This window comes from Helicobacter pylori, assembly GCF_001653475.1.
Taxonomy (GTDB): domain Bacteria; phylum Campylobacterota; class Campylobacteria; order Campylobacterales; family Helicobacteraceae; genus Helicobacter; species Helicobacter pylori_CM.
This window is the reverse complement of the sequence record NZ_CP011487.1, coordinates 1441375-1499045: the sequence shown is the minus strand read 5'-3', so window position 1 is coordinate 1499045 and position 57671 is coordinate 1441375. Positions and strand designations below refer to the sequence as shown.

Sequence of the window (57671 nt, the reverse complement as noted above, 5' to 3'; positions counted from 1 at the left end):
TTTAGCTACTTCTTTTTATCTGGCGTATGATCATCAACCAAGTCAAGCAAAAACTCATTGACATCTCCAGAAACCTTTTTATAGAGTTTGTCTAGTTCAAGCAGTTCTTCTACTATTCCATTAATGCGTGGACCATATTTAGCTATAAATTTGTTCGGTCCACCCAAATCTGACATTTCTTTTAAAAGAGCTGCAGTTCCATGTAGCCCTTGATAATTATCATTTGCATTTCTATATATAACCAATATTACTTTTGTCTTTTTTCATTTAATTTCCTTTTTTTGTAAGTTTATGGAGCGGACAACCCAAACCTTGCTTATCGGTAAATTGAACAAATCTACCATGTGAAACAAATTCGTTTGAATCGTTAATGCCGCTAAATGTAATTTCTATCATTTGATAAAACTCCTTTAGAGTTAAATTTCGCTTTTAGTGCCTTGGAAAACGAGAAACGGATTGCAAAACGAAAACCAATTCTCTCAATACCAAGGACAGTTGTTGTATCTAAACTCAACATTGAATTCAAGGGATTTAGGGATTTTATGAAGGATTTTAATGATTCCTAGGGAATATTTTGAAAAATATTTTGATTTTTTAGAGCACTTAAAAATTGCACGATCTTTTCTTTAGGGATAATCACTAAACTTTCTTGGTTTTCTGAAGCGCTGCTAGCCATTCCCATAAACTCCCCTACTTCGCTAAAATAAGGCCTCCCTCCCCACAACACGCTCCCCTTTTTAAAAGAAGTATCAAGCGGAAGAAACTTTTTAGATTTTAAAAGTTCAGCCACAGAAATACCCGTTGTCTGTATAGAAAAAGAATTCCCCTCATTCAATGCTGGGTAGTAGAGATCAGAATCGGGTGTTTTTTGATTTGTGTAAGGATTTGAATGGAAAGTTTGAGCGTATTTTGTATAAATCCTTGCATGGTAATAGCTCTCTTCTCTTTTATGGCAATAATCGTCTCTAAAATCGGCGGTTTTTAAAAGCGAAAGCCCTTGATTCCTATCCATCGCTTCAAGGTGCAAGCTGGCTATACAAATCAGCTCTTTAGCACTACTGTCTTGCATTTTGGCTAAAATCGTTTTAGGGTATAAGCCATTAGAATAAAGCGTTTCAGAAGAAGCGATATAACGCCCATTTTTGAGCAAAGTCGCATAGCCTTCTTTATAAGTCCCATCGCTAAAATACACTTTCAATAACGCAACAGAATAAACCCATGCAGGGAGCGTTGGATCAAGGGGCGGATCGTCTCTGACAATTTGAATGTTATTAGCGTTCATCATGCATGAAAATAAAACGATACAACAACCAACCGCTAATCTTTTACGCCAAAACGCCATTATCAAACCTACCGCTTAAATTTCAAAAGTATCCTACGACACTATCGGCTAAAATACTATTTGTTTTAATTTGTTGCTATAATAGGTCATTTGAATGACAAAAGCTTATCGCAAAGGTTTATGATGGATCCAATTAAAACTTATGAAATTAAAGAAGAAGAGCTTGCAAAAACCGCTTACGCCACAATCAAAACCAATAAAGGCAATATCGCTCTAGAGCTTTTTTATAAAGACGCACCCCAAGCGGTGAGTAACTTTGTAGCTCTAGCTAAAGAGGGTTTTTATGATGGGCTTAGCTTCCATCGTGTGATCGCAGGCTTTGTGGCTCAAGGAGGTTGCCCTTATGGCACAGGAACAGGTGGACCAGGACACCGCATTAAATGCGAAGTGGCCCATAACCCCAACAAGCACAAAAGAGGCTCTATCTCTATGGCACATGCCGGAAGAGACACAGGAGGGAGTCAATTTTTCTTGTGTTTTGTGGATTTGCCCCATCTAGATGGCGAGCACACCGTATTTGGCAAAATCAGAAACGCAGAAGGCCTTAATGTCTTAGATAAAATCAAACAAGGCGATATTATAGAGAGCGTTGCGTTTAGCTATTCTCTATAAGGAACAAGAGATTAGACATGCTCATCCTCAGCCGCAAAGTTAATGAAGGGATTGTTATTGATGATAACATCCACATTAAAGTCATTTCCATAGATAGAGGGAGTGTGCGTTTAGGGTTTGAAGCACCTGCAAGCACCCTTATTTTGCGCGCTGAACTCAAAGAGGCCATTGTGAGCGAAAACCAAAAAGCTTCTGCGTCCGTAAATGAAAGCTTGTTAGAAAACATCAAAAAGGTCATTAAGCCTTGATGCATGCTTTTGAAGTTTATCCTAAGGTCAATATTTTTTTAAAGATCCTTCACAAAGAAGGGGCCTATCATAAGCTCATTTCTCGCATGTGTTTAGTCAAAGATAAGCTAAAGGATATTATCAGCGTCAAAAGCACGCTTTCCTTTTCACTAAAAGGGGATTTTGACTGCCCTTTAGAAAAAAATTCGCTCTTTAAAGCCCTCCAAATTTTAAAAAATTTTTTAAAATCAAAAAATTTCTCTGATTCTGCCATCAAATCCCTAGACACCCTAGCGGTTGAAGTGGAAAAGAACATCCCCACTCAAGCCGGATTAGGCGGTGGGAGCGCTGATGCTGGGGGGCTATTGTATCATTTGAATCAGATTTTTGACTGGCGTTTGAGTTTAGAAGAGCTTTATACTATGGGATCTTTAGTGGGTGCAGACACCAATTTTTTCATCTCGCAATACAAAAGTGCTAACGCTACTTCTTATGGCGAAGTCATTGAAAATTTTGAAGAAGAGCCTTTAGAAAATCGCCTAGAAATTTATGCACCAAATCATGTTTTTTGCAGCACTAAAGCCGTTTATCAAGCTTATAAACCTGAAACTTGTTTTTCTCAAGCTAAAGAGTGGCTTAAAAAGCCGAGTTTAGAATGCCTAAAGACTTGCAATAGAAATGAATTAAACGATCTTTTAAAACCAGCCTTACTCACTAACCAAGCCTTAAAAGAGATAGAGAGCGAATTGGGCAAGGAGTGGTTTTTTAGCGGGAGCGGGAGTGCGTTTTTTAGGCTAAAGCCTGCTCAAAAGGGGAGCGAATGAAACTCATTGCCAGCAATAAAAAAGCCTATTTTGATTATGAAATTTTGGAAACTTTAGAAGCGGGATTAGCGCTTTTAGGCTCTGAAGTGAAGGCTTTGAGGCAAACTAGGGTGAATTTAAAAGATAATTTTGTTAAAATAATCAAAGGAGAAGCTTTTTTATTTGGTGTTCATATATCATATTTAGATACAATCCATGCGTATTACAAGCCCAATGATGAAAGGCGAGAGCGTAAGTTGCTTTTACACAAAAAGCAATTACTGAAATGGCAGATTGAAGCGTCTAAAGAACGCTTGAGTATCGTAGGATTGAAATTGTATTTTAACCAAAAAAATAGAGCTAAAATCCAAATTGCTTTAGTGAAAGGAAAAAGATTGCACGACAAAAGACAAAGTCTTAAAGAAAAAGCACTCAATAAAGAAATTCTTGCTGATTTAAAACACCACTTTAAAGGATAATAATGAAAGAAATGGTAGATTATGGGATTATAGGGTTTTTGATCTTCCTCTCTGTTGTCGTTATAGCGATCGCAATAGAAAGGTTGTGGTTTTTTGCCACTCTTCGTGTAGATGACTACACAGACAGGCGTAAATTGGAATTAGCCCTACACAAACGACTGACTTTAGTGGCCACGATTGGCTCTAACGCCCCTTATATCGGTCTTTTAGGAACGGTTATGGGGATCATGCTCACTTTTATGGATTTAGGCTCCGCTTCTGGCATTGACACTAAAATGATCATGACTAATTTAGCCCTTGCTTTAAAAGCGACTGGCATGGGATTATTAGTAGCGATCCCTGCGATTGTAATTTATAACTTGCTCGTGAGAAAAAGCGAGATTTTAGTCACTAAATGGGATATTTTCCACCACCCGGTTGACACGCAATCCCACGAGATTTATAACAAAGCCTAAGGATTAAGCGGTGAAAAAAGTAGAATCCATGAATGTGGTGCCTTTCATTGACATCATGCTTGTGTTATTGGTGATCGTGCTGACAACTGCGTCTTTTGTGCAAACTTCAAAGCTCCCTATTAGCATTCCCCAAGTGGATAAAGACAGCACTGATTCTAAAGATGTGTTGGACAAAAAACAAGTTATCATCTCCATTTCCAATAAAGGCACATTTTATTTAGACGATAAAGAAATCAGCTTTGAAAATTTAAAACACAAGGTTTCCACTTTGGCTAAAGACACCCCTATTGTCTTGCAAGGCGATAAGAAAAGCAATTTGGATAACTTTATCAAAGTAGTGGATTTATTGCAAACGAATGATCTGAAGCAACTTTACATTCTTGTTGAAGACAAAAAGAATCAAAAAAATTAGTTTTAGTCAATTTTTAGCATTCTTTAGCTAAAATCTGTGCTTATGTTTAATTTTTATCAAGGGAGTTTTAAATGAAACGCACTTACCAACCACACAACACACCAAGAAAGCGAACCCATGGCTTTCTTGTGAGAATGAAAACCAAAAACGGGCGCAAGGTGATTAATGCCAGACGAGCTAAAGGCAGAAAAAAGCTTTCCGTCTAAACCCCATGACTCTTTAAAAAACAAGAGTGAGTTTGATAGGGTTTATCAAAAGGGTTTCAAAAAGCACAACCCTTTTTTTTCGCTCTTTGTTTTGGATTTATCAAAAGAGCCACCAAAAGAAAAAGAGGGCTTTAAAGATCCGCTCTCTTGTAGGCTTAAAGACAAAAAAGTGCTTTATTTATTAGGTTTGAGCGTGTCCAAAAAAGTCGGCAACGCCGTGAAACGAAACCTCATCAAACGCCGCTTGCGTTCGCTTACATTAAAGCATGCTACACTTTGTCAAGGGCTTGCTTTGGTGTTTGTGCCTAGAAGCGATTGTTACCATTTAGATTTTTGGGCTTTAGAAAAACATTTTTTAGAAATGCTAACTTCCATTAAAAACTATATGAACAAAGCCTTAAAAGACTTGAAAAAAGGAATAACTCACACCTATGCGAAACAATAAAACGCCTTTTTTGAGCGCGATTTTTACGGCATTGATTAGGGGTTACCAACGCTTTTTTTCGGCTTTCACCTTTTCAAGCTGTCGGTTTTACCCCACTTGCTCTAACTATGCTCTGTGGTTGCTTTATTTTGAAAACCCTTTGAGCGCTATGGGTAAAACCGCTATAAGGATACTCTCGTGCAACCCTTTTTGCTCTGGAGGCATTGCTTACCCTACTACTCGCTTGAAACGCCCTAGTTTGCTCCAATCTCGTAAAGATTTTAATCGCAATTTTAAAACCATTACTTTTTGGCTCGTTCCCACAAAAAGCCGCGCAACTTATTACATCATTAAGGTTTAATCACAATGAATAAAAACAACAACACGAATCTTATTTTAGCGATCGCTCTGTCTTTCTTGTTTATCGCTCTTTATAGCTATTTTTTCCAAAAACCAAACAAAACAACAACCGAAACCACAAAGCAAGAAACAACCAACAACCACACAGCAACAAGTCCTAACGCGCCCAACGCCCAAAATTTTAGCGTTACTCAAACAATCCCCCAAGAGAATTTGCTAAGCGCGATTTCTTTTGAGCATGCCAGAATTGAAATTGATTCTTTAGGGCGTATCAAACAGGTTTATCTCAAGGATAAAAAATACTTAACCCCCAAACAAAAGGGCTTTTTAGAGCATGTGAGCCATCTTTTTAGCTCCAAAGCTAACCCGCAAACCCCCCTAAAAGAGCTCCCCCTTTTAGCGACTGATAAACTCAAGCCTTTAGAAGTGCGTTTTTTAGACCCCACGCTCAATAACAAAGCGTTCAACACCCCTTATAGCGCTTCAAAAACCACTCTTGGGCCTAATGAACAGCTTGTTTTAACCCAAGATTTAGGCACTCTTACCATCATTAAAACCCTGACTTTTTATGATGATTTGCATTATGATTTGCACATCGCATTCAAATCGCCCAACAATATTATCCCTAGCTATGTGATCACCAATGGTTACAGGCCGGTGGCTGATTTGGACAGCTACACCTTTTCAGGCGTACTTTTAGAAAATAACGACAAAAAAATTGAAAAGATTGAAGATAAAGACGCTAAAGAAATCAAACGCTTTTCTAACACCCTCTTTTTATCTAGCGTGGATAGGTATTTCACCACCTTGCTTTTCACTAAAGATCCTCAAGGTTTTGAAGCCTTAATTGATTCAGAAATAGGGACTAAAAACCCCTTAGGGTTCATTTCCCTTAAAAATGAAGCGAATTTGCATGGCTATATTGGCCCTAAAGATTACCGCTCTTTGAAAGCGATCTCACCCATGCTCACTGATGTGATAGAGTATGGCTTAATCACTTTCTTTGCTAAAGGCGTGTTTGTTTTACTGGATTATCTATATCAATTTGTGGGTAATTGGGGTTGGGCTATCATTTTTTTAACGATTATCGTGCGCATTATCCTCTACCCCTTAAGCTATAAAGGCATGGTGAGCATGCAAAAGCTCAAGGAATTAGCCCCTAAAATGAAAGAACTCCAAGAAAAATACAAGGGCGAACCCCAAAAGTTGCAAGCCCACATGATGCAGCTTTACAAAAAACATGGGGCTAACCCGCTAGGGGGTTGTCTGCCCTTAATCTTACAAATCCCGGTATTTTTTGCGATTTATAGAGTGCTCTATAACGCTGTGGAATTGAAAAGCTCAGAGTGGATCTTATGGATTCATGATTTATCTATCATGGATCCGTATTTTATTTTGCCGCTTCTTATGGGAGCGTCTATGTATTGGCACCAAAGCGTTACGCCAAACACCATGACCGATCCCATGCAAGCGAAGATTTTTAAACTCTTACCCCTATTATTCACAATCTTTTTAATCACTTTCCCTGCAGGGTTAGTCTTGTATTGGACCACGAACAACATCCTTTCGGTGTTGCAACAGCTCATTATCAATAAAGTCTTAGAGAATAGAAAACGTGTGCACGCACAAAACAAAAAGGAAAGTTGATGCAAAATTTTATTGAAATCAAAGCCAAAACCTTAGAAGAAGCCCTCATTCAAGCTTCTATCGCCTTGAATTGCCCCATTATTAATTTGCAATACGAAGTCATTCAAACGCCCTCTAAAGGGTTTTTAAGCATTGGTAAAAAAGAAGCCATTATTTTAGCGGGCGTTAAAGAGGTTAAAGAAGAGAGTATTAAAGAAACCAACACGAAAGAAATCCATCAAAGTGCGGAAGAAACAAAACAAAACTTAGAAATAAAAACACCGCAAGAAGAAATAATTACCCCTAAACCCTCTAAAAAAAACCTTAAAGAAGAATCTCATAATGGAGACAAACTCCATGAGATTGAACAAGAATTGAAAGACTTATTCTCCCACTTGCCCTATAAAATCAACAAAGTGGAAGTCAGTCTTTATGAACCGGGGGTTTTACTGATTGATATTGATGGCGAAGATTCCGCTCTTTTGATTGGCGAGAAAGGCTATCGTTACAAAGCCCTTTCTTACTTGCTCTTTAATTGGATCCACCCTGCTTATGGCTATAATATCCGCTTAGAAATCTCCACCTTTTTACAAAACCAAGAAAAAGTTATGGACGCCCAACTCCAAAGCACGATCATGACCGTGCATGAAGTGGGCAAGGGGCAGATGAAAGCCCCTGATGGCGTTTTAACCTATATCGCTTTAAAGAAGTTACGAAAAGCGTTCCCTAATAAATATGTTTCCATCAAAACCAATTTAAACGATGAAAAATGCATCATCATCAACGACTTCCACCACAATGAATGACACCATCGCCGCTATCGCTACCCCTTTAGGCAAGGGAGCGATTAGCATTATTAAAATCAGCGGCAATAACGCTCTGAATATCCTTAAGCAACTCACCCAAAAACAAGACTTCACCCCCAGATACGCTTATGTGTGCGATATTTTTTCTAATGGTGTTTTATTAGACAAAGCGTTAGCGATTTATTTCAAAGCCCCTTATAGTTTCACTGGTGAAGATGTGTGCGAAATCCAATGCCATGGAAGCCCCCTTTTAGCGCAAAATATCTTACAAGCTTGTTTGAATCTAGGGGCTAAGCTTGCTAAAGCGGGGGAATTTAGCAAAAAAGCCTTTTTAAACCATAAAATGGATTTGAGCGAGATTGAAGCGAGCGTTCAAATTATCCTTTGTGAAGATGAAAGCGTTTTAAACGCTTTGGCTAGGCAGCTTAAGGGCGAGTTAAAAATTTTTATTGAAGAAGCTAGAGGTAATCTTTTAAAGCTTTTGGCCAGCTCAGAAGTTTTGATTGATTATAGCGAAGAAGACATCCCTAGCGATTTTTTAAATGAAGTGTCTCTTAATTTAGAAAAACAAATCGCCTCTTTTAAAGACTTACTGGATTTTTCTAACACGCAAAAACAAAGGAACAAAGGGCATGCCTTAAGTATTGTTGGCAAACCCAATGCTGGCAAAAGCTCCCTGTTAAACGCCATGCTTTTAGAAGAAAGGGCTTTAGTGAGCGATATTAAAGGCACAACAAGAGACACTATAGAAGAAGTCATTGAATTGCAAGGGCATAAAGTGCGTCTCATTGATACGGCTGGCATTAGAGAGAGCGCGGATACAATAGAGCGTTTAGGGATCGAAAAAAGCCTTAAAAGTTTAGAAAATTGCGACATCATTTTAGGCGTGTTTGATCTTTCTAAACCCCTAGAAAAAGAAGATTTTAACCTTATTAATACCCTTAATCGCGCTAAAAAGCCTTGCATTGTTGTTTTGAATAAAAACGATTTAGCGCCCAAACTGGAGCTTGAAATCTTAAAATCCCATCTTAAAATCCCTTATTCTTTACTAGAGACCAACACCCTAAATTCCAAGGCTTGTTTGAAAGATTTGAGCCAAAAAATCAGTGCCTTTTTCCCCAAGCTAGACACTCAAAACAAGCTCTTACTCACTTCCCTAGCCCAAAAAACCGCCCTAGAAAACGCCATTTTTGAATTGCAAAACGCTAAAAGCCATTTAGAAACTTTAGAGCTTTTTTCTTATCATCTTTTAAGCGCGATAGAAAACTTGAACTTGCTCACCCGCCCTTATGAAACCAGCCAAATGCTAGACAGCATGTTCAGTGAGTTTTGCTTAGGTAAATGAGAACGCTTAAAGAATGGATTAAAACCCTTTTTTAGCGCTACTTTTTAAGACTTTTTACCCATTGGTGCCGTTTAATATCTATATTTATGAAAAACAATACTGCTATTTTTCAAAAAGGAGTAAAATAAGCTAATTTAAAATATATACATACTATAAGCTATTTTTGAGTAAAAATGTTAAAAAAGACAATTAAGGAGATTCCATGTTAAAACTCGCTAGCAAAACGATTTGTTTGTCCCTAATCGGCTCATTCACCGCTTTAGAAGCCTACCAAAAACACCAAAAAGACGGCTTTTTTATAGAAGCCGGGTTTGAAACCGGGCTGTTGCAAGGCACACAAACTCAAGAACAAACAATCGCCACAACTCAAGAAAAACCCAAACCAAAACCAAAACCCAAACCCGTTACCCCTCAAAGCACTTATGGGAAATACTACATATCCCAAAGCACCATTTTAAAGAATGCGACTGAGTTGTTTGCAGAGGACAATATCACCAACTTAACCTTTTATTCTTCAACCCCTGTATATGTAACCGCTTATAACCAAGAAAGCGCTGAGGAAGCAGGCTATGGTAATAACAGCTTGATTATGATACAAAACTTCCTGCCTTATAATTTAAACAATGTTGAGCTTAGTTATACAGACAATCAAGGCAATGTAGTCAGTTTGGGCGTGATAGAGACTATCCCTAAACAATCTCAAATCATTCTGCCCGCAAGCTTGTTTAACGATCCGCAACTTAACGCTGATGGCTTCCAACAACTCCAAACCACCACCACACGATTTTCTGATGCCAGCACGCAGAATCTGTTTGACAAGCTCAGTAAGGTTACGACCAATCTTCAAATGACTTATATCAATTACAACCAATTTTCTAGCGGTAACGGCAGTGGTTCTAAACCCCCATGCCCTCCATACGAAAATCAAGAAAATTGTGTGGCTAAAGTGCCGCCTTTCACCTCTCAAGACGCTAAAAATTTGACCAATTTAATGCTGAATATGATGGCGGTGTTTGATTCTAAATCTTGGGAAGATGCCGTTAAAAACGCCCCCTTTCAGTTTAGCGACAACAACCTATCAGCGCCATGTTATTCTGATTACCTTACATGCGTGAATCCTTACAACGATGGGCTTGTTGATCCTAAATTGATCGCTAAAAATGCTGGAGATGAATACAATATAGAAAACGGACAAACAGGCTCAGTGGTATTAACGCCGCAAGATGTTATCTATAGCTATAGAGTCGCTAATAATATTTATGTGAATCTCTTGCCCACAAGAGGAGGGGATTTAGGGTTAGGGTCTCAATATGGCGGTCCGAATGGCCCAGGCGATGACGGCACCAATTATGGCGCTTTAGGGATATTGTCTCCTTTCTTAGATCCTGAAATACTGTTTGGCAAAGATTTGAATAAGGTCGCCATCATGCAATTAAGAGACATTATCCATGAATATGGGCACACTTTAGGCTATACGCATAACGGAAACATGACTTATCAGAGAGTGCGCATGTGTGAAGAAGGCAATGGACCAGAAGAGCGCTGTAAGGGCGGGAGGATAGAGCAGGTGGATGGGAAAGAGGTGCAAGTGTTTGACAACGGGCACGAAGTGCGAGACACCGATGGCTCTACCTATGATGTGTGTTCTCGTTTTAAAGATAAGCCCTATACAGCGGGCAGCTATCCTAACTCCATCTATACTGATTGCTCTCAAGTCCCCGCTGGGCTTATAGGCGTTACAAGCGCTGTTTGGCAGCAACTCATTGATCAAAACGCCCTACCGGTGGATTTTACTAATTTGAGCAGCCAAACCAACTATTTAAACGCTAGTTTGAACACGCAAGATTTTGCGACCACTATGCTTAATGCGATCAGTCAAAGCCTTTCATCTACTAGATCTAGCGCCACTACCTATCACGCTTCAAAAACCTCACGGCCATTTGGAGCCCCCCTGTTAGGCGTTAATCTTAAAATGGGCTATCAAAAATATTTTAATGATTACCTAGGGTTATCTTCTTATGGCATTATCAAATACAACTACGCTCAAGCCAATAACGAAAAAATCCAACAATTAAGCTATGGTGTGGGAATGGATGTGTTATTTGATTTTATCACCAATTACACTAACGAAAAAAACCCTAAAAACAATCTAACCAAGAAAGTTTTCACTTCATCTCTTGGGGTGTTTGGGGGGTTAAGAGGCTTATACAACAGCTATTATTTGTTGAACCAATACAAAGAGAGCGGTAATTTAAATGTAACCGGTGGGTTGAATTACCGCTACAAGCATTCTAAATATTCTGTAGGCATTAGCGTTCCTTTAGTCCAGTTGAAATCTAGGGTCGTTTCTAGCGATGGCACAACCACCAATTCTATCACCCTCAATGAAGGGGGCAGCCATTTTAAGGTGTTTTTTAATTATGGGTGGGTGTTTTAGGGGTTTAACCCACTTTTAACCCTTTTTAAATGAAGTAAAAGACTCTGCTTTAATAGAGCATCAATAAGCCTTATCTTTAGGTTTTAATTTCTTTAATCTTTAAAAACGGGGTTTTTGTTAGATTACTTCAGACTTATGGTAAAACTTATTTTTACGGCTTTAAGCAAATTAAGAAGCAAGTGCAAGGGGGGATTGGCATTATAACCCCGTATTGCCTTGCCCTTCTTTATTGGCATAATCTTTCAGCTCTTTATAAAGCAAAGATTGTAAGCGCGTGATAGCAAAATTCTTATTCTTTTCATCCACTTCAAGGCTTCTATTCAATACAGGCGTGCCTTGGCAATCGCTCGCACTAATAATCACTCTAATGCGCGTGATACCATTAGCACTGTCTGTGAAAACTTCATTTTTGATTTGATAGAGTTTTTCTTCATCGCTAGGGGTTAGCACTCTGGCATAAGCACTTATGAGAGCAGTTTTAATCTCTGTATCGCTGTTGTTATCAAAAGTGATTTGCACTTTAGGTTTGAAAGCGTTTTGGTAATAGATTTTTTCATAATTTTCTAACGAACTCACCGGGACAGAATACGCTTTTAAAATCCTTTCTATAGGCATCGCTTTAGCCAATAAATCCCCCATGCTCTTAGATTGCTGTAAAAAAACCCCTTTGCAAACCTTAGGCATTAAGGTGGAAAACTGCCCATAAAGAGCGTTATACTTATCCCTTAAACCCTGCAAGAACAAGTTTTGATTAATCCTTACTCTGGTGTAGTAGATCCCTTTTTGCGCTTCTTGATTGACAATTTCTACATTATCCAATTCCAAGTCATCGGTTTTTAAGTTAATCGTTTGTGAATCACTAGATTTTAACTTATTATCCACACGACTTTTTTGAATATGGATTTGTGAATTAACCACCACGCTAATAGACGCCACTAAATCCGCTAACGCTTTTTGTTTAGAAGCTTCTTTAGAAGTGGCTGAACCACTCCCATAAAGATAGCCTTTTTGGGTGTTTGTTTTGTTATAGGCCTTGCTATACCACTTAGGCTCTGCACTTAAATGGACACCTACAAAAGCCATAAGGCATGCAAGAATAATCTTTTTCATTATTAATCCTTACTCATTCATTAAAGCGATGTGTTCCTTAGTGATCTTTAGAAGCACATAAACTTTATCCGTATCAATAAAAGTGGCCTTTAGCTCACTAGCCTTAATCTCTATTTTATCCCCCCTGAAAGCTTCCATCACTTTCTCTAAGGCGTTTCGTTTGGCTGAGGACAAGCTATAATCCATATCTGAAAGCGATATATCGCTCATCCCACACACTAAAATTTTTTCATCTTTGGTTCGGGTCTTTTCAATCTGCACTTCTTTTGAGCAATCTCTCGCCCACTTAGGCAAGGATTTCCCCCACGCAACTCCCAATACCAAAGCAAGCGCAATAGTAAGGCGTTTCATTAAAATCCTACTTTTTAACCATGCCTAACTCTTCGCGCACTTTATCCACAATTTGCTTATCCAAGCCAACTAAAACAAAAACCCTATCTTTACCGACATAGCGGGCAAGCATTTTAGAAGCGATCAATTCCTTATCCACTAATTGAGAAATTTTTTCAGTATCAGTGCCGCTTATTGATCTTTTACCAGAAGCATCCACAGTTCTAGTTTTTTCATTTTCCAAATCTTTTTGTAAAGTGGATTTTAAATTCGCCGCTAAATTAGCCCTAGCTTTCGCTGTAGCCTGGTTAGTAGAATAATCCACATCATTATTAGTGATCAAATCTTCAGCCCTTCCTAAAAAGACTCCTGAATATTTTTCATACTTCGCCACTTTTTCTAAATCCCCTACAACCCAATCAGGAGCACCTTTAGTCGCTTCTTTGTATGCCTTATTGCTTTTACTGATACCTGATTTTGGGGCATGGCTACAACCTACGATCACCATCGCTGCTACCACACTCATCCCTAAAATCTTTTTAACTTGATTTTTCATCGCTCATCCTTTCAAATATAAATTTAAAACATACGCTTATTGCTAGCATTTTTCACAATAGGCTTAACATCGCTCCATACCTCTTCACCCGTTTTCCTATTAGTAAGGCTTAGGGTGAAGTCATAGTCCAAGCGTTGCCTAGAACTACTAATAGAGGCTGCGATACTAGATACTTTACCACTTAAAGATAAATCAGCGGCTTTTAAAGTGCCTTTTTCTACAGTGGTGTCTTGATTATACTCTTCGCTCTCTCGTTCTTTTTCGCGCTGTTTCACCATTCTGCTATCGGCTGCAATGCCACTCCCTCCACTCGCCCTTGTGATATTAAACCTCCCATTAGATCGCAACCGCAACTGCCTCGCGATTTCAGTCGTGAGAAGATTCATATCCAAATTGGGTTGCGTGGTGTCGTTAATCACATCTGATACTTCAATCAAATGCTTGCCCTTGAGTTGCTCAAAATTAGGGTCGCTAAACATGGAATCTAACATTGCGTTAGCGGTTAGCAATAAATCCGTGCTATTAATGCTTGCAGTCGTATTTTTAGTGGCATCATTCACATTTTGATAAGTTGCCATTTCGCTTGAACAACCCACCCACAATAAAGCACTCAAAATCACCGAGCTTATAATTTTTAATTTTATTTTCAATACCATAGTGATAGAAACTCCCTATTCAAAATTTAAAACAGATACTTCCGTTCCTAATTTTAAACTTCTAATATAAACACATTATCAGTATTTTTGCAGATTTTAGCATTTTATGTGTCTTTTTTTTCACATTTTACAAGTTCTAGCCCTACAAATTTCACACTGCAAGCATTAATACCACAAATTCGCTCATTTTTAGCTTAATTGAAGAAACTTTTTTAACAAACATGCTTATTTCATGCTTATTTAAAAACGATAAAAATGATTTTTTAGGATAAAGAAACAATATAAAAGCTATTTGAAGCTAGCCCCTTTATAAAAAAGGGGGCTAAAAAGATTTCTATGGGTTCTTATTTTAATAACAAGACTCTTCAACGCCCTTTATAGTAACGCTTTTAGAGCGTCTTCAATCGGCTTTGAAGATCCGGGCTCTACAAGCCTTTCACCCACTTCTCTCCCGTTTTTGTAAAAAATCAAAGTAGGGATTTTGCGGATGCCTAAGCTCTCTTTTAAATCCTGGCTCTCATCAAAAGAAACCTTAAAAAATTCCACCTTGCCTTTGTAAGTTTTGGCTAAATTTTCCATAATCGGCTCAATCTTTCTGCAATCCGGACACCAATTCGCCCCAACATTAACCACTACCGCTTGATGAGCGATTTTCTCTGCGTAATTCTTCCCGTTAATAATTTCTGACATGATAATCCTTATTTTTTATTTCCCCCAACTCCAAAGTATAGCATAACTCGTAAGCTAATCCCCTTTAACCTTAGCCGCATTAGCCATAAACGCATGCAATTCGCTATATTCTTGGCGGTTTAGAAAACGCATTTTCCCTACCGGCAAGGCATTCAAATTCACAAAACCATAACGAACGCGCCTCAAATCCAACACTCCAGCGTTAAAAAACGCAAAAAAGCGCCTCAATTCTCTGTTTTTCCCCTCATTGATAACGACTCTAAGTTTAGAATATTTGGCATGGTTTTTGATGATTTCATAACCAATAAAGGGGGCAAATTCCATGCTTTTAATGGGAGTTTTTTGGTGCGCTCCCTTAGTAGCGTTTTCTAATTTCAAGCCCTCTTGCATCGCATTTTCCATCTCTCTTGTAACAAAGCCTTGAATTTTAACAAGATACTCTTTTTCTAAATTCGCATGCATTAAAGCGCTCACCACCGCCTTACTATCGCTCAATAATAGCACCCCTTCACTCGCAAAATCCAAACGCCCCACAGGTGCAAAATGGGCGTATTTTTTCTCCAAGCTTTCATAAATCACGCGCCGTTTTAAGGGATCGTTTTTACTCACTAATTCGCCCTTTGGCTTGTGATAAACCAGCACGCTGAATCTTTTGTTTTTTAAGGGCTTGATGAGTCGTTTGTCTAAAAACACCTTGTCGTTTTCTTTAACCACGCTAGCGAGTTTGGCATGCTCATGATTGATTTTAATCCGCCCTTCTAAAACCAATTTTTCAGCTTCTCTTCTTGAGTGCTTAGTATAATGGGCTAAAAATTGGTTGATCCTCAAGCTAAGTCCCTCCACTTTAACCCTTTAAAATCGTCCTTAATCTTTTCATTGACCATTAAATCGCTTTGGATTTTGAATTGCTTGCCCTTATCTTTGATGATCAAATACAAGGGGCGTTTGCCCTGGTGTTTTAAAGCGCTCTCTTTGATTTGTCTTAAAAACTCTTTTTTCACATCGTTTTCTAACACGATCGCTAAAGAGCAAGAGCTGGAAGCGAGTATTTCAATGGGGGGGATTTCGCGCACCTCTTCTTTTTGCTTTTCAGGGTCTTTATAACGGGCTTTAGGGATTTTAACCTCTCTAGCGCTCTCTAAATCCAAGATTTCAAAAAGCCTTAATCGCGCCACTTCTTCTTGCTCTTCAATCTTGCATTTAAACACTAGAGGCTTATTAATATCCAACTCTTCTAAAGCATTCAATTGCTTTTCAAACAGCATGAGCTCAAACTTGCCGTATCCATCCAAAATGTCCGCTGTGCCATAAGGCTTACCGCTTCGTTTGCCAATTTTCTTTTTAACTTCCATGATTTTACCCAGCAAATAAGCTTGCGAGCCGATTTCTAACTCTTCAATATCAATGCTTTTGACTAAATTTTTAAAGCCCTTAATTTCTTCTTTAAATTCGTCTAAGGGATTGCCTGAAACATGGATGCCTAAAGTCTCGTATTCGCATTCTAAAAGCGTTTTAGCGTCATGTTCGCCCAAATCAATCATGTCTAAAATAACCTGCTCTTTTGTCCCGCCATCCATTGCCCCAAAAAGGGAGTTACCCCCTTGCATCATTTCATTAGCCTTGTCTTTAGCGCGCCCAGCATCACAGATCAAATCCAAGTTAGCGAGCATGGTTTTTCGGGTGTAGCCTAAGTTATCCAAGCTCCCTGATTTCACTAATGGCTCTAAAGATTTTTTAGTGAGTTTAGAAAAATCCACCCGTGAAATAAAATCTTCCAAACTCTTATAATCCCCTTTAGTCCTTTCTTCAATGATGTTTTTAATCGGCTCACCCCCAACCCCTTTAATCGCTCCTAAACCAAACACGATTTTCTTTTCTAGCTCGCCCTTTTGATTTTTAAACTCCGCCACGCTGAAATCTTGCATAGAAGAATTGATGTGTGGGGGCATCACTTCAATTTCTAAAGCCCTGACCTCATCAATATAGCGCGCCACGGATTCAATCTTATTGGATTCACTAGTGAGCATCGCTGCCATGAACTCATGCTTGTAATAAGTCTTTAAATACGCCGTTTGGAAAGTGATCATCGCATAGGCGGCTGAATGCGATTTGTTGAAACCATAGCCGGCAAATTTAACGATCAAATCCCACAAATTAGCCGCTTTTTGGTCATCATGCCCTAAATTCTTAGCGCCTTCTACAAACTTATCCTTATTGTCCGCCATGATTTGAGCGTCTTTTTTCCCCATAGCGCGGCGGATCAAATCCGCTTCACCCAAACTAAAACCGCCGATAGTTTGCACGATTTGCATCACTTGCTCTTGATAGACGATCGTGCCGTAAGTGGGCTTTAAAATCGACTCTAATTCTTTAAACGCATAAGCGATAGGCTCAATTCCATGCTTTCTATTCACAAAATCATCTACCATGCCTGATTCCATAGGCCCTGGTCTGCCTAGCGCGATAATGGCGATAATGTCTTCAAAGCTTGAAGGCCTTAAGCGTTTGTTAAGCCCTTGAAACATCCCGGATTCAATCTGGAATATCCCCACCGTATCCCCGCTTTGGATCGTTTTATACACTTTCGGATCGTCCATATCCAACGATAAAAAATCCACGCTAATTTTGTGTTGCGTTTTAATGATTTTAAGCGCATCATCAATCACGGTCAAGGTTTTAAGCCCCAAAAAGTCAAACTTAATCAAATCCACCGGCTCTAAATACTTCATGGAATATTGCGTAACGATACCGCCGGTTTTTTCAGAGGCAAACAAAGGGGTTTTATGCCACAACTCTTTTTGGCTATCCACCACTAAGGCTGCGGCATGCACGCCCGCGTTACGATTCAAATTCTCTAAATTGAGCGAATACTCCCACACTTGTCTGGCCGTTTCATTGCTTTCTACTAATTCCTTGATCTTAGGCTCTAATTCCCACGCCCCCTCTATAAACTCGCCATTTTTTTCATAGCCCTTAAGCGTGATGCCTAAGCGGTTGGGTATGAGTTTGGCGAAATCATCCGCTTCTTTATAAGGCATGTCCAAAACCCTTGCAACATCTCTGATCACGCCTTTAGCCAACATCTTATTAAAGGTGATGACTTGAGCCACATTGTATTTGCCGTATTTTTCAATCATGTATTCTATGATTTCCTTACGCCGGCGCTGGCAAAAATCCGTATCAATATCAGGCATGCTGACTCTTTCAGGGTTTAAAAACCTTTCAAAGAGCAAATCGTATTTCAAAGGGTCAATATCCGTGATTTTTAAGGCAAAAGCCACCAAACTCCCGGCCGCACTCCCCCTACCAGGCCCTACAGGAATGCCCATTTCTTTAGCGTAACGGATAAAATCCCACACAATCAGCATATACCCTGGGAATTTCATGTTCGTAATGACTTCAATTTCTTTTTCCAAGCGTTCTTTGTATTGATCATGCTTTTCTTTTGGCACTAAAACTAAGCGCTCTTTCAAGCCCTCTCTAGCCTTATAGGCGAAATAAGAAGCGTCATCTTCAAAATTCAGCCCCTCTTCTTGAGCGTAAGCTTTAGTGAATTTGAAGCTTGGAGGGGTTGGAGGGTTCTTTTTATCGTCTTTTAAATCAATCTCTAAAACGCATTTATCAGCGATTTCTTGGGTGTTTTCTAAAGCTTCTGGAATATCTGCAAACAGCTTCGCCATTTCTTCAGGGGATTTAATGTAAAACTCATGCACGGAGTGTTTTAGGCGTGCTTTATCGTTTAGGGTTTTACCCATCGCTACGCACATCGCTACTTCTTGAGCTTTAGCGTCATTAGGCATGGTGTAGTGGGTGTCGTTTGTGGCAATGATTTTTAACCCTGTCTCTAAAGACATTTTAATGACTTGCTCATCAATGAATCGCTGATCTAAAATGCCATGGCGCATGATCTCTAAATAAAAATCGTCTTCAAAAATCTCTTGGTATTCACAAGCGATTTTTTTGGCTTCATCATAGCCTTTAGCCCCATACTTGCGGTTTCTCTCATTATTAGTATTCAAATGGTAATTGACTTCCCCTTGCAAGCACGCGCTAGAAGCGATAATGCCTTTAGAATGCTCTCTTAAAAGCTTTTTATTGATGCGCGGGAAATAATAAAACCCTTCTAAATACGCCATAGAGCTTAAGAACATTAAATTTTCATAGCCCTCTTGGTTTTTAGCGAACAGGCACAAATGGAAGCGTTGTTTGGTTTCTTTGCTAGAAAGGTTGTCATCATTATGGATATACGCTTCCATGCCGATGATAGGCTTAATGCCTTCTTTTTTCATGCTCGTATAAAAATCAATCGCTCCAAACATGTTCCCATGATCGGTTACGCTCACGCTTTTCATACCCAATTCTTTAATGCGTTTGGCTAGAATTTTAATCTTGTTCGCCCCGTCTAAAAGCGAATATTCCGTGTGCAAGTGCAAATGCGTGAAGGCTTTATTCTCTTTCATTGTATAACCCCTATTTGGATTTAATGCCATTATACCTACCGCTCTTTAAAAAACTCTTTATCAGTTCACTTAGCGCTAAATTATTTTAAAATGGTGGTTATAATAAGAAAGTTTTTATTATTTTTAATGCTATTTTAGGAGTTCATCGTGAAAAAATCCATTTTATTGAGCATTTGCTTGGCTTTTTCTTGCGTTCATGCTTTAAGCGATATGGATTTGATCAAAAAAGCGAGGGAAAGCCAATTAGAACCCATGCCTATGGGCAAAGCGCTCAAAGAATACCAGATTAAAAAAACCAGAGATGTGGGTATTGGCACCAAAAACAGCGAGATTATGACCTCCGCTCAAGTGGAATTGGGTAAAATGCTCTATTTTGACCCTAGGATTTCCACTTCCTATCTCGTGTCTTGTAACACATGCCATAATCTAGGCTTAGGCGGGGTAGATTTAGTCCCAAGTGCTATAGGTTCTCAATGGAAGAAAAACCCCCACCTTTTAAGCTCCCCAACAGTGTATAACTCTGTGTTTAACGATGTGCAGTTTTGGGATGGTAGGGTTACGCATTTAAACGAACAAGCGCAAGGACCCATCCAGTCTTCTTTTGAAATGGGGGCTGATCCTAAAGTGGTGGTAGAAAAAATCAATTCCATGCCAGGCTATGTCAAACTCTTTAGAAAAGCTTATGGCTCTAAAGTCAAAATTGATTTTAAATTGATCGCAGATAGTATCGCTATGTTTGAAGCCACGCTTATCACTCCAAGCCGTTATGATGATTTTTTAAGAGGCAATCCTAAAGCGCTCAGTAAAGCCGAAAAAGAAGGGCTGGATTTATTCATTTCTAAAGGCTGTGTGGCTTGCCATAACGGCATTAATCTTGGGGGAACGATGCAACCTTTTGGGGTGGTCAAACCTTATAAATTCGCTAATGTGGGCGATTTCAAAGGCGATAAAAACGGGCTTGTGAAAGTGCCTACTTTAAGGAATATCACCGAAACGATGCCTTATTTCCATAACGGGCAATTTTGGGATGTCAAGGATGCGATTAAAGAAATGGGCTCTATCCAGTTAGGCATTGAAATCAGCGATGAAGAAGCGAAAAAAATTGAAATCTTCTTTGAAGCTTTAAAGGGTAAAAAACCTAAAATACTCTATCCAGAACTCCCTGTAATAACAGACAAAACCCCAAAACCCTCTTTTTGATTTTAAAAAGTCCTTTTATGGGGCTTTTTGGCGCTTAAATCTAAAAATGCTCAAAGCATCTTTTGCGATCAATAATAAAAAAGCCAACAAAAAGCAAGCGACAACCTCTTAAAAAGCGCTTAAAAATTTCTTTTTAATCCCTAATTTAGCGGTTTTAGATTGTTTTGAAATCAAAAACCCATTCAAGGCGTTTTTAAATAAATTTTCATTTTTTGGTTATCTAAAATGAGCGTATCTTTGCCCTTAGTTACCGTAAAATTACCCTTAAAATTCTCCATAAATTCCAATTCAAACGCCATTAAATGCTCATCTTTACACACTTTTCTTGAAATCCCGCTATCTTCAATTCCAATGTGCCTATCGCCCTGCCATACATAGCTGGCAAAATACCGGTTGCAATAGCCTTTCCCATAAATACGATTTTCTTTTTGGTCAAACACAAACTCTCCCATAGAGCTTTTAGGCTTTGGCTTCTTTTTGAAAAGCTCATACCAGTGTTTCCTTTTTTCTTTTCGTTCCTGCTCTTTGGCTTCAAGCGCTGCTTTATCCTCAGGTAAAGCGGTATTGAGAGAGGAATCTTGCTCTTCTTCGTGCTCTCTAAAAGCGCTATCAGCGAGCATGGTTTCAATGTCATACACTTGATGGTTCATTTCTACTTTTTGGATATGCCAATCATTGCTAGAAAGTTTTTTATCAAACATTTTTAAAAAAAAACACCCAGAAAAGACACAAGCCGTTAAAACGCTTGCTCCAGCCAATCGTAAATTCAAATAATTCCTCCTTATGTTTTATTTTTTTAACGAGCTTACGCTTTGCGCTTCAACCGCTTTTTTAATCAAAGAAATCGCTTCTTGCATCGCTTGCACGCTCACATGTTGGAGGGATTGTATCGCGCTTTCTTGAAAATCTTGATTGCCATTTTTACTCGTTTTGGTCGTTTTATTCTCCAGGCTAGAAATATTTTCATGCTTAATGATCACTCCAGAATGCGAATCGCCTTTCACGCTAATATCATAGCCTAGCGCAAATTCCGCCCTATAGGTAGAATTTTCTTTTTCTAAAAGAGAAAACGATAAAATCGTAAAACGAACCGCATAAGTTGGCGCGCCCGCACCATAAGGAGGCAAAGCCACGCCTAAGCATGCTTTTTGCGCTTCTTGCATGAACATGGTTTTTAACATGTTGCGAGGCAAGTCTATCCATTTTTGGTGCTTCCCATGCGTGATCTGCCCGTCTTTGGCTTTAAACACGATCTCTTTAGTGTTGAATAAATCCGCGCTCAAAATACTAATGAGTCTCACTTCCGTCAAAGGTTTAGGGCATTGCGTTATTTCAAAAGAACTCGCATTCAAATCATAAGTTCTGATCTCTGGTAGCATTTGTTTTAAATTGATGCTCAAGCAACCCTGAAGCAACAACGCTAATGCTGATGAGAGTGAAAAGATTTTTATCGCCGTAGCTCTCATGATTATTTCCTTTCTCCAAAAATCGTTTTATAGGGGTTAGCGTCAAATTTATCTATCAAAGCAGAGCCTTTTTCCACAAAATTATCAATGTTTCTCAAGCTCAACTGTGCTTGCATGATTAAGGGAGTGAACATCGCTTTAAAGTCGTATTGCCCCTGCTTGATGCGTTTATCCACATTTAAGGCCACATTATTGACATTAGAAACAAGATTGTTAGCGTTGCCAATCAAGGAATCAAATTGCGCCTTTCTTGAATCCAAGTTAGCGATGAGATCATCTACTGAAGCAAGAATGTGCTTGAATTTTTCCACATTTTCATCATCTAAAATCTTATTCACATTTTTAATCGCTTTCATCACTTCTTTCATCGCTTCATTAGCATCCACGCTCAAGCGATCTATAAGCCCTTCTTTAAAGATCAAAATCCGCTCCCCTTTATCGCTACTGCCATAAAATTCTTCATTGTGGCTTTGCTCTAAGGCTAAAAATTTTAACCCCATAAGCCCCCTAGAAGAAACCGCCACTTTGGAGTCTTTACGGATCTTAACGCTGGATTTAATCATCAAATCCAAACGGACCACCCCCACTTTATCCTTTGCAAAACCCACTTTGATGACATTACCCACTTGAATCCCTTTGTAATTAACAGGCGAGTTGGTCGCAATGCCTCCCAAGTCTTTGTCCGTATAGACCACATATTCATAATATTTTCCGTCTTCTAATCCCAAATGGCCTAGCCATAAAATAAAGCCTACCATGCACACTAAGCATAAAAAGAAGAGCCCGCCGATTAAAGTGTAATTCACATGCCTTTCCAAAATTTCTCTCCTCGCGTTGAATTGAATAAATTGCCTTCATCTAGCCCTTGAGTTTGAGCTTTTTTAATAAAATCTTTTAAATCCCCATTAAACTCTAATAACCCATCTTTGAGCATGATGAATCGATCCACGCAATCATGCACGGAGTCTAAATCATGCGTAATCATCACCACCGTAAGCTGCAAGCTCTCTTTGAGCGTCATGATGAGTTCATCAAACTTGCCCGCACTATAAGGATCTAATCCGCTTGTTGGCTCATCTAAAAATAAGATCTCCGGATTAGTCGCCATAGCCCTAGCTATACCCACGCGCTTTTTCATCCCTCCGCTCAATTCATAGGGGTAAAGGTGATAAGCCCTAGGGGGCAAACCCACTTTTTCAATCCACATTTTAGAAATTTCTTCAACAATTTTTTTAGAATAAGCGCCGTATTGCTCTAGCATGACACCCACATTTTCTAAAACCGTTAAAGAGCTATACAACGCCCCAAACTGGAAGCAAATGCCGCAGCGGTTAAAAATCTTTTGCTGCTCTGCTTCTTTGAGTTTCCATATATCTTCCCCAAAAAGCAACACTTCCCCCTTTGTAGGGCGATTGAGTAAGATCATGCACCTTAAAAGCGTGCTTTTACCACTCCCTGAACCCCCTAAAATCGCCATCACTTCGCCTTTAGGCACGCTAAAACTCACGCCCCTATGAATAATGGTGCTTCCAAAAGCACTATGGAGATCCTTCACTTCAATTAAGACTTGATTGTTCATAGCGCTCATCATATATTCAACTTAGAAAAAATAATAGAAAAAATAGCGTCCAAGAAAATGATCCAAAACAGAGCATTCACCACACTAATAGTGGTCAAGCGCCCAATGCTCTCAGTGTCCCCCTTGACTTCAAACCCGCGCATGCACCCCACCATCGCAATTGCAAACCCCCAAAAAGGGGCTTTGACAATCCCTACCAAAAAATGATTCCAACCCACTGTGTCATGCAGTCTGTCTATATAACTTGGAAAGCCTAAATCCAATTGGTATTTAATCGCAAACATGCCCCCAAAAATGGCGAACGCATCGGCAATAAACACCAATAAAGGCAAAACAATCACTAAGGCTAACACCCTAGGCAATACTAAAAATTCAAAAGGGTTAAAGCCCATGGTTTTCATCGCGTCTAATTCCTCAGTGATCTTCATCACCCCGATTTGTGCGGTAAAACTGCTCGCGCTTCTCCCGGCAACCACAAGAGTTAAAATAAAAGGGCCGATCTCTCTTAAAGCGAGTTTAGCCGTCATTTCCACCGACATTAAAGGCGCGCCCATGTCTTGCAATTGTAAAGCCCCTTGTAAAGCAACGGCAAACCCCACGATAAACACCGTTAAAATACTCACTGGCAAAACCTTAAATCCGGATTCATTGATATGATAGAGCAAAGGAGTGATACAAAAGCGTTTGGGGTTGAAAACGCTTTTAATGAAGTAAAATAAAATCATGCCGCAAAAATTGAATGCGTTTAAAAAGGTGTTGTAAGTCTCTACGATACTCTTACCCATTTTAGTGATCATGAGTTCGTATTTTTTGCCCGCTTTTTTAGACTCTAAATCCTCTTCTTTTTCAAACCAGTCTTTAACCACTTTCAAAGCGCATGCGTTATTCTCGCTCACATTGCACAATTCAATGTTTAAAGAACGCTCCTTAACTAAATCAAATAAAAACATGCCAAAAACAAAATCTATTTTTTGGCACCCTGAAAAATCCACTTTTAAAGACCCTTGATGATCTAATATTTTTTTTTTCAATTCATCTAAACGAAACACGCTCGTTTTAAAATCCCAATCCCCTCTTAAAATCAGCACAGAGTTCGCCCCATCTTTACGCATTTCTAAAAATTTTTGTTTCTCCGTCTTCATTAAAATATATTCTCTCTTTAGATTAGGTAAAATCTATTAACAAAATTTTGTTTGTTAAAACGACCATTTTAACACAATGATAAAACAAAAAGTTAAACGATATTCTATTTGATAAAGGATTAATTATTTTTAAAATGTTTAAAAAAATCATTTTTTTTTGTGTTTTCTTAATGGGGGGTTTTGTTGTCTCTCCCCTTAATTCAATGCCTATTTTGCACGATAAAACCCCTAAAAAAAATTACCAAGAAGCCCATGAAAAACTCTATAGAAGCATCATTAACCGCCAAAAGCTCACGCGTAAAAAAAGCGGGTGGTATTTTTTAGGAGGGTTTGGCGCTGTAGAAGCCACTAAAGACTACCAAGGCAAGGAAATGAAAGATTGGATTGCAACGCTCAATTTAAAAACCGGCGTGCAAAGTTTTTTTAAAAAATATATCGGGATTAGGGGGGTTTTTGCATGGGATCTTGGGTCAGGAAAAGTGAATTACCAAAGCCGTAAAGATCCTACAAACTCTTTTTTTACCATGCTTGCGGTGGGTTTGGATGTTATTATGGAATTCCCGTTAGGGAGTTATAAACATTATTTGGGGGCGTTTGGGGGAGCTAGGGGGGCTTTAGTCGTTTATACAGACAAGCAAAATTTCAAGTTTTTTAAACATTCTGTGGTTTCAGGGGGATTAGCGATTAATGGGGGGGTCATGCTCACGCTTTTTTTAAGACACCGCATTGAATTAGGGTTTAAAATCTTACCCACCGCCAGATTGCTTTCTAGCTCCAAACGCTTTGAGACTTCGCCCTTATTTTATGCGGCATACAGCTATAAATTTTAACCTTTTAGCAAACTTCAAAAATCCAATCTTTGGGGGCTTCTTGTTCGCCTTGTTGGATGGATAAAAGCAAATCATAGAGTTGTTTAGTGGTATCGCCCGGTGTTTCAAAAAAATAAGACTTGTTATCATGCACGATTTCTTTAATGGGCGTGATGATCGCAGCTGTCCCGCACGCTCCAGCTTCTTTAAACGCATGCAACTCATCCATTAGAATTTCTCTCTCTTCTACTTTGAGGTTCAAATATTCTTTAGCCAAAACCATTAAGCTTTTTTTAGTAATGCTTGGCAGAATGCTTGGCGAATGTGGGGTGATAAAGGCATTATCATGCGTTATGCCAAAAAAATTCGCCGCCCCCACTTCTTCAATTTTAGTGTGCGTAACAGGGTCTAAATAAATGCAATCATCATAGCCTTGCTCTGTGGCCATTTTATGGGCTAATAGGCTTGCCGCATAATTCCCCCCCACTTTCACCCCACCGGTGCCTTTAGGCGCGGCCCTATCAAATGCCGTAGTGATAAACCTAGCCCCCCCTTTTTCTATCCCCCCCTTAAAATACGCCCCCACAGGCGCGCAAAACACGATAAAAAGGTATTCACTGGCCGGCTTTACCCCCAAATTATCCCCTACGCCTATGACAAAAGGGCGCAAATACAAACTCGCCCCGCTTTTATAAGGAGCGAGCCATTTTTGATTCGCTTTTACTACTTCAGCGCATGCCCTTAAGAACAGCTCTTCGCTCACTTTAGGCATGAGCAGTCTTTCGCATGAAGTTTGCAAGCGTTTGGCGTTTTCTAAAGGGCGAAAAAGTAAAGCTTTCCCGTTTTGAGAGCGGTAAGCCTTCAAGCCTTCAAAACAAGCCTGCCCGTAGTGCAAGACAGGCGAGCCTTCGCTGAGCTGCAACGCATTTTCGCTAACCAATTCGCCTTGCGACCAAGAGCCGTTTTTATAAGCAGCAATGAAGCGGAAATCCGTTTTAATGTAGCTAAAGCCTAAATTCTTCCAATCTAAATTTCCTGAATTTGCCATTCCACACCTTTACAATGGATAGTTTTAGGTGTGATTGTATCTAAAAAGGGGTTAAAAATCCCTCAAGTAACTGATTTGAAACGCATAGACTCTACGCACATCAGCTTGTAAGGTGTATCCCTTTTCGTTGGTAATGGAGAAAAGCCGGTGCGTGATCGTAGGCACTTTAATCCCTAGTTCCAAGCTGTTGTGTTTAGCGATATGGGTGCGGACCCCAAACTTCCATAAAAACTGGAAATTAGCCGGGCTATAACTAGAATTGCTGTGGTGTTTTGCATAATTAGCGATCTCTTTACTGATGCTCGTTGCCCAACTATCCCCAGCCAATTGAATCCCCACCACAAAACCAAAAACCATGTTTTCTTTATTCACAAAATTCCACAGCGTATCCAGCCCTACACCATAAGTGAATAGATTGACATAGTATTGCCCTTGATAAGAATCCCTCTCCGTTAAAGTATTCCCTCCAAAACTAAAGCTATTGTAAATAAACCCGCTCTCGCCCACCGGAATACCCTTTTTCATCACGCCAAAGCGGTTGTGCGCGTAGTCAAAAAACCCATAATAACGCATGCCAAACCATTTTTTCTTACCAAAAAATTGCTTATAGCCCGCTTCAAAACCCGCTCCTGCATAAGGCGGGAACTTTATCAAAGGCTTTTGCAAGCCGTTGTCATTCACCATTTTAGTCTGATTTTGTATCATGCTCACCTGGTAATTGACTCCCACAAAAGCCGCACTCTCTTCAGCGCTCGCCGCAACACCCAAAGCCCCTAATAAGATAACTCTTTTCAACATTCAGTCTTTTCCCTTTATTTTTTCTATAATTAGTCTAACAAAACTAAATTATTACTTATAATGAAATAATAATATATTTTTTCTTAAACTCAATTAAAAAACTAACCTTTTAGTTCATTCCAACGATTCGCCACAAACGCGCTCGTTTCTAACGGCACCCTCAAAGGATAAACTTCATCATTGAGAATGCGTTGGATTTCTCGCTGCAACTCTAGGGCGTTTTTTTCTTCAATCTCAAAAATCAATTCGTCATGCACTTGCAAAAGCAGCCTCACCGAAGGGTTATTTTTGAAACGCTCGCTCACTTTGAGCATGCCTAATTTCAATAAATCGCTCGCGCTCCCTTGAAAAATCGCATTCACGCCCTCTCGCAAATAATTGCCTTTGACATAGTCATTCACGCCGGTAAAATCAAACACCCGGTAACGCCCAAGCAAAGTAAAGGCTTTAGAAGTTTTTAAAATCTCTTCTCGCATGCTATTTAAATAATCTTTGATGCTAGGGAATCGTTTGAAATACGCTTCTATGTAGCTTTTAGCCTCATTTAAAGGGATGTTTAAAGTTTCGCTCAATTTCTTACTCCCCATGCCATACACCAGCCCAAAATTAATGCTTTTAGCGATGGATCGTTTTTCTTTGGCCAAATCTTCTCCAAACAACGCCTTAGAAGTTTCTAAATGGATGTCTCGCCCCTTTAAAAACGCATCCATTAAATCCCTATCCTGGCTAAAATGGGCTAACAGGCGCAATTCAATCTGCGAATAATCCACCCCTAGCAAACAATATTCTTTAGAACTAGCGATAAAGCCTTTACGAATGAGTAAGCCTTTAGGCGATCGCACCGGGATATTTTGCAAATTAGGCGAATGCGAGCTTAAACGCCCGGTAGCTGTGCCGGTTTGGATGAAAGTGGTATGGATTTTATCGTCTTTGTCTTTTAGGCGCAATAAGGGGGTGGTGTAAGTGTTAAAAAGCTTATTTAGTTCTCTGTATTCTAAAATCAAAGCGATGCTTGGGTGCTTGTCTAGGATTTTTAGCAAGCTTTTTTCATCAGTAGAACGGCTTTTATTTTTAGGAAGCTCTAATTTTTCATACAAAATCTCGCTGAGCTGTTTGGGTGAGTTGAGGTTAAAATCCACGCCGATCAAATCCAAAATTTGGCGCTCTAAAACATGCAATTCATTTTTAAACTCCTGCTCTAAGCGCTTGAAATAAGGTGCATCAATTTTAAAGCCTTGAAATTCCATATCTATTAAAACTTTCACAAACGGCGTTTCAATTTCTCTAGCCAAAATAAGCAAGCCCTCTTCTAGCCCTCCTTTTTCAAAATACTCGTACAAACGCTTTAAAGCGTTTAATTCCCTATCCAATTGCTCTGATTTTCCCGCCTTACTTTTTGTCTTAAAATCTTTGATTTTTTCATGCGGGATCAATTCCTCTTTTAAATATTCCTTTAAAACTTCATCAAACCCCACTTTTTCCGGATTTTTTAAAAACGCTAAAATTTGAGTGTCCTGGATGCGAATGTTTTCTAAAGACACCTGGTATTTGGCCTTTAAAAAGCTCAGTAAGGGTTTTAAATCATGCCCAATGATATGCGCATGCTGTAGTATTTGAGAAAAAGCGTTTTGCAAAAACTCTGAAGAAAAGGGCGAAAATAACGCCTCTTCTAAAGGTAAAAAATAGCCTTGATCTTCATATAAAAACGCTAGGGCTAGAACTTTTTTTTCTTTATCCAGCACCAAACGCACAAAAATCCTTGCGTCAGAATTTTTTAATCTTTCTAAAAACGCGCTCAAAAATGCGGTGTTTTCTAAAACGATCAAGCGTGATTTTTTAGGGGCGTTGTCTAATGCGGGCGTATTTTCTAATAGGGGCGCATTGTCTAAAATTAAAGGCGTAGGGGAATTTTCTAAATCCCTTAAAGTAGAAATAAAACCATATTCTTTCAATTCGTCTTTAATTTTCAATAAAGGGTTTTCGCTAGGAAAAGCGCAACTTAAAAAATCAAATTCTTGAATACACCCTCTTTCTAAAGTGGCTAATTCTTTGCTTAAAAACGCGCTCTCTTTGTCTTGTATAAGGGCTTGATACATTTTAGGGCTGAGTAAATTTTTCGCCAAGTCTAAATTTTCATAGATTTTTTCCAAACTCCCTAACCGCTGTAACAATTCCTTAGCGTTCTTGCTCCCAATGCCTTTAACCCCCTTGTAATTATCGCTGCTATCCCCCACAATGCCCTGATAATCGGTGAATTGACTCGGCAAAATCCCGTATTTTTTTACGCAATCTTTCGCCAAAAACTCCGTTTTGCCATCAAAAAGCGCGATTTTATCGCTCAAAAGCTGGTTAAAATCCTTATCTTTAGAATAAATGCGGGTTTTATAAGGGCTTAGCGTGGCCAGGCTTGCGATAACATCATCCGCTTCAAACCCACTCACCTCCACGCAAGTAAAACCCATTTTTTGCAACCATTCTAACGCGATAGGGATTTGTAAAAGCATCTCTTTAGGGGCGTCTTTACGATTTTGTTTGTATTCGCCTAATTTTTCAGCCCTTTTAGTTTTAGTCTGGCTTTCTAAAGCGAACACGATAAAAGGCATGTTTTTTTTATCTTTATAAAATTTTTTAACCATGCCCACAAGCCCCGTTAAAAGCCCTGTAGGAAAGCCTTTATCATTCGTTAAAGGCTTATTTTTAGCGCTCATGTAATAGCTTCTAAACAAATACGCAAAAGTATCAATTAACGCTAAAGTCCCCTCTTTAATGACTGGTCCTTCCATGCATCAACCCTCTTCAATCCAGCAAATTTTAAGTTTATTGTAACACAAGCTTGACCTCATCTGTTTCAAAACAACGAGTCTTTTTGGGTGGGTGTTTCTTGGCTGATGGCTTCTTTTGTGGCCTGGATTTTAGCGTTGCTGTATTGAACCACGCCCTGAATGGTTTGCTTCATTAGGGCGTTTATAAGGGTGTGCATGAAATGAAAATCAATACCATCAAGGGTTTGAGCGCTAGTGGTGGATTTTAGGGGTAGTTGGATTTTTTGCTCCCTAAAAGTTTTATCAATATCTCTAACCAATACGCTTAATAAAGGGCGTTTTAAGGCGTTTAAAAGCGTTGTGAAGTAGTGGGCTATGCGTGAATTAATTTTATTTTTAATTTCAGTTTTTGGTGTGATTTTTCGCATGAATTGTCCCGCATACCATGACTTTTTACGATAGAAAAAATCCATTTGCAAAAGCCCTAAACTCCAAGTAAATGGTGGGTTTAAATTTTCCGCATTGACAAATCCTGTAGTTTGCAAAACGCCTTGATTTTGCGAAGTCCTTGTAATATAATCGTAATCTTGTCCTTGCGTTAAAGCGTCTTTATTAAAGCTTAAGGTTTTTTCAATTTCAAACAAATCCCCTAATTTGAAGCTTTGCCATGTTAAGCCGCATGGGGTATTACCCCCCCCCCCCCAGAATTTTTACCATTGAAAAGGCTAAGGGCGTTTTCTTCATCGTTAGAAAGGGTGGTTTCTGATAGCCCTGTAGCTTTTAAATAAGCCTCAAGTTCGGCAAGCCGACACTGCTCAAGTTCGGCTATGAATTTTTCCATGAAATTGAAATCAATATCCTTAAGGGTTTGAGTGTTAGCGTTGGGTTTTAGGGGTAGAATGACTTTATCGTTTTTAATTTTTGCCCATGAACACATGTTTTCATAGCCGAATTTTTTAGGGTAATCAAAAAATAGCGTGGATAAAAACAAGCCGATTTTATGGTTGATTTCAAATTTAGGTTTGAGAGAAAATACCCTAGCATGTGTTACCATTTTATAAGGAAAACTGCGATAAAACGCGCAACCAAACATGTCAATAGTAATGGTATGGCTTTCAAAAACTTTTGCTTTTATATCGCTTTGCCCTAAAACCCCATTATTGCTAATCCCTGCGGTGATGACAAATTCGCCCTTATGGTTGATGTGGCGTTTTTGAATGTCAAAATCGCCGTTACTCGCTTCAAACAAATCCCCTAATTTGAACTCGCCCCACTTAATAGCGTTGAGTTGGCTACTAAGGGGGCCAATCACTTTGGGAGCGTTTGGTTTTTTAAAATCAAGCCCACTTCATAAGAAAGGTAATCGGCTATCGTTCTTTTAAAATCCTTCAATTCGGGTTTGGTCTCATTCTTTTGGTGGGCTTCAAAATTAAAGTCTTTAGCATGCTTACTTTCATGCGGCTTAGCGATAAAATCTTCAATATAGATTGTTTTTAAATCGCCCCACAGCTCTTTAGAAACTTGAGCGTTTAAGCCGGCCTTGTAAATTTTAATGATTTCTTCGTAGCGTTTGGTGGGGTTAGAGGTTTCATTTAAGCCTCTTTTGGTGCGTTTGAAACCATCGTTTCTGAAGTCTATGAATTTAACGGGCTTTTCATAATCGTGTGGCTCATGAGCTTTAAAAATATAAACGCTTGTTTGCACCCCAGCTTGAGGCATGAATAAATCGGTGGGCATTTTAACGCTCGCTAAAAGCGAATGTTTTTTCAAAATTTCAACATTGGATTTTAAAGCCTGCCCGCTCCCTGCGCTATCTTGGATAATGATCGCTCCTAAAGCGCCTTTTTGCATATGCTCTAATCCAAACTTGATAAAAGGCATGCCGTTTTCTTCGTAGCTAAAAGGAGGGTTTAATAAAAGGATATTGGGTTTAAAATCTTCATAAATCTTTTTATTGGTTTCAAAAGTGTTGCCTTTGATGATTAAGCTTGAACCATCGCCTCTTAAAATCATGTTAGTGGTGGCTAGCGAAAACATTTCAGCGTTAAGCTCCACGCCTAAAAGTTGCGTGGTTTTTGCGTCTTTTATTTTTTTATTAGCAATAGTGGTGTTTTTACCATAGGTTTTTTCAATGTCTTCAATCATTAACACCATAGAAGAAATTAAAAAGCCTGCGCTCCCTGTGGCTAAATCCATCACAAAAGACTTTGCATTAACCCCTAAAAGTTCGCTCATCATTTTAGTTACATAAGGCGGGGTTAAAACAATGCCTAATTCCTTACCATCCCCTAAAGCGTATTTTAAAAATTCGCTATAAAGTTCGCCCATGATGTCTAAATGACCGGTATTGTCGCTTTCATTAATGGGCTTATGGACAAATTCATAAAGAAAGGTAAAAATTTGCTTAGTGATACTTGAATCTTTTTTTAAAAGCATGCTTATGGCTTTATCAAGGCTCGTTTCTTTATCGCGCTGCGGGTCTTTACTGATTTCTTTAAAACTGGCAAGCATTAGATCTCGTTTTTCTTCGCTTAGGTTTTTGGTTTTCAAAAATTCGCTAATTTGATTAAACACTAACACGCCATCACGGCCAGTATCGGTCAATTCGCCTTTTAAATCGCTTGGTTTTAAGCCCCCTTTTTTGCCCTTAATTTCTTGCATTCCTAAAAGCATGCCGCTCACATATAGCACGCGCTGAGGCGCTGTGATGTTGTGGTTGTGCATAAGGCGGTTGAGTTTTTTAGCGGTTTCGTTTAGATCGGCTTTGGTTTTGATTAAGATAAAATGCTTTTCTTCTTCAGTGAGCGTGCATTCTTTATAAAAAGCGTTAAACGATTCTTGATTTTCTAAAAAATGCAGGTTTTTAGCGTTAGTGAGTTTGTGCGCATTGATCCCACTTGCAAAAACATAATACACTTCTATCAAAAGGTTTTCTTCATCATCGCCGGCTATGCCTATAGCGATACATTCTTTGTATTTTTCTTTGTTTCTTAGGATATTTTGAGCGTAGTGTAAAGCCCCATTCACGGCGTATTTTGAAATGGAATAATCATCGTTTTGCAGCGCACTATTTTTGAGCTTTTTTAAATTTTTAGCGTAGAGTTTGTTTTCTATGATGATAGGGATAACGCTCTCTTTATTTTCAGGGTGCGTGTATTTTTCTAAGCTAAAATCCGGCTCGCCATAAGAAGTTTTATCTTTAGTTTTACTCGCATTTTTAAGGGCGTTTTTAAGGCTAGGACTCATTTGGCTTTTAACGTTAAAATCCTTATTTTTGATAAGCCCTAAATGAGCCAATTCTTTTTTGACATAGTCATCAACATCTTCTTCTAACCGAAAAGCTTGCATGATTTTCCTTTTTTAAAAATAAAATGATAACTCATTCATCCGCGCTGCAAAGCGCGATCGTAAAATGCGCTTTGATGTTTAGAGTTTTAAGGTATTTTAGGGCTTCTTTTAAGGTGGTGCCGGTGGTGATAATATCATCTAATAAAAAATAATCTAAATTTTTATCGCCCTTGAAGGTGAAATCCCGTGGGTTATTGGCGCGAAATTCTAGGCTTTTTCCGGCATACGAAACAGCATTAGCAGCCCTTAAACGCCCGTAAGTGGCTTTCAAATTGCCTTGACAAAAGCCTTTTAAAAGCGCAGCTGAATGCGAATAAAAGGATTTGACTTTATCATCAATTGCGATGCCATAAAGGGGGGTATTCAAGCCTTTTTCTTGCAGGATTTTCACAAATTCCGCCCCGGCTTTTTGAGAAAGCAAAGGCAAAATGCGAGAGCCAATCAGCGCGTATTTGCTTTTAATGAGTTCCTCTATTTCGCTATAAGCGTAAAAACTATACACGCTCACGCCCTCTAAAACCCTTACTTTTAAGCTTAAGGGCAGATCGTTCAAGCAATTTGGGCAAAGAGGCTTAAAAGAAAGCTTCAAACAAGTTAAACAACGCATTCAATAAAAGCGGTGATTTTTTCGTGTAAGTTTTGAGCGCTTTTTTGAGCGTCTAATTCCAAAACTTCGCACCCGAATTTTTCTTTTAATAAATAAGCGTGAGTTTTGAGCTTTTGCTGGATTGTGAGTAATTTTTCTATGCCTTGGTTTTCTATTTTGTCTAAACTTTTAAGGCTTAAGCGCTGCTTTAAGCTCTCTTTATCTATCACTAAAAGAATGATTTTTTCAGGCAAGATGCTTTGAGTGGCAAGCAGGTTTAATGCTAAGCTTGAAAATGGGCTATAAGCCATGCCAGAAACCAAACTCCTGTCGCTAATGATGAGCTTTTTTTCTTCCAATGCCGGTTTTATCACGCTTTCTACATGCTCAGCCCTATCGCTTAAGAATAAAAACGCTCTAGCCAATTCGCTGATGTTCTCATTTAAAGCGATACGCCTTAAACTCTCTCCCATTCTCGTCCCTCCCGGCTCTTTGGTGAAAAGGGCGTTTTTAAACCTGTCTTTTAATAACCCTACTTGAGTGCTTTTGCCCGCGCCATCAACGCCTTCTAACACCACATACATTTTAAACCTTTGAAATAAAAGGGTGGATTTCTTTAGGCACTAAATGGCTCGCATCGCCCTTATGCGCGATAATGGATCGCACGATAGAAGAGCTTATGAAAGCGTTTTGTAAAGTGGGCATGAAATACAAGGTCTCTAATTCGTGGTTTAAGGATTTGTTCGCATAGCCCATTTGCAATTCGTATTCAAAATCGCTCACCACCCTTAAGCCCCTAACGAGCACCTTACAACGATATTCTTTAGCCAGATTGGCTAATAGTCCTTCAAACGCAATGCATTCTACATTTTTAAAACTTTTAGTGGCCAGTTGTATCATGCTTAAGCGCTCTTTTAAACTGAACATGGGGTTTTTAGCGCTTGAATGCGCCACAGCGACAATGAGCTTTTCAAACAATTCGCTGGATCGGTGGATGATGTCTATATGCCCGTTAGTGACCGGATCAAAAGTGCCCGGGTAAATGCCGATTCTTTGCATCAGTTCATTCCCCATCGCGGGTATAAGTTATTTTCTATCCCTAAGCTGTCAAACCACTTCCCCACTAAAAAATCTTGCATCGCTTCTAAAGTCTTGCTCTGGGTGTAATAAGTCATCATCGGCGGCGCAACGATTGCATTAGAGTGGGCGAGTTTGAGCAAATTTTCCAACATGATAGCACTTAAAGGCATTTCTCTAGGGGCAATGAGTAAGGGGCGCTTTTCTTTAAGCATCACAGAAGCGCTCCTAGAAATCAAATCCCCCCCAAAGCCATGCGCGATTTTAGCCACCATGTCCATGCTCGCTGGAATGATTGCCATTTTATGGATACCATAACTCCCTGAGGCAATGCTCGCATGAATGTCTTGCTCGTTAAAAAAAGTAGCATTGGGCCGTAAATCTTTCATGGCGTTTTTAAGGTTGATGTTGGATTCTTCTAACGCCACGACATGCGCGTTTTTAGACGCCACGACAAAAACTTCAATTTCTTTGGGTAATTTTTCTAAAAACCGCAAGGCTAGGGGTATCCCGCTCGCCCCACTGATGCCTAAAACTAATTTCATGAATGTCCTTTATAAGATTTGCGCTTTAGAGCTGCTCAACACTTTTGCTTTCAGTATTTTATTGCTTTCTAAATTTTTCGCTTGAATGATTTGATTGAGTGCACCATTTTCTAGGGCTTTTAGGCTTATTTCTATGCTGATTTGCCCTTCTTCATACACCCCGGTGATAATGTCGTTTTTACGCACGATGATTAAGGCTTGGGTTTTATCCGTGCTTAAAAGCGTGTTAGGGGGGATAAAATTTTTCGCGCTCACTTTATCGATCGCGCCCTCTAATAAGGGGTTAGAAAGCGCACCAAACAAAACGCGCTCTTTTTTAGTGTTGTTAGTGGTGATGTTTTCATCTTTTTTAATCGCTCCTACGCTTTTAAAAGCCTGCATGCTGCCTGTCACGCTATAACGCACCGGTAGGCGTAAATTCGGCTCATTTTCTAACCTTAAAAACACGACCCCGTCTTTTTTAAGTTTATTAAAAGCGTTTAATTCATAGCTTAAAATTGGAGCGTTAGAAAAGCGCTCTGGGATTTCTAAGTTAATGGTTTCAATTTCTAATTTTAAGTCTTTGTATTCTTTAAGGTAAGCTTCTTTAATCGCTGTTTTAAGCGCGTTTGAATCTAGGGCGAATAGTGCGTTTAAACAGATAAAAAAAAGGATTAAAATTTTCAAAACCCGTTATCCACTTTTTCTACAAATTTTTCTGAGATTTTATCATAGACATTCCCTCCGCAATTGATTTTCAAGCACAAACCGCTCAAGCCTTTTTCTACGCCTAAAACCCTACCGGTGCCAAAAAGTTTATGCTTAATCAAGTCCCCCACTTTAATGGGCGCGTCTTTTTTATAATCCTGTTTAGGGGGTTTGTCTTGTTTGAGCAACTTGGCTTCTTCTAAAAACACAGAGGGCGAGCAAGAAATTTTCCTCCCAAAATACAAACGCTCTTGAACATAAGAGAGTTGCAATTCTTCTTTAGCCCTAGTGATCGCTACGTAAGCCAAGCGCCTTTCTTCTTCTAAATCGCTTTCTTGATTGAACCCCCTATGCGGGAAAAACCCTTCTTCTAATCCGATCACAAACACATGCTTAAACTCCAAGCCCTTGCTCATATGCACGCTCATGCAACTCACTTTTTGCGCATTTTCTGTATTATGGGCATCTAAAACGCTTTCATTCAAAAAATCCAATAAAGAATGCGTGGGGTTCGTTTTAAAATGCTCTTTCACTAAGGTTAAAAGCTCTTTAACAAAGCCCTCTCTTTCTTCGTAATTGTCTTCTTTTTCATAGCTTTTTAAAAGGTTGGTTTCTTCTAAAAACCGCTCGCAAAACTTCTCTACTGAAATTTCAAAAGCCTCCCTCAAACGCCCTATCATAGCGATAAATTGATTCAAAGCGTATTCGTTTTTAGGGTTTAGTTTGCCTTTAAACGCCCCAAGTTTTAGCGCTTCTTCTAAATTCAAATCCCCATCATCTAAAAGAGAAAAAATCCATTCTTGAGTGATCTTGCCAAGGCCTCTTGGGGGTTTGTTTAAAACGCGCCTGATAAAAAAGCGATCGTCTTTTTTAGCCACTAAATGCATGAACGCCAAAGCGTCTTTAACCTCTGCTCTTTCATAGAAACTCACCGCCCCAATAAGCCTATAGGGGATATTCAAAGCGTTCAAGCCCTCTTCAATGCTGCGGCTAATCCCGTTTAAGCGATACAAAATAGCGATATTTTCTAAATTTTCGCCCTTCTTTAAAAGGGCTTTGATTTGATAAGCCACATCCAGGCTCTCTTCTTTTTGCGTCAAATATTCTTTACAAACCACGCTTTTATGCGGTCCCTTAAAACTTTGAAGCGTTTTTTTATGGCGGTGTTGGTTATGGCTAATAAGGGAGTTAGCGCACGCTAAAATTTCAGCGCTGGAGCGGTAGTTGGTCTCCAATTTCACCACCTTAGCCCCTTTAAAATGTTTGGGAAAATTTAAAATGTTAGAAATATCAGCCCCCCTAAAACCATAAATGCTCTGATCGTCATCGCCCACCACGCACAAATTATGGTGCGTGAAACTCAATTTTTTTAAAAGCTCCAATTGCAGGGCGTTCGTGTCTTGATACTCATCTACCATGATGTAATGGTAGCGCTCGCTAGTCTCTTTGGCGATGGTTTCATTATCTTGTAAAATCTTAAGGCTTAAAAAAAGCAAATCGTCAAAATCCACTAAATTGTCTTTTTTAAGCGCGTTTTGATAAAGTTCATACGCTTTATAACATTCGCTATCTTGCATGCTTAAATCAATCATGCCGTTTTTGATTTGAGAAATACTGGCTCTAAAGCTTGAAATTTTGAGCTGTTTGCACAGCGTTTTGACTTCATCGCTATCTAACACCGAAAAATCGCACGCTCTTTTTAAAAGGCTCATGTGTTGCCTTAAAAACAGCAAACCAAAACGATGGAAAGTGCAAAGCAAGGGGGGGATAAGGGCTTGGTTTTTCAACAATTTCAAAGCCCTTTCTTGCATTTCTTTACTCGCTTTATTGGTGAAAGTGAGCGTTAAAGTGTTCTCGCTAGGCACGCCACAAGCGCCAATCAAATACGCTAAACGGCTCGTTAAAGTCTTAGTCTTACCGCTCCCAGCTCCCGCTAAAATCAGCAAAGGCCCTTGAATGTGGCTTGCAGCGATTTTTTGCGCTTCATTTAAATGGTCTAAAATGCTTTTTTCAAAATCCATTATTCTAAAAACTCGCCCTTTTTTTCTTGGTTCAAACGCTCTTTTAAAAGGTTGGTGTCAATTTCAAAATCAAAATAAGGCGAAGAAAAATCAGAGGTTTTAATGGCTAAAAAATGGTTTAGCGCTGATTTGAGATCCCCTTTTCTTTGATACAACAACCCTAAAGCGTAACGGATATTTTCATTATTAGGATCGTCTAGTTTCCCAAGCTCTAGCCATAAAGCGGCGTTATTGTAATTGCTTTGCGCGATATAGGTTAAACCCGCTAGGATTTTTAAGCGCACCTCATTGTCCTTAAGCCCGTTAATTAAGTTTTGATACAACGCGCTCGCTTTTTCATACTGCCCTTGAAACAAACTCACTAGCGCTAAATTTTCTAACCAATCGTTAGGAGCTTCGCTCTCTTCTAAACTGGCGATTTTGTGTTCTAATAATTTTTCTTGATGATCTAAATCATTGACCATAAATCCCATGTAAGTGTAGAAATGACGCCCCAAAATAGGCCCTTGCATGGTTTGATCCCAACTGATTTTATGCGAATCTAAAAGGGTGTAAATGCTTAAAGTGTGGCGGATGCTCGCATCATAATACGAAACGATTTCATAAAAGATATTAGAGATGAGATCTTTAGGGAGCATTTTTTTCAAATTCCCAAAAGATTGCACCATCAATTTTTTATCCTTGCTCTCTTTAGCAAACACCGCTTCTAGCGCGTAATAAAAAGGGAGCTTTTTAGGGGCGTTTTTAAGCCAGTCCATATCCCAATTGGTGCGGTAATTCAAATAAGCGATGAGCGAAGATAGTAAAGCTTTTTGCGTGGGGCTAGAAAAATCCTGACTGTAAAAATTCTCTGTGATTTCTCTTAAAAACTCCGTGGTGTCTTCGTGGGTGAAATGCGAGGCTAAAACCGCAAAAATCGCGCTCAAATAATCCGCAGAATTCAAATGGAAAGCCCTTAAAAAATGGAAATAAGCTTTGTGGTAATTTTCTAATTGCGCATAAATCAAGCCCGTATTATAATGGAGGAGCGCGTTATTGGGGCTGTTTTTTAAAGACAAATCAAAAAAAGAAAGGGCTTTTTTTAAGCGCTTGTTTTCTAACGCTTTCAACCCTTTGAGCGCGTTTTTATCCGCTATCGCCATCAAACGCCCCCTTTTAAAAGCAAGGCTTGCCCCCTCTAAATCCTTTTTGGCATCAGAGTCTAAAAGAAACAACCCCTCTTCAATCACGCCTAAGGTTTCCTTAGAGTCTAAAACCTTAAAAGGGGCGTAATAAAAGAGCAAGCGGTAGATAAAATCCCTTTTGCCTTCAAAATATTGCGTGTTCCAAAAACGCTCTTTGGCTCTTTCTTTGTCTAAAAAAACAGGGTTTATAGTGGGCTTGATGGGGTAAAAAGAGTTGGCTAATAGCGTGTCTTCTTTCGTGTGGCTGGCTAGTTTTAAGGCTTCGCTCGCTTTAAGGGTGTCGCCTTTTTTCAAACTCACTAATTCCAAAGCCATTAAAGCGTTTAAATCTTTAGGGTAGTTGTGCAAATAATGCTGCAAATGTTCCAAAGCCTGTTTGTAATGGCCCAAACGCGCCTGCAAAAGCCCTAAAGCAAGCTCATCTTGGGCGTTTGCGCTTTTTTGTAATTGTTTATAAGCGTTCGTTTCATCTTTAAACATCAAAAACAATTGAGACGCTAGGCGTGCGTTAGGTTTTAAAAAAGCGTTGGAATTAGGGTGCATTAAGGGGGAAAGGGCTTCAAAATACTCTCCAGCGTAATAGGATTTGAGTGCGTAAGCGTAGGAATAAAAAGACTTTTTATAATCTTTATACAAAGTGTCTCTTGCGATTTTTAGATAATGATAATACAAATCCGCATCTTGCAAATGATAAGCGCTCACTAACGCATCAATTGCGCTCACGCTCGCATTTTCTTTAGAAGCGATGCTAGAATCAAACAAATCCAACGCCCCGTTAAAGTCCTTTTCTTTAAACTTAATCACCCCTAAATTATGGCTCGCAATCCCTTGCGAAAAAGAAGCGGCCTTATCAAACAAATGCAAAGCTTCATCTTTTTGCCCTTGCTCGTATAAAAGGCTCGCTTTTTTCATCATCGCATCCACTTGATTCTCATCGTTTCGTTTGAGGGAGTCTTTGCCGATTAAATCGGGTAAGTCTAAATTCTCTATTTGCCCCTCGGCTTCTGAGTTGTTAGCGTTGTTGGTATCGTTAGGCGTTTCGTTATTAGTGGTGGCGCTATTAGTTTGCAAAGAAGTGGGTTGGCTTTCTTTTTTATGCCCTAGCAATAAACTCAAAGCCACAATGAGCGCAATGAGTGAAAAGAATATCCCAAGCGCGATATAAAGCCTTTTTTTATCGTGTAAGAATTGTTTAAAAAACTCTTTAGAGCTTTTGATTTTATTGAGTGTCTGCTCTAAAGCCTGCTTAAAAGAGGGGATTTTAGAATGAATGCCCTTTAAAGGGGCTTCTTTTTCGTTTCTGTTTTCGCCCCCTTTTTCTTCTAATCCTTTAGAATTTTGCTCTTCATTCAGCACAAGCTAGCCTTAAAGGTATTTTTCTAACGCCTTAGGAATGTGGATGCTCCCATCCACTTGCTGGTGGTTTTCCATTAAAGCGACCATCGTCCTGCCTACCGCCAAAGAAGAGCCGTTTAAGGTGTGCGCTAATTGGTTTTTTTGATTTTCTTTGAAGCGGATTTTTGAGCGCCTGGCTTGAAAATCTCTCGTGTTAGACACCGAGCTGATTTCTCTGTAGCAATTTTGCCCGGGCAGCCACACTTCAATATCTATCGTGTTGCTCGCACTAAAGCCTAAATCCCCGCTGCACAATTGCACAAACCGGTGCGGTAATTCCAAAGCCTTTAAAATCGTGCTCGCGCTCTCTAACATATGCTCTTGCATCGCATCGCTTTCTTTAGGGTGCGTGATAGCCACTAGCTCTACTTTATCAAACTGGTGCTGTCTTATCATCCCCCTTGTGTCCTTGCCCGCACTCCCTGCTTCGCTCCTGAAACAAGGCGTGTGTGCGGTCATTTTAATGGGGAGATTTTCAACGCTAACAATCGTGTCGTTGTATAGATTGGTGAGCGTTACTTCAGCGGTGGGGATCAGATACAAATTTTCATTTTCTATTTTGAAAACATCTTCTTTGAATTTGGGCAATTGCCCGGTCCCAAAAAGCATTTTTTCATTCACTAACGCCGGCGTGTAGATGATTTCAAAGCCATTTTTTTCATTAAAATCCAACATTAAATGAATGAGTGCGCGATAAACTTTAGCCCCAAAACCCCTGATGACAGAAAAACGGCTTTTGGCGAGCTTCACGCCGCTTTCAAAATCAATCCAGCCATTTTTTTGAGCGAGTTCAAAATGCTCTTTGGGTTTGAAAGTAAAATTTCTGGGGGTTAAGATTTTTTTAATTTCCATATTGTCTTCTTCGCTTGCGCCTAAAGGGGTTTTTTCATCCACTAAATTAGGGATTATTGAAAGCGTTAAATCTATTTGTTGCTCCAATTCGCTCACGCTTTTGGAAAGCTCATTCAGTTTGATTTTATTGTTTTCTAGCTCTTTTTTGAGATCGCTTGTATCCACTTTTTGAGCCATTTTGATACCAAATTCTTTAGAAACCTTGTTTTGAAAGGCTTGCAAGCCTTCTAATTCAATGAGTTGTTTTTTATAATGCGTGATGACTTCGCGCAAACGCTCCAATCCATCACCCATCGCATTGTTACGCTTTTTTAAGGAAAGAGCCACCCTGTCAAAATCTTGCAATAAAAGTTTTTTATCAATCATTCAACCCTCTTTAATCGTTCTAAAATGCCACAATTTAGCCCATTCATCTATATCGTTTTTATCCATTTGAGCGCTCAAAGCCCCCATTTTACCCTCTAAAGAATCTCCAATAGCGCCATTAGGTAAAGCCACAAAACTATCCCCATAAAATTTCCATAAAAATTCGTTTTTTTGATTTTCTTCTACAATGATTTGGCGATACGCTCCGATTCTATTAGCCCTAACCACCACGCAAGAAGCGCAAAAAGCACGCATCTGGCACAAAAGCCGCCACCTTTCATTGGACTCAAATGTAGCCACACTGCTTAAAAGCACCACATCCACGCCCTGATTTTTAGCCTGAACCCATATTTCATCAAAATGCGCTTCAAAGCCAAACAAAGGGGCGATTCTTAAGCCGTCTCTCTCAAAGACAAGCAATTCTTTAAAAGCGCTTTTCTCATTATCAAAAAAGCTCTCTTCATCCCAGTGAGGATAGGGGATTAAGCGTTGTTGCGTGTAATATTTCACGCTTTCTTTAGAAATAAGGGCGATTTTTTTATAGATTTTAGAATTTTCTTCTAAAAGCACCGGGGCTGAGACGATCAAGTCTGATTCTTCGCATTTTTGAAGCAAAAGCTCAATCGCTCGCACAGACTGTGTGCTGATTTCATTCAAATCCAACCCCATGTTATGGTGGAAAAAGGGGTTGATCACGTATTCAGGCAACACGATTACGCTCCGCTCGGGTATAGAGTTGAACAAAGATTGCATGAGAGTTTCTTTAAAAGATTCCAATTGCAAAGCAAACACTCGCATCCTTTAAGCCTTTTTGTCTGGCGTTTGGAGTTTTTCATACTCTGAATAAGCGTTTTCTAAAAGCTTTTGAGCCAAAAACAACTCTTGCATGGCCGTTCTATACAAATCCATCCCGTCTTTTAAGGACAAATTAGGATCATTCAAGCGATCTATGGCTTGCTCTAGGGAATGGATATGCTCTTCAAAGCTTTTTTTAGGGGCGTTTTTAGTGTTTTTAGTGTTTTTAGTGTTTTTAGTGTTTTTAGTGTTTTTTTGGGGGGCTTTTTCGGTTTCAAATAATTCATCTTGCATGGCATTCCTTTAGCTTTTTTTAACAAGCATGGTCGTTGAAATTTGAGCGATAGAATCTTCAGTTCTTAAGATCTCAAACCCTGCGTTTTCTAATTCATGTTTCAAACCCTCTAAACTCAAAAACCCCTCAATGGATTGCGGTAAATAAGAATAAGCGCCATAATTCTTGCTGATAGCCCCTCCCACTAAAGGCAGAACCTTATTCGTGTAAAACCCTGAGATTTTATCCAGCCATGTGGGGTTGTCCTTTTTTAAAAATTCTAAAATCACTAAAACGCCCCTAGGTTTTAACACCCTAAAAAACTCTTTTAAGGCCTCTTGTCTTTCCACGATATTACGCAAGCCATACGCAATAGAGAGAATATCCACGCTGTTATCTCCAACGCCTTTTAAATCTTTGGCTTGAGCCTGAATGAAAGAAACTTTGTTTTCAAGCTTCTCAAATTTTTTAACGGCTAATTCAAGCATGTTATTAGAGGGGTCAATCCCCAAACATTCCTTAAACTCTATAGCGCAATTTAAAGCGCTTTTTTGCCAAGCAACAAGCATATCCCCCGTCCCGCATGCCACATCCACAAGCCTTAACGCTTTCTTATTCTCCAAAAACAAAAACGCATGCTCGCAAGCCCTTTCTCGCCATTTAACGTCTAAACCAAAACTCATCAAGCGGTTGGCTTGATCGTAAGATCTGGCTATATCATCAAACATGTTGATGATTTTTTCTTGATCGAGACGCTTTTCTTTCTTCATGGCTTGTCTTTAAAAAGGCTTGACAACCACTAAAATCACAATGAGAATCATTAAGATCGTTGGCGCCTCATTAAACACACGATAAAACCTTGCGTTTCTTCTTGTAGGGTCTTTTTCCAGCTCGCGCATGCATTTTTTGCAATAAAAATGATAAGCTAAAAGTAAAACCACTAAAGCCAATTTAGCATGCAACCAGCCCCCACTTTCAAAGAGCGTAGGCTCTATCAACAGCATTAAAATCCCTGTAATAAGCGTAAAACCCATAGCCGGTGAAGCGATAAAGGAATAAAGCTTTTTTTCTTGGATTTGAACCACTCCTACAAACTCCTTTTTATGCGCGTTTTCTGCATGATAGACAAAAAGGCGCGGTAAATAAAATAACGCCGCCATCCACGAAATGACCGCTATCACATGGAAAGCCTTAACCCATAAAAAATACCCGCTCAAAAATTCCATACTCTCTCCCTAATTTATCTTATTTTGTTGTAAAAACGCTCGCAAATTTTCTCTCGCACCGCTGATTTCCACTTCCACGCTTTGGTTTGAAAAATTCTTTTTGCTTAATTGTAAGCTAAATTTCTTAATTTCACGCTGAAGAGCGTCTAATTCTTTGTAAGAATAATGAGCGCTTAAAGTTTCCAACTCTACAAAATCCTTAAAAGCGTTTTCTCTTTTAGCGTTTTCTACGCACAGTAACGCGCTAGTGGCATAAGCTTTCATCAAGCCCCCCACCCCTAAAAGCGTGCCTCCAAAATAACGCACGCTCACTAATCCTGTATTGATTAAATCCTCTCGTCTCAAAATGCTAAGCATAGGCATCCCTGAACTCCCTTTAGGCTCGCCATCATCGCTAAAACCCTCTGTGATTTTGCCCTCCAAACAATAGCGAAACGCTGTTACAAAATGCGCGGCTTTAAAATGCTCTTTTTTCAATTGTAAAAAGGTTTTTTCAAAATCATCAAAAGGCATAAGATACCCTAAAAAGCGAGACGCTTTAGTCTGGTGCTTGGAAGCGATGAGATTTTTAAGCGTTTTCACAAGCTTTCTTTAAAGAACTGAGTTTGAAGACACTCCCTATAAAACTCACGATAAAAATCACAATCAGCGCATAAAAATGGATGGACACATCCATAAATTCCGCATGCATTTGATTCAATCGCCCTAGCAAACTAATCCCATGATAAGCAGGCACGATTTGAACGAAAATCTGTAAATAAGAGGGCAAGGATTCAAAAGGCCACACAAAACCCATCATAAAAATCAAGGGCAAAGAAGAAATTAAAACGATTTGAGTGGTGTGGGCTTCATTTTTGATCCATGCGCCTAAAAACAACCCCAAACTCAAGGTTGCGAGCATGAAGATGGCGCTATTTAATAACACCATTAAAGCGCTCGCATGCCGTTCGATCCCATAAAAAGAAAACAGCGCCCCAAAATACCATAAAATAAAAACGCTAAACGCTCCCATAAAGATCAAAAGCCTTGCAAATTGCCTTAAAGCGATTTGTTTCTTGTCTAAAAGGGCTAATTCCAAGCGCCTGGAGCTGACAAACATGCTGCTTGCAATGAGCATCACCTGGTGCAAAATAAAAATAAACACGCTAGAGAGCGCGTAATTCAAATACCCCTCACTAGGGTTATACAGAGCGATAGGCCTGATTTTAATCCCGTCTGTCCCCAATTCAGCTTCTTCTATTTGGGCGTTGCGTTTGAACCTTATTTTATCATTTAAAGCGTTGGTGCTCTCCACTATAGCATTCGCTAAGGCGCCATAAATCAAAAAGTAATTGGAATTTGCATAAAAATCTATCGTTACCGGCACTTGCTTATGGATATTGGCTTCAAAATGCGAAGGGATGTGCAAGATCCCATAAATTTTTTCTTCTTTTAAAAGCTTTTTGGCTTCTAGCATAGAGGGGCTAAAAAAAGCGATTTCTAACTCGTTGGAGCTTTGCGCCATGAAAGCTAATTGCCTGGAAAGAAAGGAATTGTCTTCATCTACAAGGGCGATTTTTTGCTGCGTTACGATGTCTCTTAAATAAGGCAAAGGGTATAATAAGCCATAGATTAAAGGAGCGCCTATAAGGATTAGCAAAACGCCCTTATGAGAAACAATAGCCCTTAATTCCATTAAAAGGATTTTAAAAAAATTCATGCGCTAGCCCTGTCTTTTTTAAAAGAGAAATAAAAAATCAAAAGCCCTAAGACTAGAAAGATTAAAAAGAACACAAGCGGCATTAACGAATTTAAAGATTCTGTAAAATCCGTCTTGTAATAGGCCTCTTGTAAAAAGAACTTCATAAAATGGCTAATAGGCAAGCAATGGCTCCAGAAACTCCCAAAAATTTCCATGTTGTTTTGCGGGTAAGTAACCCCAGCAAACGCAAAGCTTGGAGCGGTATAGACCCCAATCGCGCCAGCGGTTTCAATAACGCTTTTTGAAACGCCATAAACCAACACCACAAACCCGCTCATAACAAACGCCATTAAAACTACCGCCAAAAAGACCAACAACAAATGCGCATAATGCCCCTCCATGCCAATGAAATTAAAATAAAACGCCATGCCCATCCCCCAAAAACTAAACACACACACATTCGCTGCAATACTGATTAAAAGCTCGCGCATGTTAGAGGCTTTTTGAATGAAATTGAGCATGCCAATCGCAATAAAAATAAGCCACATGCAAGGCAGCATCACGCTTAAAAGGTATTGCGTGTAATTGTTTTCTTCATTGTATAGCGCATGCAATTGCAAAACAATAGGCACCGCTTGGGCCTTAGCAGAAATCAAATTGGAATCTCGCACTAGAGCTTTGGTGGCTAAGGTTTTAGCGTCTAAAGTCAAAGCGGTTTGTAAAAAAGCGTTTTTGAGCGTTTTCCCCACCAAAACATATTCCGCATTATAATAAAAGGGCAAATCCACCTTTCGCCCCATTTTGATTTTTTTCTCTAGATCTTTAGGCAAAACTAACGCCCCATACACTTCAGCGGAGTTTAAAAAGCGTTTGGCTTCTAAAAGGCTAGCCACTTGGTATTTGATTTCAAGCGCGCTCGTTGCGCCTAATTCAAACGCTACCTGATGGCTCGTAGTGGTCTTATCCAAATCCACCACCACGATAGGGAGCTGTCTTGGGATTTCTTGTTTAAAGATTTGCGTGCCTAAAACCCCTAAACAAAAAGGCAATATAAAACACACGATAAACAAGAACTTGTCTTGTAAAACCCATGCGCTTATCAATCTGAACAAAACAATCCTTTCTAAGGTTTAATAGTAACTAACACGCTCATCCCTACCCTAAAATTTTCCAACTTTTCTAAGGGTATGGCTTCCACTTCATAGCTTTTCATGTCATAAGTGTTGGAATTATTCGTCGCTTTCCAGGTCGCAAAATCCCCCATCACGCTCAAATATTTGACCCTGAATTTCGCACTTTTTTCCAACGCTGGGATATAACCTTCAAATTCCTTGCCCACCTTAAAGTCGTTCAAATACTTTTCAGGCACGCTGATTTTTAACCAACTATCCTTTAAATCTACCATTAAAACCACAGGAAAACCCTTAGGGCTAAGCTCACCACCGCTTAAAAGCACATTACTCACTTCCCCATCAATAGGGGCTGTAGCTTTGACATCTTTTAAATAGGACTCCACTTCATTCACTTGCCCTAAAGCCGCGCTCTCTTTAGCCTTAGCGGCAATCTTACTTTCAGAGCTCGCCCCCCCTAAAGCCATTTTATACTTTTGGTAAGCCGCACTCTCGTTGTATTTCGTGCTTTCATAAGCCGCATAGGCTTCATCGCGCTTTTGCAAACTCGCCACGCCATTATCATACAAATCTTGAACGCGCTTATAAGTCTCTTTGGCTAAAGTCGCTTGAGATTTTGCCGCTTGCCAAATGTCTCTTGCAGAATTAATCGTTTCATCTCTTGAGCCTCTTTTGACTTCATCGCTAAGCGCTTTAGCGGCTTTATGCCCGGCTTCAGCTTGAGCGAGCTTGGCTTCTAATTCAGGGCTAGAAATGCTAAAAACCAAATCGCCCTTTTTAATGCGATCGCCTTTTTTAACAAACACCTTTTCAATGCGGCCAGGGACTTTGGAGCTCACGCTGTATTCTCTGGCTTCCAAAAACCCTTGCAACACTTCAGCCTTAGGGCGATAAGCCAAATAAAAAAGCACGATTAGCCCTAATAATAAAGCCCCACCCCCTGTAAGAATCGCTTTATTTTTATCCAACATGCTATTTGACATGATTTTTTCCTTTAATAAACAAATTCATAAAATAAATCAATATGATCGCTTAACGCCATTAAATTCGCTAATGAAACAATGTATTTATAAGCCACGCTTTTTTGCTCCACGATGATAGAAGAAAGCGTGTTCCTCGCATCAATGACTTGAGCGTTCGTGCTCAAGCCTTGTAAAAAAGCCTGCTCTTGGAGTTTTAAGTTTTCCTTGGCTAATTCCACGCTAGAAAGCAAGCTTTTGTATTCTTTCAAATAAGAAAGCGTCTCTTTATAAGTCTTATTCACTAACAATTCCATGTTTTTTTTAGCCTGGATTTGCTCGCTATTTGCTTGCAACTCCGCTAATTTGCTCGCTTGGTATTTTTGGATACGCCCTGTGGGGGAGAGTATGGGCATGCGCCCGGCCACGCCCACAAACCAACTAGGGATCATGTCTTCAAGCACCGAATTGTTTTGTTTCATGATATAAGAGCCAAAAAAACTCACTTGGGGCAAGAACTTAGCGATTTGTAGTTTCGTGTTTTCTTTAGAAATTTGAACCTGATTTTCTAAAGTCTTTAAAGCCGGGTAAGAATTGAGCGTGGAAGCAACAAAAAAGCTCAAATCGGGCAGATTTTTCTCTGTGTGGATCTCTAATTTGCTTGAAGGCGCTAGATCGTCTTTGCTAGACAAAATAGAATTGAACGAGAGCTGCGAAACTTCTAACACATCTTTAGCCTTAACGCTAGCGATATGGGCCTTATCATAAGCCACTTGAGCGCCTAAGGTTTCTACCCTAGCGATTTGCCCTACTTTTTGCATTTTCAAAGCGTTTTGGAAATGCTTATAATGACCCTTTTCTACTTCTTCTAAAGTTTCAGCCACTTCTGTGTTTAACACCATGCCATAATACACGCTCACAAGCTCTTGAAAAGTGGAAAGCTTTTTCAAGCGATACACTTCATTGGCGTCTTTTTGCATCAAATCCGCAATGCGCACCATCGTGAATCTGGCCCCACCCATATAAAGAGGATAAATAATGCTCAAAGCCCCAATCACCACATTTTGCTTAGAAAACAATAGGGGGGCTTCTAAAGTGCTGCTCAAAGCCCCAAAACCTTGCATCACCCCTTGCATGCCCGCTTGGATTTGAGGAGTGATGAGTTGGGGAGGGACCCCATTTTGGATATTTTGCAAGCCTTGATGGATCTGGTTGGTGGCTTTTTGCACGCCCGGTTGTTTTTGGCTGGCAAAATCCATTTTAATAGGGTTAGAGAGATACACATAAAAAGCGCTCAAATCAATTTGAGGCAAAAAAGAGAGCTTAGCCGCTAATTTCATTTTACTCGCTCGCTTAATGGCGTATTCTTGCGCATGCAAGCCTTCATGGTCAGACAATACCCTAGTCCATGCGTTTTTTAAAGAGAGTTTTTGAGCGTTAGGATGGTTCAAAGGCGCGCTATTTTCAGCCATGCTCAAAGAAGAAAGATCGGTTTTAGAAACTCCATCAACAGCGTTCAAAGAGCTATTGAATAACAAGCTCAATACAAAGAGGGTTGTTTTTTTTACGCTCATTCCTTTATCCTATCCTTATTTTCTTTACTCGCTTTTAAGCGTTTTATCCTAGCCCCATCCACGCTTAAGACTTCAAAAACATACCCATGCGAAACGATTATATCCCCCTCCATAGGCATGCGCTCTAATAAGCTAAAAACATAGCCCCCAAGCGTTACCTGCTCGCATTCTTTGTCAAATTCAATGTGAAGCACTTCTTCTACGCTCTCTAAATCCAGCATGCCCTCTAATTCAAACACGCCCTCTTCAAGCTTATTCACGCCCTCTTGCTTCAAGTCGTATTCGTCACTAATCTCGCCCATGATCTCTTCAATAATATCTTCCATAGTGAGCAACCCGGCTGTGCCGCCGTATTCATCAATCACCAAAGCGGTATGGATTTGCTCTTTTTTCATTTTAATAAGGATTTGAGAAATAGAAGCGCTTTCGGGAACGATGATCATTTTCCTAACGATTTGCTTGAGATCATGCATTTTAGGGGTAAAAATAGAGCGAGAAAGCAAGTCCCTAATATGCACCATGCCGATAATGTTATCCTTAGAACCCTTACAATAAGGGTAGCGCGTGAAACGGCTTTTTAAAACAATGTCTATATTTTCTTCATAGCTGTTTTCTTCGTCCAAACACACCATGTCTTTTCGTGGGGTCATGATTTCTTTAGCACTCGTGTCAGAAAAATCCACCGCGTTTTTAATGATTTCACCCTCCACTGAATCAATAATGCCCTCTCTTAAACTCTCGCCCACAATGATTTTTAACTCTTCTTCAGAATGCGTGCCCTCATGCTCTTTAGGATTGATGCCCACTTTTTTTAAAAAGAAATGAGCGATCACATCAAACAAGTGCACCACCGGATAAAACACGACCCAAAACACATGCAAGGGGCGTGCGGCAAAAAGAGCGGCTTTTTCAGATTTAGCGATCGCTAAAGACTTAGGCACAATCTCACCTAGCACGACATGCAAAAAAGTGATGCTTAAAAACGCTATAACCACGCTCACTGAATGGATAAAAATAGGATTTTCTCTCAAATCCATAGACTCAAACAGCGCGGCTAACAATTTTGCGATAGCAGGCTCACCCACCCAGCCTAAAGCTAATGAAGAAAGGGTGATGCCTAACTGCGTTGCGCTCAAATAAGTGTCTAGTCTTTGACTCATCTTTAAAGCGAGTTTAGCGTTGGAATTACCGATTTTAACCAGCTCTTCTAAGCGGGTTTTACGCACTTTCACAAGGGCAAACTCTGAAAGCACAAAAAAAGCGTTCAACAGCACCAATAAAAAAGCAACCATCAACATCAGAATTGATTCAGACGGATCCAAATAAGCTCCTTGATTCCTCCCCATGATTTTAAACCTAAAACCCAACGATAAATATAAAATAAATATAAAATCTTAGAATTTTAACATAAAAGATTAAGCCTAACTTTAAAAATCAAGCCTTTAAAAACCCTAGAAATACTTTTCTATAAAACCAAGAGCCACAAAAAGAAGCGCCCCCAAAAGCGCAGAAACCGGCACGGTTACAAGCCAAGCGGTAACAATCTTTTTTAAAATAGAGCGTTTGATCACTTCTTCTTTATACACTTTTTTAAGCGACTTTTTTTCTTTCTTTTTCAATTCCAAAGCGATGGCGGTGTTCTTGCTTTTTTTCAAGCTCTCTAGCATGAGCGATTTTTCTTTCAAATTGGCTTTATCAAAGCGCTCTAAGAAGCCTTCAATTTCTTCTAAATCTTCCCCAAAGTGCGCAGCTACAATGTTGTCTCTGATTCTAGCAAAACGCCTTCTTGATTGCTCTCTTAAGCGCTCCCTTAAAAAGCCCACCCCAAACACTGCACCTACCACAATATGCGTAGAGCTCACGGGCAAGCCTAGTTGAGAGGCTAAAAGCACGGTAATGACTGCAGAAAGCGCGATGCAAAAAGCTTGCATTTTGTCTAATTCTGTGATTTCTGACCCCACCGTTTTAATGAGCTTTGGCCCATACAAACTCAAGCCTAAAGCAATCCCAGCTGCCCCTACTACCATAATCCACAACGGCACAGAGCTTAAAGTATTCCCCATAGGGCTGCTCGCATCTTCTAAAGTTTGACTGATTGCGGCTAAAGGGCCTATAGCGTTAGCCACATCATTAGCCCCATGTGCAAAGCTTAAAAGCGCAGCGGCAAAAATCAAAGGGACATTAAAAAGCTCATTAATGCTTTCATGGCTGTTTTCTAATTGCGGGGCTTTCTTTAACACAAATCTTTTAAAAAGGATAAAGATTAAAAGCGCAAGGATACAGCCAAAAGCCAATTGGATTTCAAAACCCACCGCATAGAGGCGTTTTAAAACCTTAACGATCAAATACCAGCTAAAGGTTAAGCTCATCAACGCTACCAAATAAGGCACGACCTTTAAAGCCGCGCTCTTTTTATCTTCTTTATAAGCGATGGTCTTTTTAATGAGCATTAAAAAAAACATGGCTATCAAAGCCCCCATTAAAGGCGAAACCACCCAACTAGCCACAATACCTGATAAAAAATGCCAATTGACAGCAGACATTCCAGCTGCCGCCATTCCAGCCCCCATAATCCCCCCCACCACAGAGTGTGAAGTGGAAACAGGAGCGCCTATTAAAGTCGCTACATGCAACCACAACGCCCCACTCAAAAGGCTAGCCAACATGACATTAATGAAAATGTGTGCATCATTAATAGATTCAGGCGAAACGATACGGCCCTTAATCGTAGAAACCACTTCCCCCCCAGCAATGATCGCTCCAAGCATTTCACAAATCCCAGCAATCAAAATCGCCCCGCCCATGCTAATGGCTTTAGAGCCTACGGCAGGACCGACATTATTAGACACATCATTCGCGCCAATATTCATCGCCATATACCCCCCAATCACAGCCGCAAAAATGAGCAACAATCCCTTAGAATTAGCCTGCCCAAAAACAAGAGCGAGCAAAGCAGCGCCAATGAGAAACAAAAGAGCGAGAGCGATCTTTAAAGTGTCTTTTTGGAGTTTTTTAGAAGCTTTTTCAAACTCTTTGATGTTTTTAATTTCCATATCGTCATAAAAACCTTATTCTAATAGTGGTCTTATTCTATCCAATTAGCCCTTGAATGGCTCTTAAAAAGCGTTGTTTGATAAAAATGGCTCATTATATGGTATCTTAAAGTAAAATTTTAAAGAGAGTTTAAAAAAATGATAGAATTTAGCGATGAAGATTTACAAAAACCGGTGCGTATTGTGATAGAAAAAATCCGCCCTTACTTGCTCAAAGATGGCGGCAATATTGAAGTGTTGGGGATTAAAAGCATGAAAATTTATGTGGCTTTAGAGGGAGCATGCAAAACTTGCTCTAGCAGTAAAATCACTTTAAAAAATGTCATTGAAAGGCAACTTAAAATGGATATTCACCCCAATTTAGAAGTGGTGTGCTTAGAAAACGCTAAGGAGTTTCACGAGCTTTAAGGATTATAGGCATGCAAAAGTTTGATTATGAATTTAAAAAGCGTGCGTTGATTAAAGATGGCTTTTTAGCGTTCAAACAAGCCCGTTACGCTGAAGCGTTACGCCTTTTTTCTGAAGTGTTGTTTTTGGATAAAGACAACCAAAAAGCCAAAGTAGGAGCGTTATTAAGCGACATAGCTAAAGATTTCCCTAAAGAAGCCCACAGCTTTTATGAATTGTATCAAAGCTTGATCGCTATGCAAAAACGGAGTTTAAAAAACCAGGCTGAAGAGCAAATCATCAATTTGATCGCTTCTTTTGATGAGGGGCTAAACCAAATGGCTGAAAAGATTGATGCGCAAATTTCTCAAAAAAGCGAGGAATTGAATGGCATTTTGTATGCGGATTTCAAACGCTTGAGCTTGGAGCGCGGCTTTAAGGAAGCGTTTGAAGATTTGATGTTCAGTTCTAGGGTGATTTTTGACAATAAAGAGGATTTTTATGAATTTTTGAAAGAATTGAACCACTATGGCTATTATGAATTAGCGATAAATTACATTGAAAACATGCATGAAGATTCTTTTATTTACGATAAATTTTTGCGTTCTCTTTTAGAAGACGCCCTCAAATCCAATAAGGCTTAAAGAATGAAGCTTAAAAAAACCCTGACTTATCAAAACCACACCTATTCTTTTTTAAGCGATAACACTTGCGAAGTTTTAGAAAACCCTAACGAAATCCTTTTTGTCAAAACGCCTTTAAATGAAAAATACTCTCCTCTAATTGCAGAAAAAAACCTAGCTATTTTAGATTTTAACGAGCTTAAAAACTATTTTGATTTTAAGATTAAAATTGTAGGGATTACTGGCACTAATGGTAAAACGACCACAGCGAGTTTGATGTATTCCTTGCTCTTAGATTTGAATAAAAAGACCGCTCTTTTAGGCACAAGAGGGTTTTTTATCAACGACAAACAAATCAAAGAAAAGGGTTTGACCACGCCCACTCTTTTAGAGCTTTATAGCGATTTAGAAGAAGCAATGCGTTTAAAATGCGAATACTTTATTATGGAAGTGAGCTCCCATGCGATTGTCCAAAAGCGCATTGCCGGGCTTGATTTTGCCCTTAAAATCCTCACTAATATCACAAGCGATCATCTAGATTTCCATAAAAGTATAGAAAATTACAGAGACACTAAAAACAGCTTTTTTAAAGATGAGGGCTTGAAAGTGATCAACAGAGATGAAACAAACGCCCTTTTTAATCCCATTAATGCGCACACTTACGCGCTGGATAAAAAAGCGCATTTAAACATTCAAGCCTTTTCGCTCACCCCCTCCATTAGTGCATCTTTATGTTACCAACAAGATTTAAGAGATCCTAATCTCAAAGAAATCGCCCTCATCCATTCCCCCCTTTTAGGGCGTTACAACCTTTATAATATCTTAGCGGGCGTTTTAGGGGTCAAACTACTCACTCAATTACCGCTAGAAGCGATTGCGCCGTTATTAGAAAACTTTTATGGGGTTAAGGGGCGTTTGGAGATTTTGCATTCTAAACCTCTAGTGATTGTGGATTTTGCCCACACAACAGACGGCATGCAACAGGTTTTTGAAAGCTTTAAAAATCAAAAAATCACCGCTCTTTTTGGAGCAGGGGGCGATAGGGATAAAACCAAGCGCCCTAAAATGGGAACGATAGCGAGCTGTTACGCTCATAAAATCATCTTAACTTCAGACAACCCCAGAAGCGAAAACGAAGAAGACATTATTAAGGATATTTTAAAAGGCATCAGCGATTCTTCTAAAGTGGTTATAGAAAAAGACCGAAAAAAAGCCATTTTAAACGCTTTAGAAAATTTAAAAGACGATGAGGTGTTATTGATTTTAGGCAAGGGCGATGAAAACACTCAAATCTTTAAAGACAAAACGATTTTTTTCAGCGACCAAGAAGTAATTAAAAGCTATTACCAACATTTAAAACAAGGATAAAACATGCAAGAATTCAGTTTGTGGTGCGATTTTATTGAGAGGGATTTTTTAGAAAACGATTTTTTAAAGCTCATCAATAAGGGGGCTATTTGTGGGGCGACGAGTAACCCTAGTTTGTTTTGTGAAGCGATCACAAAAAGCGCGTTTTATAAAGATGAAATCGCTAAACTCAAAGGCAAAAAAGCTAAAGAAATTTATGAAACCCTAGCGCTAAAGGATATTTTACAAGCTTCTAGCGCGTTAATGCCTTTGTATGAAAAAGACCCTAACAATGGCTACATTAGCCTAGAAATTGACCCTTTTTTAGAAGACGATACCGCTAAAAGCATTGATGAATCCAAGCGCTTATTCAAAACATTAAACCGCCCTAATGTGATGATTAAAGTCCCAGCGAGCGAGAGCGGGCTTGAAGTGGTTAGCGCTTTAACTAAAGTCTCTATTCCTGTTAATGTCACTTTAGTCTTTTCGCCTAAAACCGCTAGCAAAATCGCTCAAATTTTAGCCAAAGAAGTGCAAAAAAGAGCGGTCATTAGCGTGTTTGTCTCACGATTTGACAAAGAAATAGACCCTTTAGCGCCAAAAAATTTGCAAGCTAAAAGCGGGATCATCAACGCTACCGAGTGCTATTACCAAATCAATCAGCATGCTAATAAGCTCATAAGCACCCTTTTTGCATCCACAGGCGTTAAATCTGATTCTTTAGCTAAAGATTATTACATTAAAGCGCTGTGTTTTAAAAACTCTATCAACACAGCCCCCCTAGAGGCTTTAAACGCTTATTTGCTTGACCCAAACACCGAGTATCAAACCCCTTTAAAGATTACAGAAATTGAAGCGTTTAAAAAAGAATTAAAAGCGTGCAACATTGATTTAGAAAGCACCGCTCAAAAACTCCTTAAAGAAGGCTTGATAGCGTTCAAACAATCCTTTGAAAAGCTTTTAAGCAGTTTTTGATTTTTAAGGGTTTTTTGGATAGAATAAGCCCTTATTTTATTTTAAAGGATTGACATGTTAGAAGGCGTTATTAGAGAGAGTATTACTAAAGCTAACGCTAAAGCTTTAAAAAAAGATGGCTATCTAATCGCAAATGTTTATGGAAAGGGCATTGAAAATGTGAATGGCGCATTCAAATTAAACCCTTTCATTAAATACCTTAAGGAAAAAAAGCATTTGATTTTTCCGGTGAAATTAGGGGATAAGACTTTTGAAGTCGTGGTTCAAGAATACCAAAAAAACCCTGTTACTAACGAGCTTATCCATGTGGATTTACTCGCTGTTACTAAGGGCGTGAAGTCTAAGTTTAAAGTCCCCATCAAACACCAAGGCACTCCAGTGGGCTTGAAAAATAAAGGGATTTTAATGATCTCTAAAAAGCGTATTAGCGTGGAATGCGCTCCAGAGCATTTGCCCGATCACTATTTAGTGGATGTAGCCCCTTTAGATGTGAATGAGTCTATTTTGGTGCGCGATTTAGAAAAACACGAGAATGTTAAGATTTTAGATCATGATTCTATCGCTGTGATCGGTGTGATTAAGGCGAAGTGATTTCAGGTTATGACGCTTTTAGTAGGTTTAGGCAACCCTACTTTGCGTTACGCCCACACCAGACACAACGCTGGTTTTGATATTTTAGATTCGCTCATTAGCGAATTGAATCTTTCTTTCGCTTTTTCTTCCAAACACAACGCTTATTTATGCGTTTATAAGGATTTTATCTTACTCAAGCCCCAAACTTACATGAATTTAAGCGGCGAAAGCGTTTTAAGCGCTAAAAATTTTTACAAAACTAAAGAGCTTTTAATTGTCCATGACGACTTGGATTTGGATTTAGGCGTTGTGAGGTTTAAAAACGGTGGGGGGAATGGGGGGCATAATGGCTTAAAATCCATTGACTTATTGTGTTCTAATTCTTATTATCGCTTGAGGGTGGGGATTTCTAAAGGAATTGGTGTGATTGAGCATGTGCTTTCAAAATTCCACAAAAACGAAGAACCTTTAAAAAACGCTGTGTTTGAACATGCCAAAAACGCCTTAAAATTTTTTATAGAAAGCCATGATTTTAACGCCATGCAAAATCGTTTCACGCTTAAAAAACCTTTAAAAATAGAAAGTTAGGGGCTTAAAGTGCGTTTGTTTAGATTTGTGGGGTGGTATTATTTCAAATACTTTTTAATCGTGCTTTTAGCATTAGAATTGTTTTTTGTAGGCATTGACAGCCTAAAATACGCCGATAAAATGCCCGATTCTGCGAACATGATTATTTTATTTTTCACCTATGACATCTTATTCGCTCTCAATTACACCTTGCCCATTTCCTTGCTTTTGGCGATGGTTTTATTTTATATCGCATTCATTAAATCCAACCAATACACCGCCCTGCTCTCCATTGGCTTTTCCAAA

General features: G+C 39.3%; 61 protein-coding genes (1 of these 61 running past the window's edge). 22 read left to right on the top strand and 39 right to left on the bottom strand.

Going from position 1 to position 57671, the window contains the following annotated elements:
- Positions 1-5: 5 nt before the first annotated feature.
- Positions 6-245 carry a hypothetical protein gene (locus AA974_RS07285; protein ID WP_230380949.1) on the bottom strand — a complete coding sequence of 80 codons (240 nt, stop codon included), beginning with the start codon at positions 243-245 and terminating at the stop codon, positions 6-8.
- A 317-nt stretch (positions 246-562) separates the two neighbouring features.
- A complete protein-coding gene (locus tag AA974_RS07280) occupies positions 563-1342 on the bottom strand; it encodes a hypothetical protein (protein WP_064434001.1) in 780 nt (259 codons plus the stop codon).
- Between the two features lie 123 nt (positions 1343-1465).
- Between AA974_RS07280 and AA974_RS07275 the strand changes: the two genes are divergently transcribed.
- The 13 genes from AA974_RS07275 to AA974_RS07215 all read left to right on the top strand — a co-directional run bounded on the left by AA974_RS07275 (position 1466) and on the right by AA974_RS07215 (position 11534).
- Complete coding sequence (locus AA974_RS07275) at positions 1466-1954, top strand: peptidylprolyl isomerase (protein ID WP_064434000.1); 489 nt, start codon at positions 1466-1468, stop codon at positions 1952-1954.
- A 17-nt stretch (positions 1955-1971) separates the two neighbouring features.
- On the top strand, positions 1972-2202 hold the full coding sequence (locus AA974_RS07270) for a carbon storage regulator (protein WP_064433999.1): 231 nt from the start codon (positions 1972-1974) through the stop codon (positions 2200-2202).
- The gene (locus tag AA974_RS07265; RefSeq protein ID WP_064433998.1) at positions 2202-3005 is read left to right on the top strand and encodes a 4-(cytidine 5'-diphospho)-2-C-methyl-D-erythritol kinase; all 804 of its coding nucleotides are present in this window, start codon (positions 2202-2204) and stop codon (positions 3003-3005) included. Before AA974_RS07270 ends, AA974_RS07265 begins: the two co-directional genes overlap by 1 nt.
- A complete protein-coding gene (gene smpB, locus AA974_RS07260) occupies positions 3002-3463 on the top strand; it encodes an SsrA-binding protein (RefSeq protein ID WP_064433997.1) in 462 nt (153 codons plus the stop codon). The genes AA974_RS07265 and smpB overlap by 4 nt, the downstream gene beginning before the upstream one ends.
- Before the next feature lie 2 nt (positions 3464-3465).
- Positions 3466-3918, top strand: coding sequence for a TonB-system energizer ExbB (exbB, locus tag AA974_RS07255; RefSeq protein WP_064433996.1), 453 nt, complete (start codon positions 3466-3468; stop codon positions 3916-3918).
- A 10-nt stretch (positions 3919-3928) separates the two neighbouring features.
- Positions 3929-4330, top strand: coding sequence for an ExbD/TolR family protein (locus tag AA974_RS07250; protein ID WP_064433995.1), 402 nt, complete (start codon positions 3929-3931; stop codon positions 4328-4330).
- A gap of 71 nt (positions 4331-4401) precedes the next feature.
- Complete coding sequence (rpmH, locus tag AA974_RS07245) at positions 4402-4536, top strand: 50S ribosomal protein L34 (RefSeq protein ID WP_001847286.1); 135 nt, start codon at positions 4402-4404, stop codon at positions 4534-4536.
- Positions 4496-4981, top strand: a complete 486-nt coding sequence (gene rnpA / locus AA974_RS07240) for a ribonuclease P protein component (RefSeq protein ID WP_064433994.1) — start codon at positions 4496-4498, stop codon at positions 4979-4981. The genes rpmH and rnpA overlap by 41 nt, the downstream gene beginning before the upstream one ends.
- Complete coding sequence (gene yidD / locus AA974_RS07235) at positions 4968-5321, top strand: membrane protein insertion efficiency factor YidD (protein ID WP_064433993.1); 354 nt, start codon at positions 4968-4970, stop codon at positions 5319-5321. Before rnpA ends, yidD begins: the two co-directional genes overlap by 14 nt.
- A gap of 5 nt (positions 5322-5326) precedes the next feature.
- A complete protein-coding gene (gene yidC / locus AA974_RS07230) occupies positions 5327-6967 on the top strand; it encodes a membrane protein insertase YidC (protein WP_064433992.1) in 1641 nt (546 codons plus the stop codon).
- The gene (locus tag AA974_RS07225) at positions 6967-7752 is read left to right on the top strand and encodes a Jag N-terminal domain-containing protein (RefSeq protein WP_064433991.1); all 786 of its coding nucleotides are present in this window, start codon (positions 6967-6969) and stop codon (positions 7750-7752) included. The genes yidC and AA974_RS07225 overlap by 1 nt, the downstream gene beginning before the upstream one ends.
- Complete coding sequence (gene mnmE, locus AA974_RS07220) at positions 7745-9097, top strand: tRNA uridine-5-carboxymethylaminomethyl(34) synthesis GTPase MnmE (protein ID WP_064433990.1); 1353 nt, start codon at positions 7745-7747, stop codon at positions 9095-9097. The genes AA974_RS07225 and mnmE overlap by 8 nt, the downstream gene beginning before the upstream one ends.
- 202 nt (positions 9098-9299) lie before the next feature.
- Positions 9300-11534, top strand: coding sequence for an outer membrane beta-barrel protein (locus AA974_RS07215; RefSeq protein ID WP_064433989.1), 2235 nt, complete (start codon positions 9300-9302; stop codon positions 11532-11534).
- A gap of 198 nt (positions 11535-11732) precedes the next feature.
- Here the strand turns inward: AA974_RS07215 and AA974_RS07210 are convergent, their stop codons facing one another.
- From AA974_RS07210 to dnaE, 7 genes are all read right to left on the bottom strand, one after another.
- Positions 11733-12644 carry an LPP20 family lipoprotein gene (locus AA974_RS07210; RefSeq protein WP_064433988.1) on the bottom strand — a complete coding sequence of 304 codons (912 nt, stop codon included), beginning with the start codon at positions 12642-12644 and terminating at the stop codon, positions 11733-11735.
- Positions 12645-12653: 9 nt separating this feature from the next.
- Complete coding sequence (locus AA974_RS07205; RefSeq protein WP_064433987.1) at positions 12654-12995, bottom strand: hypothetical protein; 342 nt, start codon at positions 12993-12995, stop codon at positions 12654-12656.
- Between the two features lie 7 nt (positions 12996-13002).
- The gene (locus AA974_RS07200) at positions 13003-13530 is read right to left on the bottom strand and encodes an LPP20 family lipoprotein (protein WP_000795978.1); all 528 of its coding nucleotides are present in this window, start codon (positions 13528-13530) and stop codon (positions 13003-13005) included.
- A 23-nt stretch (positions 13531-13553) separates the two neighbouring features.
- A complete protein-coding gene (gene lpoB, locus AA974_RS07195; RefSeq protein ID WP_000243161.1) occupies positions 13554-14186 on the bottom strand; it encodes a penicillin-binding protein activator LpoB in 633 nt (210 codons plus the stop codon).
- A gap of 375 nt (positions 14187-14561) precedes the next feature.
- Positions 14562-14876, bottom strand: coding sequence for a thioredoxin family protein (locus AA974_RS07190; RefSeq protein ID WP_064433986.1), 315 nt, complete (start codon positions 14874-14876; stop codon positions 14562-14564).
- Positions 14877-14930: 54 nt separating this feature from the next.
- Positions 14931-15719 (bottom strand): pseudouridine synthase, encoded by a 789-nt coding sequence (locus AA974_RS07185; protein WP_080471071.1) that lies wholly within the window; start codon positions 15717-15719, stop codon positions 14931-14933.
- Positions 15701-19336: a DNA polymerase III subunit alpha gene (gene dnaE, locus AA974_RS07180; protein WP_064433985.1), complete on the bottom strand. Its 3636-nt coding sequence runs from the start codon at positions 19334-19336 to the stop codon at positions 15701-15703. The genes AA974_RS07185 and dnaE overlap by 19 nt, the downstream gene beginning before the upstream one ends.
- A gap of 147 nt (positions 19337-19483) precedes the next feature.
- Here dnaE and AA974_RS07175 point away from each other — a divergent pair, with 147 nt between their 5' ends.
- Positions 19484-20536 (top strand): cytochrome-c peroxidase, encoded by a 1053-nt coding sequence (locus AA974_RS07175; protein ID WP_064433984.1) that lies wholly within the window; start codon positions 19484-19486, stop codon positions 20534-20536.
- A gap of 182 nt (positions 20537-20718) precedes the next feature.
- Here the strand turns inward: AA974_RS07175 and AA974_RS07170 are convergent, their stop codons facing one another.
- From AA974_RS07170 to AA974_RS07150, 5 genes are read right to left on the bottom strand one after another with little or no spacing between them, the layout of a single operon-like run.
- Positions 20719-21306, bottom strand: a complete 588-nt coding sequence (locus AA974_RS07170) for an META domain-containing protein (protein WP_064433983.1) — start codon at positions 21304-21306, stop codon at positions 20719-20721.
- A gap of 18 nt (positions 21307-21324) precedes the next feature.
- Positions 21325-22002 carry a hypothetical protein gene (locus AA974_RS07165; protein WP_064433982.1) on the bottom strand — a complete coding sequence of 226 codons (678 nt, stop codon included), beginning with the start codon at positions 22000-22002 and terminating at the stop codon, positions 21325-21327.
- A gap of 2 nt (positions 22003-22004) precedes the next feature.
- Positions 22005-22820: an MlaD family protein gene (locus AA974_RS07160; RefSeq protein WP_064433981.1), complete on the bottom strand. Its 816-nt coding sequence runs from the start codon at positions 22818-22820 to the stop codon at positions 22005-22007.
- Positions 22805-23590: an ABC transporter ATP-binding protein gene (locus tag AA974_RS07155; RefSeq protein ID WP_064434093.1), complete on the bottom strand. Its 786-nt coding sequence runs from the start codon at positions 23588-23590 to the stop codon at positions 22805-22807. Before AA974_RS07155 ends, AA974_RS07160 begins: the two co-directional genes overlap by 16 nt.
- On the bottom strand, positions 23590-24723 hold the full coding sequence (locus AA974_RS07150; protein ID WP_064433980.1) for an ABC transporter permease: 1134 nt from the start codon (positions 24721-24723) through the stop codon (positions 23590-23592). The genes AA974_RS07155 and AA974_RS07150 overlap by 1 nt, the downstream gene beginning before the upstream one ends.
- Positions 24724-24857: 134 nt before the next feature.
- Between AA974_RS07150 and AA974_RS07145 the strand changes: the two genes are divergently transcribed.
- Positions 24858-25553 (top strand): outer membrane protein, encoded by a 696-nt coding sequence (locus AA974_RS07145; protein WP_064433979.1) that lies wholly within the window; start codon positions 24858-24860, stop codon positions 25551-25553.
- A 4-nt stretch (positions 25554-25557) separates the two neighbouring features.
- Here AA974_RS07145 and ilvE read toward each other — a convergent pair whose 3' ends face one another.
- The 25 genes from ilvE to AA974_RS07020 form a co-directional block, all read right to left on the bottom strand.
- On the bottom strand, positions 25558-26580 hold the full coding sequence (ilvE, locus tag AA974_RS07140) for a branched-chain-amino-acid transaminase (RefSeq protein WP_064433978.1): 1023 nt from the start codon (positions 26578-26580) through the stop codon (positions 25558-25560).
- A 51-nt stretch (positions 26581-26631) separates the two neighbouring features.
- Complete coding sequence (locus tag AA974_RS07135; protein WP_064433977.1) at positions 26632-27378, bottom strand: outer membrane protein; 747 nt, start codon at positions 27376-27378, stop codon at positions 26632-26634.
- A 101-nt stretch (positions 27379-27479) separates the two neighbouring features.
- Positions 27480-30161, bottom strand: coding sequence for a DNA polymerase I (gene polA / locus AA974_RS07130; RefSeq protein ID WP_064433976.1), 2682 nt, complete (start codon positions 30159-30161; stop codon positions 27480-27482).
- A 65-nt stretch (positions 30162-30226) separates the two neighbouring features.
- The gene (locus AA974_RS07975; protein WP_064433975.1) at positions 30227-30784 is read right to left on the bottom strand and encodes a restriction endonuclease subunit S; all 558 of its coding nucleotides are present in this window, start codon (positions 30782-30784) and stop codon (positions 30227-30229) included.
- A 26-nt stretch (positions 30785-30810) separates the two neighbouring features.
- Positions 30811-31452, bottom strand: a complete 642-nt coding sequence (locus AA974_RS07970) for a restriction endonuclease subunit S (protein WP_064433974.1) — start codon at positions 31450-31452, stop codon at positions 30811-30813.
- Entirely contained in the window at positions 31449-33488 is a 2040-nt protein-coding gene (locus AA974_RS07115; protein ID WP_064433973.1) for an HsdM family class I SAM-dependent methyltransferase, read from the bottom strand. The genes AA974_RS07970 and AA974_RS07115 overlap by 4 nt, the downstream gene beginning before the upstream one ends.
- Before the next feature lie 31 nt (positions 33489-33519).
- Positions 33520-34095 (bottom strand): ComF family protein, encoded by a 576-nt coding sequence (locus tag AA974_RS07110; protein ID WP_064433972.1) that lies wholly within the window; start codon positions 34093-34095, stop codon positions 33520-33522.
- A complete protein-coding gene (tmk, locus tag AA974_RS07105) occupies positions 34083-34658 on the bottom strand; it encodes a dTMP kinase (RefSeq protein ID WP_064433971.1) in 576 nt (191 codons plus the stop codon). The genes AA974_RS07110 and tmk overlap by 13 nt, the downstream gene beginning before the upstream one ends.
- A 1-nt stretch (position 34659) precedes the next feature.
- Positions 34660-35133 (bottom strand): pantetheine-phosphate adenylyltransferase, encoded by a 474-nt coding sequence (gene coaD, locus AA974_RS07100; protein ID WP_064433970.1) that lies wholly within the window; start codon positions 35131-35133, stop codon positions 34660-34662.
- Complete coding sequence (locus AA974_RS07095) at positions 35133-35696, bottom strand: UbiX family flavin prenyltransferase (protein WP_064433969.1); 564 nt, start codon at positions 35694-35696, stop codon at positions 35133-35135. The genes coaD and AA974_RS07095 overlap by 1 nt, the downstream gene beginning before the upstream one ends.
- A gap of 9 nt (positions 35697-35705) precedes the next feature.
- Positions 35706-36362, bottom strand: coding sequence for a flagellar basal body P-ring formation chaperone FlgA (gene flgA / locus AA974_RS07090; RefSeq protein ID WP_064433968.1), 657 nt, complete (start codon positions 36360-36362; stop codon positions 35706-35708).
- Positions 36359-38404, bottom strand: coding sequence for a DNA helicase UvrD (gene uvrD / locus AA974_RS07085; protein WP_064433967.1), 2046 nt, complete (start codon positions 38402-38404; stop codon positions 36359-36361). The genes flgA and uvrD overlap by 4 nt, the downstream gene beginning before the upstream one ends.
- Positions 38404-40944, bottom strand: coding sequence for a tetratricopeptide repeat protein (locus tag AA974_RS07080; RefSeq protein WP_064433966.1), 2541 nt, complete (start codon positions 40942-40944; stop codon positions 38404-38406). Before AA974_RS07080 ends, uvrD begins: the two co-directional genes overlap by 1 nt.
- A gap of 9 nt (positions 40945-40953) precedes the next feature.
- The gene (gene serS, locus AA974_RS07075) at positions 40954-42201 is read right to left on the bottom strand and encodes a serine--tRNA ligase (protein WP_064433965.1); all 1248 of its coding nucleotides are present in this window, start codon (positions 42199-42201) and stop codon (positions 40954-40956) included.
- Positions 42202-42999, bottom strand: coding sequence for a carbon-nitrogen hydrolase family protein (locus AA974_RS07070; RefSeq protein ID WP_080471069.1), 798 nt, complete (start codon positions 42997-42999; stop codon positions 42202-42204).
- Between the two features lie 3 nt (positions 43000-43002).
- Positions 43003-43290 carry an exodeoxyribonuclease VII small subunit gene (locus AA974_RS07065; RefSeq protein WP_064433964.1) on the bottom strand — a complete coding sequence of 96 codons (288 nt, stop codon included), beginning with the start codon at positions 43288-43290 and terminating at the stop codon, positions 43003-43005.
- A gap of 9 nt (positions 43291-43299) precedes the next feature.
- On the bottom strand, positions 43300-44040 hold the full coding sequence (gene ubiE, locus AA974_RS07060; RefSeq protein WP_064433963.1) for a bifunctional demethylmenaquinone methyltransferase/2-methoxy-6-polyprenyl-1,4-benzoquinol methylase UbiE: 741 nt from the start codon (positions 44038-44040) through the stop codon (positions 43300-43302).
- A 9-nt stretch (positions 44041-44049) separates the two neighbouring features.
- Positions 44050-44496, bottom strand: a complete 447-nt coding sequence (gene hemJ / locus AA974_RS07055) for a protoporphyrinogen oxidase HemJ (RefSeq protein ID WP_064433962.1) — start codon at positions 44494-44496, stop codon at positions 44050-44052.
- Between the two features lie 9 nt (positions 44497-44505).
- Positions 44506-45078: a YigZ family protein gene (locus AA974_RS07050; protein WP_064433961.1), complete on the bottom strand. Its 573-nt coding sequence runs from the start codon at positions 45076-45078 to the stop codon at positions 44506-44508.
- Entirely contained in the window at positions 45065-46195 is a 1131-nt protein-coding gene (locus AA974_RS07045; RefSeq protein WP_064433960.1) for an ABC transporter permease, read from the bottom strand. The genes AA974_RS07050 and AA974_RS07045 overlap by 14 nt, the downstream gene beginning before the upstream one ends.
- Positions 46192-47289 carry an ABC transporter permease gene (locus AA974_RS07040; RefSeq protein WP_064433959.1) on the bottom strand — a complete coding sequence of 366 codons (1098 nt, stop codon included), beginning with the start codon at positions 47287-47289 and terminating at the stop codon, positions 46192-46194. The genes AA974_RS07045 and AA974_RS07040 overlap by 4 nt, the downstream gene beginning before the upstream one ends.
- 11 nt (positions 47290-47300) lie before the next feature.
- Positions 47301-48290, bottom strand: a complete 990-nt coding sequence (locus AA974_RS07035; protein ID WP_080471068.1) for an HlyD family secretion protein — start codon at positions 48288-48290, stop codon at positions 47301-47303.
- 11 nt (positions 48291-48301) lie between these two features.
- Positions 48302-49840: a TolC family protein gene (locus tag AA974_RS07030; protein ID WP_064433958.1), complete on the bottom strand. Its 1539-nt coding sequence runs from the start codon at positions 49838-49840 to the stop codon at positions 48302-48304.
- A complete protein-coding gene (locus AA974_RS07025) occupies positions 49837-51186 on the bottom strand; it encodes a hemolysin family protein (RefSeq protein ID WP_064433957.1) in 1350 nt (449 codons plus the stop codon). The genes AA974_RS07030 and AA974_RS07025 overlap by 4 nt, the downstream gene beginning before the upstream one ends.
- 105 nt (positions 51187-51291) lie before the next feature.
- Positions 51292-52893 carry an inorganic phosphate transporter gene (locus AA974_RS07020; RefSeq protein ID WP_064433956.1) on the bottom strand — a complete coding sequence of 534 codons (1602 nt, stop codon included), beginning with the start codon at positions 52891-52893 and terminating at the stop codon, positions 51292-51294.
- A 138-nt stretch (positions 52894-53031) separates the two neighbouring features.
- Between AA974_RS07020 and AA974_RS07015 the strand changes: the two genes are divergently transcribed.
- The 7 genes in view from AA974_RS07015 to AA974_RS06985 are tightly spaced (at most 54 nt apart) and all read left to right on the top strand, a layout consistent with a single transcriptional unit that may run on beyond the window.
- On the top strand, positions 53032-53301 hold the full coding sequence (locus AA974_RS07015) for a NifU family protein (protein ID WP_064433955.1): 270 nt from the start codon (positions 53032-53034) through the stop codon (positions 53299-53301).
- Between the two features lie 11 nt (positions 53302-53312).
- Complete coding sequence (locus AA974_RS07010) at positions 53313-53924, top strand: hypothetical protein (RefSeq protein WP_064433954.1); 612 nt, start codon at positions 53313-53315, stop codon at positions 53922-53924.
- A gap of 3 nt (positions 53925-53927) precedes the next feature.
- On the top strand, positions 53928-55271 hold the full coding sequence (locus AA974_RS07005; RefSeq protein ID WP_064433953.1) for a UDP-N-acetylmuramoyl-L-alanyl-D-glutamate--2,6-diaminopimelate ligase: 1344 nt from the start codon (positions 53928-53930) through the stop codon (positions 55269-55271).
- A gap of 3 nt (positions 55272-55274) precedes the next feature.
- Positions 55275-56225, top strand: a complete 951-nt coding sequence (tal, locus tag AA974_RS07000) for a transaldolase (protein ID WP_064433952.1) — start codon at positions 55275-55277, stop codon at positions 56223-56225.
- 54 nt (positions 56226-56279) lie between these two features.
- Complete coding sequence (locus AA974_RS06995) at positions 56280-56816, top strand: 50S ribosomal protein L25/general stress protein Ctc (RefSeq protein WP_064433951.1); 537 nt, start codon at positions 56280-56282, stop codon at positions 56814-56816.
- 9 nt (positions 56817-56825) lie between these two features.
- Complete coding sequence (pth, locus tag AA974_RS06990) at positions 56826-57386, top strand: aminoacyl-tRNA hydrolase (RefSeq protein WP_064433950.1); 561 nt, start codon at positions 56826-56828, stop codon at positions 57384-57386.
- A gap of 9 nt (positions 57387-57395) precedes the next feature.
- Positions 57396-57671, top strand: the beginning of a protein-coding gene (locus AA974_RS06985) for an LptF/LptG family permease (protein ID WP_064433949.1). The gene runs 792 nt beyond the window's last position; the window shows 276 of its 1068 coding nt (coding positions 1-276); its start codon is at positions 57396-57398; its stop codon lies off the right edge, out of view.

Bases quoted from the DNA above. Each gene is read 5' to 3' on its own strand.
- AA974_RS07280 (WP_064434001.1), bottom strand. From the start codon at position 1,342: ATGGCGTTTTGGCGTAAAAGATTAGCGGTTGGTTGTTGTATCGTTTTA.
- AA974_RS07275 (WP_064434000.1), top strand. From the start codon at position 1,466: ATGGATCCAATTAAAACTTATGAAATTAAAGAAGAAGAGCTTGCAAAA.
- AA974_RS07270 (WP_064433999.1), top strand. From the start codon at position 1,972: ATGCTCATCCTCAGCCGCAAAGTTAATGAAGGGATTGTTATTGATGAT.
- AA974_RS07265 (WP_064433998.1), top strand. From the start codon at position 2,202: ATGCATGCTTTTGAAGTTTATCCTAAGGTCAATATTTTTTTAAAGATC.
- smpB (WP_064433997.1), top strand. From the start codon at position 3,002: ATGAAACTCATTGCCAGCAATAAAAAAGCCTATTTTGATTATGAAATT.
- exbB (WP_064433996.1), top strand. From the start codon at position 3,466: ATGAAAGAAATGGTAGATTATGGGATTATAGGGTTTTTGATCTTCCTC.
- rpmH (WP_001847286.1), top strand. From the start codon at position 4,402: ATGAAACGCACTTACCAACCACACAACACACCAAGAAAGCGAACCCAT.
- rnpA (WP_064433994.1), top strand. From the start codon at position 4,496: ATGCCAGACGAGCTAAAGGCAGAAAAAAGCTTTCCGTCTAAACCCCAT.
- yidD (WP_064433993.1), top strand. From the start codon at position 4,968: ATGCGAAACAATAAAACGCCTTTTTTGAGCGCGATTTTTACGGCATTG.
- yidC (WP_064433992.1), top strand. From the start codon at position 5,327: ATGAATAAAAACAACAACACGAATCTTATTTTAGCGATCGCTCTGTCT.
- AA974_RS07225 (WP_064433991.1), top strand. From the start codon at position 6,967: ATGCAAAATTTTATTGAAATCAAAGCCAAAACCTTAGAAGAAGCCCTC.
- mnmE (WP_064433990.1), top strand. From the start codon at position 7,745: ATGAATGACACCATCGCCGCTATCGCTACCCCTTTAGGCAAGGGAGCG.
- AA974_RS07215 (WP_064433989.1), top strand. From the start codon at position 9,300: ATGTTAAAACTCGCTAGCAAAACGATTTGTTTGTCCCTAATCGGCTCA.
- AA974_RS07210 (WP_064433988.1), bottom strand. From the start codon at position 12,644: ATGAAAAAGATTATTCTTGCATGCCTTATGGCTTTTGTAGGTGTCCAT.
- AA974_RS07205 (WP_064433987.1), bottom strand. From the start codon at position 12,995: ATGAAACGCCTTACTATTGCGCTTGCTTTGGTATTGGGAGTTGCGTGG.
- AA974_RS07200 (WP_000795978.1), bottom strand. From the start codon at position 13,530: ATGAAAAATCAAGTTAAAAAGATTTTAGGGATGAGTGTGGTAGCAGCG.
- lpoB (WP_000243161.1), bottom strand. From the start codon at position 14,186: ATGGTATTGAAAATAAAATTAAAAATTATAAGCTCGGTGATTTTGAGT.
- AA974_RS07190 (WP_064433986.1), bottom strand. From the start codon at position 14,876: ATGTCAGAAATTATTAACGGGAAGAATTACGCAGAGAAAATCGCTCAT.
- dnaE (WP_064433985.1), bottom strand. From the start codon at position 19,336: ATGAAAGAGAATAAAGCCTTCACGCATTTGCACTTGCACACGGAATAT.
- AA974_RS07165 (WP_064433982.1), bottom strand. From the start codon at position 22,002: ATGAGAGCTACGGCGATAAAAATCTTTTCACTCTCATCAGCATTAGCG.
- AA974_RS07155 (WP_064434093.1), bottom strand. From the start codon at position 23,590: ATGAGCGCTATGAACAATCAAGTCTTAATTGAAGTGAAGGATCTCCAT.
- AA974_RS07150 (WP_064433980.1), bottom strand. From the start codon at position 24,723: ATGAAGACGGAGAAACAAAAATTTTTAGAAATGCGTAAAGATGGGGCG.
- AA974_RS07145 (WP_064433979.1), top strand. From the start codon at position 24,858: ATGTTTAAAAAAATCATTTTTTTTTGTGTTTTCTTAATGGGGGGTTTT.
- ilvE (WP_064433978.1), bottom strand. From the start codon at position 26,580: ATGGCAAATTCAGGAAATTTAGATTGGAAGAATTTAGGCTTTAGCTAC.
- AA974_RS07135 (WP_064433977.1), bottom strand. From the start codon at position 27,378: ATGTTGAAAAGAGTTATCTTATTAGGGGCTTTGGGTGTTGCGGCGAGC.
- polA (WP_064433976.1), bottom strand. From the start codon at position 30,161: ATGGAAGGACCAGTCATTAAAGAGGGGACTTTAGCGTTAATTGATACT.
- AA974_RS07115 (WP_064433973.1), bottom strand. From the start codon at position 33,488: ATGCAAGCTTTTCGGTTAGAAGAAGATGTTGATGACTATGTCAAAAAA.
- AA974_RS07110 (WP_064433972.1), bottom strand. From the start codon at position 34,095: ATGCGTTGTTTAACTTGTTTGAAGCTTTCTTTTAAGCCTCTTTGCCCA.
- tmk (WP_064433971.1), bottom strand. From the start codon at position 34,658: ATGTATGTGGTGTTAGAAGGCGTTGATGGCGCGGGCAAAAGCACTCAA.
- coaD (WP_064433970.1), bottom strand. From the start codon at position 35,133: ATGCAAAGAATCGGCATTTACCCGGGCACTTTTGATCCGGTCACTAAC.
- AA974_RS07095 (WP_064433969.1), bottom strand. From the start codon at position 35,696: ATGAAATTAGTTTTAGGCATCAGTGGGGCGAGCGGGATACCCCTAGCC.
- uvrD (WP_064433967.1), bottom strand. From the start codon at position 38,404: ATGGATTTTGAAAAAAGCATTTTAGACCATTTAAATGAAGCGCAAAAA.
- serS (WP_064433965.1), bottom strand. From the start codon at position 42,201: ATGATTGATAAAAAACTTTTATTGCAAGATTTTGACAGGGTGGCTCTT.
- AA974_RS07070 (WP_080471069.1), bottom strand. From the start codon at position 42,999: ATGCGAGTGTTTGCTTTGCAATTGGAATCTTTTAAAGAAACTCTCATG.
- AA974_RS07065 (WP_064433964.1), bottom strand. From the start codon at position 43,290: ATGCAAGATGAATTATTTGAAACCGAAAAAGCCCCCCAAAAAAACACT.
- ubiE (WP_064433963.1), bottom strand. From the start codon at position 44,040: ATGAAGAAAGAAAAGCGTCTCGATCAAGAAAAAATCATCAACATGTTT.
- hemJ (WP_064433962.1), bottom strand. From the start codon at position 44,496: ATGGAATTTTTGAGCGGGTATTTTTTATGGGTTAAGGCTTTCCATGTG.
- AA974_RS07045 (WP_064433960.1), bottom strand. From the start codon at position 46,195: ATGAATTTTTTTAAAATCCTTTTAATGGAATTAAGGGCTATTGTTTCT.
- AA974_RS07035 (WP_080471068.1), bottom strand. From the start codon at position 48,290: ATGTCAAATAGCATGTTGGATAAAAATAAAGCGATTCTTACAGGGGGT.
- AA974_RS07030 (WP_064433958.1), bottom strand. From the start codon at position 49,840: ATGAGCGTAAAAAAAACAACCCTCTTTGTATTGAGCTTGTTATTCAAT.
- AA974_RS07025 (WP_064433957.1), bottom strand. From the start codon at position 51,186: ATGGGGAGGAATCAAGGAGCTTATTTGGATCCGTCTGAATCAATTCTG.
- AA974_RS07020 (WP_064433956.1), bottom strand. From the start codon at position 52,893: ATGGAAATTAAAAACATCAAAGAGTTTGAAAAAGCTTCTAAAAAACTC.
- AA974_RS07015 (WP_064433955.1), top strand. From the start codon at position 53,032: ATGATAGAATTTAGCGATGAAGATTTACAAAAACCGGTGCGTATTGTG.
- AA974_RS07010 (WP_064433954.1), top strand. From the start codon at position 53,313: ATGCAAAAGTTTGATTATGAATTTAAAAAGCGTGCGTTGATTAAAGAT.
- AA974_RS07005 (WP_064433953.1), top strand. From the start codon at position 53,928: ATGAAGCTTAAAAAAACCCTGACTTATCAAAACCACACCTATTCTTTT.
- tal (WP_064433952.1), top strand. From the start codon at position 55,275: ATGCAAGAATTCAGTTTGTGGTGCGATTTTATTGAGAGGGATTTTTTA.
- AA974_RS06995 (WP_064433951.1), top strand. From the start codon at position 56,280: ATGTTAGAAGGCGTTATTAGAGAGAGTATTACTAAAGCTAACGCTAAA.
- pth (WP_064433950.1), top strand. From the start codon at position 56,826: ATGACGCTTTTAGTAGGTTTAGGCAACCCTACTTTGCGTTACGCCCAC.